Annotated in this window: 48 protein-coding genes (2 of these 48 cut by a window edge); 22 read left to right on the forward strand and 26 right to left on the reverse strand. The window is 59.4% G+C overall.

Going from position 1 to position 57,671, the window contains the following annotated elements:
* Window positions 1–795 carry the 3' portion of a thiolase family protein gene (locus tag BB347_RS11330; RefSeq protein ID WP_076581517.1) on the forward strand. It extends 348 nt beyond the left edge of the window, so the window shows 795 of its 1,143 coding nt (coding positions 349–1,143); the start codon falls outside the window, past its left edge; its stop codon occupies window positions 793–795.
* A gap of 108 nt (window positions 796–903) precedes the next feature.
* On the opposite strand, the gene BB347_RS11335 is transcribed toward BB347_RS11330, so the two are convergent.
* The 4 genes from BB347_RS11335 to BB347_RS11350 form a co-directional block, all read right to left on the reverse strand.
* Complete coding sequence (locus tag BB347_RS11335) at window positions 904–2,043, reverse strand: acyl-CoA dehydrogenase family protein (RefSeq protein WP_076581519.1); 1,140 nt, start codon at window positions 2,041–2,043, stop codon at window positions 904–906.
* A gap of 311 nt (window positions 2,044–2,354) precedes the next feature.
* Window positions 2,355–3,926, reverse strand: coding sequence for a long-chain-fatty-acid--CoA ligase (locus tag BB347_RS11340; protein WP_076581520.1), 1,572 nt, complete (start codon window positions 3,924–3,926; stop codon window positions 2,355–2,357).
* 92 nt (window positions 3,927–4,018) lie between these two features.
* The gene (locus BB347_RS11345) at window positions 4,019–6,181 is read right to left on the reverse strand and encodes a TRAP transporter permease (RefSeq protein WP_076581522.1); all 2,163 of its coding nucleotides are present in this window, start codon (window positions 6,179–6,181) and stop codon (window positions 4,019–4,021) included.
* Complete coding sequence (locus BB347_RS11350; protein ID WP_236995946.1) at window positions 6,181–7,239, reverse strand: TAXI family TRAP transporter solute-binding subunit; 1,059 nt, start codon at window positions 7,237–7,239, stop codon at window positions 6,181–6,183. Before BB347_RS11350 ends, BB347_RS11345 begins: the two co-directional genes overlap by 1 nt.
* 196 nt (window positions 7,240–7,435) lie before the next feature.
* Here BB347_RS11350 and BB347_RS11355 point away from each other — a divergent pair, with 196 nt between their 5' ends.
* The 5 genes from BB347_RS11355 to BB347_RS11380 all read left to right on the forward strand — a co-directional run bounded on the left by BB347_RS11355 (window position 7,436) and on the right by BB347_RS11380 (window position 13,724).
* Entirely contained in the window at window positions 7,436–8,599 is a 1,164-nt protein-coding gene (locus tag BB347_RS11355) for an acyl-CoA dehydrogenase family protein (protein WP_076581523.1), read from the forward strand.
* Between the two features lie 230 nt (window positions 8,600–8,829).
* Entirely contained in the window at window positions 8,830–9,588 is a 759-nt protein-coding gene (locus tag BB347_RS11360; protein ID WP_076581525.1) for an IclR family transcriptional regulator, read from the forward strand.
* Window positions 9,589–9,695: 107 nt separating this feature from the next.
* Window positions 9,696–10,313 (forward strand): rod-determining factor RdfA, encoded by a 618-nt coding sequence (rdfA, locus tag BB347_RS11365; protein ID WP_076581526.1) that lies wholly within the window; start codon window positions 9,696–9,698, stop codon window positions 10,311–10,313.
* A gap of 434 nt (window positions 10,314–10,747) precedes the next feature.
* Window positions 10,748–11,161: a hypothetical protein gene (locus BB347_RS11370; protein ID WP_076581528.1), complete on the forward strand. Its 414-nt coding sequence runs from the start codon at window positions 10,748–10,750 to the stop codon at window positions 11,159–11,161.
* A 1,366-nt stretch (window positions 11,162–12,527) separates the two neighbouring features.
* A complete protein-coding gene (locus tag BB347_RS11380) occupies window positions 12,528–13,724 on the forward strand; it encodes a 3-hydroxyacyl-CoA dehydrogenase (protein WP_076581529.1) in 1,197 nt (398 codons plus the stop codon).
* 55 nt (window positions 13,725–13,779) lie between these two features.
* Here BB347_RS11380 and BB347_RS11385 read toward each other — a convergent pair whose 3' ends face one another.
* Window positions 13,780–14,919: an acyl-CoA dehydrogenase family protein gene (locus BB347_RS11385; RefSeq protein WP_076581531.1), complete on the reverse strand. Its 1,140-nt coding sequence runs from the start codon at window positions 14,917–14,919 to the stop codon at window positions 13,780–13,782.
* Between the two features lie 276 nt (window positions 14,920–15,195).
* Between BB347_RS11385 and BB347_RS11390 the strand changes: the two genes are divergently transcribed.
* The gene (locus tag BB347_RS11390) at window positions 15,196–16,371 is read left to right on the forward strand and encodes a thiolase domain-containing protein (RefSeq protein ID WP_076581533.1); all 1,176 of its coding nucleotides are present in this window, start codon (window positions 15,196–15,198) and stop codon (window positions 16,369–16,371) included.
* Window positions 16,368–16,778: a Zn-ribbon domain-containing OB-fold protein gene (locus BB347_RS11395; RefSeq protein ID WP_076581534.1), complete on the forward strand. Its 411-nt coding sequence runs from the start codon at window positions 16,368–16,370 to the stop codon at window positions 16,776–16,778. The genes BB347_RS11390 and BB347_RS11395 overlap by 4 nt, the downstream gene beginning before the upstream one ends.
* A gap of 253 nt (window positions 16,779–17,031) precedes the next feature.
* On the opposite strand, the gene BB347_RS11400 is transcribed toward BB347_RS11395, so the two are convergent.
* The 5 genes from BB347_RS11400 to BB347_RS11420 all read right to left on the reverse strand — a co-directional run bounded on the left by BB347_RS11400 (window position 17,032) and on the right by BB347_RS11420 (window position 22,688).
* The gene (locus BB347_RS11400; RefSeq protein ID WP_076581536.1) at window positions 17,032–17,835 is read right to left on the reverse strand and encodes an enoyl-CoA hydratase/isomerase family protein; all 804 of its coding nucleotides are present in this window, start codon (window positions 17,833–17,835) and stop codon (window positions 17,032–17,034) included.
* Window positions 17,836–18,401: 566 nt separating this feature from the next.
* Complete coding sequence (locus tag BB347_RS11405; RefSeq protein ID WP_076581537.1) at window positions 18,402–19,946, reverse strand: class I adenylate-forming enzyme family protein; 1,545 nt, start codon at window positions 19,944–19,946, stop codon at window positions 18,402–18,404.
* A 71-nt stretch (window positions 19,947–20,017) separates the two neighbouring features.
* Window positions 20,018–20,791, reverse strand: coding sequence for an ABC transporter permease (locus BB347_RS11410; protein ID WP_076581539.1), 774 nt, complete (start codon window positions 20,789–20,791; stop codon window positions 20,018–20,020).
* On the reverse strand, window positions 20,788–21,639 hold the full coding sequence (locus BB347_RS11415; protein WP_076581540.1) for an ABC transporter permease: 852 nt from the start codon (window positions 21,637–21,639) through the stop codon (window positions 20,788–20,790). Before BB347_RS11415 ends, BB347_RS11410 begins: the two co-directional genes overlap by 4 nt.
* Window positions 21,636–22,688, reverse strand: a complete 1,053-nt coding sequence (locus BB347_RS11420) for an ABC transporter ATP-binding protein (RefSeq protein WP_076581541.1) — start codon at window positions 22,686–22,688, stop codon at window positions 21,636–21,638. The genes BB347_RS11415 and BB347_RS11420 overlap by 4 nt, the downstream gene beginning before the upstream one ends.
* Window positions 22,689–23,114: 426 nt before the next feature.
* Between BB347_RS11420 and BB347_RS11425 the strand changes: the two genes are divergently transcribed.
* A complete protein-coding gene (locus BB347_RS11425) occupies window positions 23,115–24,197 on the forward strand; it encodes an ABC transporter substrate-binding protein (RefSeq protein WP_083687741.1) in 1,083 nt (360 codons plus the stop codon).
* Between the two features lie 78 nt (window positions 24,198–24,275).
* On the opposite strand, the gene BB347_RS11430 is transcribed toward BB347_RS11425, so the two are convergent.
* The 3 genes from BB347_RS11430 to BB347_RS11440 form a co-directional block, all read right to left on the reverse strand.
* A complete protein-coding gene (locus BB347_RS11430) occupies window positions 24,276–25,067 on the reverse strand; it encodes an enoyl-CoA hydratase/isomerase family protein (RefSeq protein ID WP_076581543.1) in 792 nt (263 codons plus the stop codon).
* A gap of 61 nt (window positions 25,068–25,128) precedes the next feature.
* Complete coding sequence (locus BB347_RS11435; protein ID WP_076581544.1) at window positions 25,129–26,379, reverse strand: acyl-CoA dehydrogenase family protein; 1,251 nt, start codon at window positions 26,377–26,379, stop codon at window positions 25,129–25,131.
* Between the two features lie 93 nt (window positions 26,380–26,472).
* Window positions 26,473–27,492, reverse strand: a complete 1,020-nt coding sequence (locus BB347_RS11440) for a TIGR03617 family F420-dependent LLM class oxidoreductase (RefSeq protein ID WP_076581546.1) — start codon at window positions 27,490–27,492, stop codon at window positions 26,473–26,475.
* Window positions 27,493–27,723: 231 nt separating this feature from the next.
* On the opposite strand from BB347_RS11440, the gene BB347_RS11445 reads away from it, so the two are divergent.
* A complete protein-coding gene (locus BB347_RS11445) occupies window positions 27,724–28,821 on the forward strand; it encodes an ABC transporter substrate-binding protein (RefSeq protein ID WP_083687742.1) in 1,098 nt (365 codons plus the stop codon).
* 378 nt (window positions 28,822–29,199) lie between these two features.
* Here BB347_RS11445 and BB347_RS11450 read toward each other — a convergent pair whose 3' ends face one another.
* Window positions 29,200–30,315, reverse strand: coding sequence for a phosphotransferase family protein (locus tag BB347_RS11450; RefSeq protein ID WP_076581549.1), 1,116 nt, complete (start codon window positions 30,313–30,315; stop codon window positions 29,200–29,202).
* Between the two features lie 258 nt (window positions 30,316–30,573).
* Between BB347_RS11450 and BB347_RS11455 the strand changes: the two genes are divergently transcribed.
* A complete protein-coding gene (locus BB347_RS11455) occupies window positions 30,574–31,821 on the forward strand; it encodes an acyl-CoA dehydrogenase family protein (RefSeq protein ID WP_076581550.1) in 1,248 nt (415 codons plus the stop codon).
* 30 nt (window positions 31,822–31,851) lie between these two features.
* On the opposite strand, the gene BB347_RS11460 is transcribed toward BB347_RS11455, so the two are convergent.
* The 3 genes from BB347_RS11460 to BB347_RS11470 form a co-directional block, all read right to left on the reverse strand.
* Window positions 31,852–33,378 (reverse strand): class I adenylate-forming enzyme family protein, encoded by a 1,527-nt coding sequence (locus tag BB347_RS11460; protein ID WP_076581552.1) that lies wholly within the window; start codon window positions 33,376–33,378, stop codon window positions 31,852–31,854.
* Window positions 33,379–33,511: 133 nt separating this feature from the next.
* Window positions 33,512–34,588, reverse strand: coding sequence for a phosphotransferase family protein (locus BB347_RS11465; RefSeq protein WP_076581553.1), 1,077 nt, complete (start codon window positions 34,586–34,588; stop codon window positions 33,512–33,514).
* A complete protein-coding gene (locus BB347_RS11470; RefSeq protein WP_077202637.1) occupies window positions 34,585–35,040 on the reverse strand; it encodes a hypothetical protein in 456 nt (151 codons plus the stop codon). Before BB347_RS11470 ends, BB347_RS11465 begins: the two co-directional genes overlap by 4 nt.
* Window positions 35,041–35,224: 184 nt before the next feature.
* Here BB347_RS11470 and BB347_RS11475 point away from each other — a divergent pair, with 184 nt between their 5' ends.
* Window positions 35,225–36,295 carry an ABC transporter substrate-binding protein gene (locus BB347_RS11475; RefSeq protein ID WP_083687743.1) on the forward strand — a complete coding sequence of 357 codons (1,071 nt, stop codon included), beginning with the start codon at window positions 35,225–35,227 and terminating at the stop codon, window positions 36,293–36,295.
* 42 nt (window positions 36,296–36,337) lie between these two features.
* On the opposite strand, the gene BB347_RS11480 is transcribed toward BB347_RS11475, so the two are convergent.
* From BB347_RS11480 to BB347_RS11490, 3 genes are all read right to left on the reverse strand, one after another.
* Window positions 36,338–37,111 carry an SDR family NAD(P)-dependent oxidoreductase gene (locus BB347_RS11480; protein ID WP_076581556.1) on the reverse strand — a complete coding sequence of 258 codons (774 nt, stop codon included), beginning with the start codon at window positions 37,109–37,111 and terminating at the stop codon, window positions 36,338–36,340.
* 185 nt (window positions 37,112–37,296) lie between these two features.
* Entirely contained in the window at window positions 37,297–38,286 is a 990-nt protein-coding gene (locus BB347_RS11485) for an MBL fold metallo-hydrolase (RefSeq protein WP_076581558.1), read from the reverse strand.
* Window positions 38,287–38,336: 50 nt separating this feature from the next.
* Window positions 38,337–40,034: an acyl-CoA synthetase gene (locus tag BB347_RS11490; RefSeq protein WP_076581560.1), complete on the reverse strand. Its 1,698-nt coding sequence runs from the start codon at window positions 40,032–40,034 to the stop codon at window positions 38,337–38,339.
* Window positions 40,035–40,176: 142 nt separating this feature from the next.
* Between BB347_RS11490 and BB347_RS11495 the strand changes: the two genes are divergently transcribed.
* Both BB347_RS11495 and BB347_RS11500 read left to right on the forward strand, forming a co-directional pair.
* A complete protein-coding gene (locus tag BB347_RS11495) occupies window positions 40,177–40,962 on the forward strand; it encodes an SDR family NAD(P)-dependent oxidoreductase (protein ID WP_076581561.1) in 786 nt (261 codons plus the stop codon).
* 93 nt (window positions 40,963–41,055) lie between these two features.
* On the forward strand, window positions 41,056–42,117 hold the full coding sequence (locus BB347_RS11500; RefSeq protein ID WP_236995947.1) for an ABC transporter substrate-binding protein: 1,062 nt from the start codon (window positions 41,056–41,058) through the stop codon (window positions 42,115–42,117).
* Between the two features lie 84 nt (window positions 42,118–42,201).
* On the opposite strand, the gene BB347_RS11505 is transcribed toward BB347_RS11500, so the two are convergent.
* On the reverse strand, window positions 42,202–43,377 hold the full coding sequence (locus BB347_RS11505) for a CaiB/BaiF CoA transferase family protein (RefSeq protein ID WP_076581563.1): 1,176 nt from the start codon (window positions 43,375–43,377) through the stop codon (window positions 42,202–42,204).
* Window positions 43,378–43,450: 73 nt separating this feature from the next.
* Window positions 43,451–44,236, reverse strand: coding sequence for an enoyl-CoA hydratase/isomerase family protein (locus BB347_RS11510; RefSeq protein WP_076581564.1), 786 nt, complete (start codon window positions 44,234–44,236; stop codon window positions 43,451–43,453).
* 90 nt (window positions 44,237–44,326) lie between these two features.
* Here BB347_RS11510 and BB347_RS11515 point away from each other — a divergent pair, with 90 nt between their 5' ends.
* On the forward strand, window positions 44,327–45,325 hold the full coding sequence (locus BB347_RS11515) for a TIGR04024 family LLM class F420-dependent oxidoreductase (protein ID WP_076581566.1): 999 nt from the start codon (window positions 44,327–44,329) through the stop codon (window positions 45,323–45,325).
* A gap of 86 nt (window positions 45,326–45,411) precedes the next feature.
* Window positions 45,412–46,638, forward strand: coding sequence for an acyl-CoA dehydrogenase family protein (locus BB347_RS11520; RefSeq protein ID WP_076581568.1), 1,227 nt, complete (start codon window positions 45,412–45,414; stop codon window positions 46,636–46,638).
* Here BB347_RS11520 and BB347_RS11525 read toward each other — a convergent pair whose 3' ends face one another.
* From BB347_RS11525 to BB347_RS11535, 3 genes are all read right to left on the reverse strand, one after another.
* Window positions 46,639–48,216, reverse strand: a complete 1,578-nt coding sequence (locus BB347_RS11525) for a class I adenylate-forming enzyme family protein (protein ID WP_076581569.1) — start codon at window positions 48,214–48,216, stop codon at window positions 46,639–46,641.
* Window positions 48,217–48,303: 87 nt separating this feature from the next.
* Window positions 48,304–48,681 (reverse strand): metal-sulfur cluster assembly factor, encoded by a 378-nt coding sequence (locus BB347_RS11530; RefSeq protein ID WP_076581571.1) that lies wholly within the window; start codon window positions 48,679–48,681, stop codon window positions 48,304–48,306.
* A complete protein-coding gene (locus BB347_RS11535) occupies window positions 48,681–49,778 on the reverse strand; it encodes an amidohydrolase family protein (RefSeq protein ID WP_076581573.1) in 1,098 nt (365 codons plus the stop codon). The genes BB347_RS11530 and BB347_RS11535 overlap by 1 nt, the downstream gene beginning before the upstream one ends.
* Window positions 49,779–50,101: 323 nt before the next feature.
* On the opposite strand from BB347_RS11535, the gene BB347_RS11540 reads away from it, so the two are divergent.
* From BB347_RS11540 to BB347_RS11565, 6 genes are all read left to right on the forward strand, one after another.
* Window positions 50,102–51,175: an ABC transporter substrate-binding protein gene (locus tag BB347_RS11540; RefSeq protein WP_083687749.1), complete on the forward strand. Its 1,074-nt coding sequence runs from the start codon at window positions 50,102–50,104 to the stop codon at window positions 51,173–51,175.
* A gap of 74 nt (window positions 51,176–51,249) precedes the next feature.
* Window positions 51,250–52,416 carry an acyl-CoA dehydrogenase family protein gene (locus BB347_RS11545; protein WP_076581574.1) on the forward strand — a complete coding sequence of 389 codons (1,167 nt, stop codon included), beginning with the start codon at window positions 51,250–51,252 and terminating at the stop codon, window positions 52,414–52,416.
* Between the two features lie 57 nt (window positions 52,417–52,473).
* Window positions 52,474–53,832 carry an ABC transporter substrate-binding protein gene (locus BB347_RS11550; RefSeq protein ID WP_083687744.1) on the forward strand — a complete coding sequence of 453 codons (1,359 nt, stop codon included), beginning with the start codon at window positions 52,474–52,476 and terminating at the stop codon, window positions 53,830–53,832.
* A gap of 83 nt (window positions 53,833–53,915) precedes the next feature.
* Window positions 53,916–55,538 (forward strand): acyl-CoA synthetase, encoded by a 1,623-nt coding sequence (locus tag BB347_RS11555; protein WP_076581576.1) that lies wholly within the window; start codon window positions 53,916–53,918, stop codon window positions 55,536–55,538.
* 60 nt (window positions 55,539–55,598) lie between these two features.
* Window positions 55,599–56,186, forward strand: coding sequence for a flavin reductase family protein (locus BB347_RS11560; RefSeq protein WP_076581577.1), 588 nt, complete (start codon window positions 55,599–55,601; stop codon window positions 56,184–56,186).
* Window positions 56,187–56,292: 106 nt separating this feature from the next.
* Complete coding sequence (locus BB347_RS11565; protein ID WP_076581579.1) at window positions 56,293–57,153, forward strand: alpha/beta fold hydrolase; 861 nt, start codon at window positions 56,293–56,295, stop codon at window positions 57,151–57,153.
* A gap of 39 nt (window positions 57,154–57,192) precedes the next feature.
* On the opposite strand, the gene BB347_RS11570 is transcribed toward BB347_RS11565, so the two are convergent.
* Window positions 57,193–57,671 carry the end of a thiolase family protein gene (locus BB347_RS11570; RefSeq protein ID WP_076581581.1) on the reverse strand. It continues 679 nt past the right edge of the window, so 479 of the gene's 1,158 nt are visible here — the last part of the coding sequence; its start codon lies off the right edge, out of view; the stop codon is at window positions 57,193–57,195.

Consider the following 57,671-nt stretch of genomic DNA (forward strand, 5'->3'; position numbering starts at 1 on the left):
GGCGTCGAGAACATGTCCCGGACCGAGCGCCGAAAGGGAATCGACGCCTACGACGGGATCGCAGAACAGTACGACGCGGCCGGCCTCGCGATGGGCCAGACCGCAGAGAAGGTCGCCCGCGAGTACGACATCTCTCGAGAGCGCCAGGACGCCTACGGCGCGCGCAGTCAGCAACGTGCAGTCGAAGCCACCGAGGCGGGCAAGTTCGACGACGAAATCGTTCCCATCGACACGGGGGAGCAGGTCGTCGAGGAAGACGAGGGGCTGCGTCCGGGCACCACGAAAGAGAAGATCAGCGGCCTTCCACCAGCCTTCGAGGAAGACGGCACCGTCACCGCGGCCAACGCCTCGCAGGTCTCCGACGGTGCAGCGGCCGTCCTCGTCACGAGTCGCGAATTCGCCGAGGAACGCGGCCTCGAGATCCGCGCCGAAATCGAAGACCACAACGTCGCCGGCGTCGATCCGACGGTGATGGGAATCGGCCCCGCCCCCGCCGTTTACGGCCTCTGGGAGCGAAACGGCCGCTCAGCCGAGGCGTACGACCTCGTCGAACTCAACGAAGCCTTCGCCAGCCAGACGCTGTACTGTCAGGACGAACTCGGCTTCGACGACGACATCTTCAACGTCAACGGCGGCGCGATCGCCATCGGTCACCCGCTCGGCGCCTCCGGCGCGCGCCTCCCCGTCTCGCTCATCCACGAACTCGAGCGCCAGGGCGGCGGACTCGGCCTGGCGACGATGTGCGTCGGGTACGGACAAGGAGCGGCCGTGGAGTTCCGCGTTCCCGAGCAGTAATCCAGGGTCGGTCAGCGTTTGCGATTCGTGTGACTCGCGGCCTCCGACACTCCATCCGGAAAAAACAGGAGTCGAAAACGACAGAAGAGAGGGGGATCGAGATCCGCTCTAGAGGATCTGGTCGGCGATGATGTTCTTTTGAATCTCGCTCGTTCCCTCGTAGATCTTCGTGATGCGGGCGTCGCGGTAGTAGCGCTCGGCCGGGTAGTCCGTGACGTAGCCCGAGCCGCCGTGGACCTGGATACCTTCGTCGGCGACCTCGACAGAGATTTCGGAGGCGAATAGCTTCGCCATGCTCGAGTACTGCGCGGCGACGTCCTGGTTGTTCTTCTCGACCTGGCTGGCGGCACGGTAAGTCAGCGAGCGAGCGGCCTCGACTTTCGTCGCCATCTCGGCGAGTTTGTGTTCGATCGCCTGGAACTCCTTGATCTTCTGGTCGAACTGCTCGCGTTCGTTCGCGTACTCGATTGCGGCGTCGAGTGCACCCTGTGCGGCACCGACGGCCTGTGCGGCGACGCTGGTTCGGCCAGCGGCGAAGAACTCCATCAGCTGGTAGAAGCCCTTGTCGACTTCGCCGATAACGTTCTCCTCTGGGATGTGAACGTCGTCGATGACGACCTCGGCGAGGTCGGAGGCGCGGATGCCGAGTTTGTTGGAGATCTTGTCGGTCGAAATGCCATCACGGTCCATCTCGACGAGGAATGCGGTGATGCCGCGGTGACCCTCGTCGGGGCTCGTTTTAGCCATCAGGACGCCGACGTCTGCGACGGTACCGTTCGTGATCCACATCTTGTTGCCGTTCAAGACGTACTCGTCACCGTCCTTCTCGGCGACCGTCTCGATGCCGGCGACGTTCGAGCCGTGTGCTGGCTCGGAGATCATGGAACAGGAAGCCGTTTCGCCGTTGGCGATTTTGGGGAGCCACTCCTCTTTCATCCACTCGTCGCCGAACTCGATGATCATGTTCGTCCCGAAGCCGGCGGAACCGACGGCCGAACCGATACCCGGATCGGCGCGCCAGAGCTCTTCGGTGACGATCGTACTCGAGATTTTGTCCATGCCAGCGCCGCCGTAGTCGATCGGAATACCGGGGGCGACGAAGTCGTACTCCGCGGCCGTTTTGCGGATCTCTTCTGGATACTTGTGCTCGCGGTCGTGTTCCTCGGCGACCGGTTTCATCTCGTTTTCGCCGAAGTCACGGACGGCGTCGCGAATCGCTTCGTGTTCGGCCGACAGCGTGAATGCCATACGTGACGATTGTGGTCAGGTACCAAAATAGCTTCGATCCATTCAACAGTTGCAACCGATCTCGTATCGATACCGAACGTTGTAAAGATATTCGACACGAACGACGCGTATTACATCTGAGTGCTTTTCGACGAATTTCGTCGCATATACCCAATGCTTCGGCCCTTCAACCGACTAGTGGGGTGCGCTGGTTTCCAGATCGAACGGTCGACGGACGAGCACTCTCCGCCCGATACTTTACAACGGTAATCTCCATAGACGCTATATTCGAGCGTCGTGCTGGCGGCGCAAATCGTTTCGAACGGGGGATCTCACTCCTGCTCTCGGATCTTGAACTTCTGGACCTTCCCCGTCGTTGTTCGCGGGAGTTCCTCGACGAACTCGACCTCGCGAGGGTGTTTGTACGCAGCCATGTGCTCGAGACAGTAGTCTTTGATGTCTTCGGACGTGGCATCCGCGTCCGGAGTCGGGACGACGAGCGCCTGGACGGTCTCGCCGCGCCGGTCGTCCGGAACGCCGACGACGGCCGCGTCCGCGATATCTTCGTGTTCGAAGAGAAGTTCTTCGACTTCCCGCGGGTAGACGTTGTAGCCGCCGGTGACGATCATGTGCTTCTCACGGTCGACGACGAAGAAGAAGTCGTCCTCGTCCCAGTAGCCGATGTCGCCGGTGTGGAACCAGGTCGTCCCGTCTTCTTCGGTGAACACCTCGTCGTTCGCCTCGGGCAGTTCGTAGTAGCCCTGCATGACGTTCGGACCCGAGATGACGAGTTCGCCCGTGATCTCGTGGAGGTCGGCTTCTTCTTCGTCGATCGGCCCCTCCTCGACGCGCGGAACCGTCTCGAAGTCGTCAGTGACAACCTTCGCCTCGACGCTGGTGTCGCCGGGACCCTCGAGGGGTGTTCCGATACTGCCCTTTCGGCGCGCACCCTTTCGGTTCGCGTGCGTGACCGGACTGGTTTCCGTCAGGCCGTAGCCCTCGTAGAGTTCGACGCCGTAGAGATCCTCGAAGCGCTCGAGGACCTCGAGGGGCAGACTGGAGCCGCCGGAGTTGACGAACCGGAGCGCCTCGAGTTCGTACTCCGCGGCGTCGGGCTGGTTGATCATATCGTTGAACATCGCCGGCACGCCGAACATGATGGAGAGGTCTTCTTCCTCGATCAGGTCCATCACGGTCGGTGCGTCCCACTCGGGGATCGGATAGTAGGCACCGCCGCTGTACATCGCTCCGTTCATCACGACGGACATGCCGTAGATGTGGAACAGCGGGAGGGTACCGACGAGACGATCGGACGCCTGGAAGCCGCCGTGTGGCACGTCGGCGTTGGCTTCGGTCGTCCAGCGGATGTTGTTGTGAGTGAGGAGGACGCCCTTCGGGGTCCCAGTCGTCCCCGACGTGTAGGGCTGGACTGCCACGTCGTCGTCCGCGCGGTCGACGACACCCACAGTGTCGTCCGCGAGGAACTCGTCGAAGGCGGTTGCACCCTCGACAGCGCCACCAACGCTGATGACCTGCTCGACGTCTGTGTCCTCGAGTACCTCGACGACGTTCGGGACGTTGTCAGCCAGGGAGACGACCGCCTTCGCCCCGCTGTCGTCCAGCAGGTGACCGATCTCGCGGGCCTTGTACTGGGGGTTCATCGGGACGACGATGGCGCCGGCACGCAGCGTACCGTAGAACGCGGTCACGAACTGCGGGAGATTTGGGAGGTAGATGCCGACGCGGTCGTTCTCGCCGATGCCACGAGAGTGCAGCGCCTGCGCGAACTGGCCGGCACGAGTCCAGAACTGCTCGTAGGTGAGTTCCGTCCCCTCGTAGACGATTGCGGGAGAATCGGGGTTCGATTCGACGGTCTCGGCGACAGTCGTAACGAGATTGGTCATTCGCTTGTTCGTGGATTGGCTGAGCACTACTAAAGGATTCCTGTCCGGGTCGGTCCCTCAGCGTCGATGACGAAGACGGTGAACTCGAGACGTTAGTCCGACGTCGGGCTCGCCTCGGTGTGGGAATCGTCGTAGCCGATGACAGTCTTAGCGTAGCCGAGCGCAGCCACGATTGCCGCCGCCGCGACGACCTGAAGGACGACGCTGACGAGCGATCCGAACATCGCGACGAACGCTGCGACGACGTAGAAGCCACGAACCGGATACGAGAGGTTTCGTGCGCCGTCGAAGCCGATGGTCGCCACGATGAGTGCGACCGTTCCGGCGAGGACGACGGGGAACGCGAGCAGCGTCTCCTGGGACCAGTAGATGAGGCTGTCGTTCACGACGAATGCAAACGGAATCACGAAGCCGGGTGCCCCGATCCGGAGCGCCTGGAGACAGGCTTTGACGAAGCTCGTGCCGGCGATTCGGGCACCGATCGCGACCGAAATTGCAACCGGCGGCGTGATCGCAGAGAGCATCGCGAAGTAGAAGACGAACATGTGCGAGGCGATCTCGGGGACGCCCATCTCGGTGACGCCGGGGACGACGAGCACGACGACGAGCACGTACGCCGCCGGCGTCGGCATTCCGAGACCGAACAGGATGCTCGCGATCATCGCGAGGAACAGGACAACGAAGAGCATGCCGCCGCCGATCCCGAGGATGGACGTACTGACTCGCGGCGCGAGCCCCGTGAACGTCAGCATCTCGATGATAACGCCCATCGCGGCCAGCACGCCCACGAGCGGCGCCATCTCGAGGCCACCGCGACGAAGGGCGAGTGCGATCTGCTCGAAAACGCGATAACACTCTTTGAATGCCCACGCGACACCGGATTTTACCGAGGTCGGACCGGAGTCGGCGCGTGAGGCCTCGAGTGCGTCGACGACGACGAGTTTCAGACTACCGACGACGAAGATCGTGATGATCGTGTACAGTCCGGCGGTGAGCGGCGTATACCGAAGCCAGATGAGCGTGACGAGGAGCACACCGAGTGGCACGGCGAAGTGGATGCCGTTCAACAGGAGTCGCCAGTCGAACGAACCGACGTTCGGCGAGGTCCAGCCGAACTTCAAGACGGCGAAGTGAATGCCGATACCGACGCTCAGGTAGAACAACACGGCCGGAATAATGCCTGCCTGCACGATCTCGAGGTAGCTGACGCCGATGAAGTCGGCCATGAGGAACGCGGCGACGCCCATCACCGGCGGGAGCATCTGGCCGCCGGCGGAGGCGACCGACTCGATCGCGGCGGAGAAGTCGTCGCGGATTCCCTGATCCTGCATCATCGGGATCGTGAAGCTACCAGTCGTGGCGGTGTTCGCCGCGGCGCTACCGGTGATCGATCCCATCACCATACTGGCGATGACGGCGATCTGCACGACTCCCGTCTTGAGCGTCTTCCCCAGTTCCCGACCGACCTCGAGGACGAAGTCCATCAGGCCGTAGGCTTTGGCGATGCCGGCGAACATGATGAAGATCGCGACCCACGTCGAGCCGATCCCCATCAGCGTGTCGTGGTAGACGCCCGTGAGCTCGATGGCGCCTTCCCTGGTGATCCGCGTCCAGTCGTAGCCGATGTGCTGGAGCACGCCGGGCAGGTACATCGCGAACGCCGTGTGTGCGTAGGCGATCGAAGCCACCGTAACGGCGGCGATGATGTTCCCGAACGCGCGGCGAGTCGCGTCGATTGCCAGCGCGATCAACACGACGCCGACGACGAGGTCCATCTGGGTGTGACCCGCGAGGTGGACGTCCTGATGCAGCCGCTGGAAGTTGAGTTCGACGTAGGCCGTCGCGGCGAGTGCCAACACCGCCGAGGCGAGTGCGATGTACGGGTCGATACGGTCGTAGCCCTCCCGAATCCGGGCGAACAGGCCGCGATTCGACACGCTGGTGGGCCCAGAGGCGTTCATCGCCGCCGGATCGGGAGTCGCTTGTTCGGCCGACTCCGCCTCCTCGTAGCGCGTTCGGACCACGTCGAGGTAGTACAACGCGAGGCCTAATCCGAGGAAGACGTTCGAGAACCGCAGACGCATCCACATCAGCGAGTACGCGTAGTAGATCGTCCAGACGGTGAACGTGATCGCGAGCAGCGTGACCAGTGCGTTGAGGACGACCAGCGGCGTGAGTCGTCTCGGAACCCGCTCGGCGACGAACGTGGGCATTCGGGCAGCGAATCGATCGGCGTAAGGTATTGTTCGTTCCATTAGTGCTCAACTCGGTTACGGCTCCTCGGCGCGCTCGAGGTCGTCCGACCAGACACCCAGTTCCTCGAAGAAGTCGGCGGCCGCCGCGTGAAACGGCATGTCGTCGTACGCGTTTTCGACCCAAAATTCCTCGTCCTCGAGCGGCCCGAGGACGCCGTGGTACTCGTCGAGTGACTCGCGGTGTTCGTGGAGTTCCTCCAGAAAGTCGTAGACCAGATCGTACTCCAGATCCGCTCGCGAGACGAAGTTGTGAGCGAACGTTTGAGACTGGATTTCGTCGGGGACCGATTCGGGCTGGACTCGCCCTCCTCGAGTTCGCTGCCGTCGAAGGATTCGATGAAGAGCCGTTCGTCGTTCTCCCACTCCTCGACGGTCTCGTCGGCGACGTCGAGGATGCGAAGGTCGACCGTGCTCATCATCTCCTGGAGCCACCCGGGTTCGGTGTCGAAGTTCATGTACGTCCCGACGCCGATGTCGAGACGGCCTTCCTCCATGGCGTTGGCCTGCTCGTCGTACGTGAGACTCACGCGGTCGTAGTCGCCGATCGCGTTCTCGAGCATGTACTCGAGTGCAGGAGCGGTTCCCGACCCTTCCGGTGTCGGCGAGATCGTCGTCTCGCTCGTCGCGTCCTCGAGCGTCTCGATGTCGTCGTCCGCCGTACAGAAGAACCACGGCAGGTCGTAGAAGTGAAACACTTGCGCCATCTGGAACTCGAGGTCGCCGTACTCGTCGATTCCCTCGGTAACCTCGTAGGCAGCCCAGTCCTGGAGGTACACCATCTCGGCTTCCTCCCGCATGAGCGCGCCGACGTTGGCCTCCGTCCCGGGACTCGTCTGTGCCTCAGGGAAGAGTTCGTCGCTGTGTTCGTTGATGACCGCCGCGATACCCTGATTTGCGGCGTAGGCAGTCGTCCCTTCGGTCGACGTCCGCATGCGTATTGGTTCCCCTTGGTTGCCACCGAGACAACCTGCGAGTACTGCTGACGTCCCGACGCCGGCAGCGTACAGAAACGACCGCCGGGTCGATACGGTAGACTGGCCACTCGGTTGGTGTGCCATACCATGGCCGTCTGTGAGCAACGCCTATAGAAGTACCGAAACGCGAAACAGAGCGCGGAGAATGTTTCTCTCTTTCTAAGACCAATGGTATCAATCCACGCACGGCGGCAATTTACCCTGAAGCACGTTCCGTCCGAACGGGAGTGTGTAACCGGGAACCACAATACCTATGGACCACATCGCTGATGTGGTATCCATGTTGGATTTCTTCACGCTCGAGGAGGACCTCGCAGAGGAAGAACGAATGATCCGGGATACGGCCCGAGAGTTCGTCGACGAACGCGTCAAACCGGAGATCGGCGAGCACTTCGAAAACGGCACGTTCCCCACCGAACTCATCGGCGAAATGGGTGAGCTGGGCTTTTACGCCCCGAACCTCGAGGGGTATGGCTCGCCGAACGTCTCCGAAACGGCGTACGGACTACTGATGCAAGAACTCGAGGCCGGCGACTCGGGGCTGCGCTCGATGGCTTCGGTGCAAGGCGCGCTCGTCATGTACCCCATCCACGCCTACGGCAGCGACGAACAGAAAGAGGAGTGGCTCCCGGCGATGGGGCGGGGCGAGGCCATCGGCTGCTTTGGGCTGACAGAGCCCGAACACGGCTCGAATCCCTCGGCGATGGAAACCTACGCCGAACAGGATGGTGATGGCTACGTCCTCAATGGCTCGAAGACGTGGATCACCAACTCCCCAATTTCTGACGTCGCCATCGTCTGGGCGCGCGATCGCTCGAGCGAGGACGACCCCGTTCGGGGCTTCCTCGTTGAGACCGATCGCGACGGCGTCTCGACCAACAAGATCACGGAGAAGCTCTCGCTGCGCGCGTCGATCACGGGCGAGATCGGCCTCAACGACGTCTACGTCCCCGCGGAGAACGTCCTGCCGGGTGTTTCGGGCATGAAGGGGCCGCTGTCGTGTCTCACCCAGGCCCGGTACGGTATCGCCTGGGGTGCCGTCGGTGCCGCACGCGATTGTTTCGAGGAGGCGCGCCAGTACGCCCAGGATCGTGACCAGTTCGGCGGCCCGATCGGACGCTTCCAGCTCCAACAGCGCAAACTCGCCGAGATGGGCACCCAGATCACGCTCGCCCAGCTATTGGCCCACCGGCTGGCCGAACTCAAAGAGCGCGGCGAGATGCGCCCACAACACGTCTCGATGGCTAAACGCAACAACGTGCGAACGGCGCGCGACCAATCCCGGATCGCCCGCGAGATGCTCGGTGGCAACGGCATTACCACCGATTACTCGCCGATGCGTCACATGGCCAACCTCGAGACGGTCTACACCTACGAGGGGACCCACGACATCCACACGCTCGTGCTGGGCGAGGAGTTCACCGGGCTCAAAGCCTACCAGTAGCGAACCGTCGACGGTCGCGACCGAAAACCGTTTTTCGTCGTTGTGGACGAGCGGTGACGGCCCTGAACCGGTACAGGGCAGTCCGTTTCCACTGAATCGAGTTGAGACAGCGTCGACAGCAGTGACGCCCTGAGTGAACCAGTCGACCGACGAGTCTGTTCCGCATAGTAACCCAGCTGTTTTGCTTTCCGGAACATTGATTGCTGGCCTCGGAAAGTCTCGAGTAGAGCATGCCCGGAGAGGACGGAACCAACGCCGGCGTCTCGACCACGCGGAAGACGTTCGCGATACTCGAGGCGCTGAAAGCCGAGGAAGGAGTGACGATTACGGAGTTGACTCGGCAGACGGACCTGAGCAAGAGCACCGTCTATCGCCACCTGACGACGCTGACCGAGATGGGATACGTCGTCGAGCGCGACGGGGCCTACTACATCGGCTTTGGGTTACTCGAGATCAGCGAGCAGGCGCGAACACGGAAACGGGGCTATACGGCCGCCAAGCGGAAGGTGTTCGAACTGGGCCAGGAAACCGACGAGCGGGCAGTGTTTATCGTCGAAGAGGAAGGTGACGCCGTCTACGTCCATCGCTACGGCAGTCTCTCGGATACGATGATCGGGAAGCGACGTCCGCTTCACTCGCTCGCCTCGGGAAAAGTAATTCTGGCAGAGTGGGACGACGAGGACGTCGCGGCGTTCATCGAAGAGCACGGACTCGAGGAAATCACGGAGCACACCGTGACAGACCCCGAAGCGCTCTCCGACGAACTGGATCGAATCCGGGACGACGGCTATGCGGTAAACGAGCAAGAACACATGGACGGCCTCTGTGGCGTCGCGGTTCCCGTCTACACGCCGGCGGACGAACTCCTCGGTTCGCTCGGCGTCTTCGGACCGACGAGTCGGTTCAAAGACGAGTACATCCACGACGACCTCCTGAACCGTCTTCGGGACAAAGCCGGTGAGATTCGGGTCACACTCGCCTACGGGTAGACGACGGTGTGACGCGCGATCAGATCATAAAACGAACGGCGACCGGATAGTGAAACGGTCTCGTTTCACCGAAACGTCTTTCCCCAATTCGCGAAAACCCACCGCTCATGGACGAACGGCCTCCTACACCGGGCCCACAACCGAAAGTTCCCAGACTCCTCGAGAAGTACGATCTCGAGGGCGTCGGAGACGAACTCGAGGCCCACTGGACCCATCCCGACGAGCGAAAGAGTCTTCGAGCGCTCGCAGACTCGTTCAACGAACGCCTGCTGCGGGCCGCACTCGAGGATGCAGGCGTCGAGACAATTACCGAAGACATCGATCGCCTCTACGAGTTGCTCCGCGAGAAATCCGGCAGTCGCGGCGAACAATCGCAGGCCAGACGCCGCCTCAAGCGTGCCGGCGTCGACGTCGAAACGGTAACTGAGGAGTTCGTTTCGTATGGTGCGATTCGATCGTACCTCACGGAGTATCGCGACGCATCGTTGCCGGAGGCGACCGACGAGGACGTCCGACGCACGGAACGACAAGCGATCGACGGACTCCGAGAGCGAACGGTGACGGTAACCGAAAGCAAGTTAGCCCGATTACGACGAACGGATCGACTCGAGGTAGGTTCACACCGTGTCCTCGCCACCGTCCAAGTCGTCTGTGAGGACTGCCACGAGCAGTACGACGCCGCCGAACTGATCGAACGAGGCGGCTGTGCGTGTTCCGAATCGTGAACTCGAATGTAATGTGATACGAACGGTCGCCCATCCCATAACAGAAGTACTGTTGTTATGGGATATGGGAGAAGAACGATTTCAATGGCCGAAAAATGTACCGAGCGGGCAGATATCAATTGAGCCCCCGCTTGCAAAACGGCCGTTTCACTCTACGGAATAATTATTCCGTATAGGATAGTGAGATTATACAAACGACAGAACATAAACTTTCTGGTATGTAATTTAATGTGGTATTATATCGTCTAAGCCACCCATCGAAATGTGAACCAGTCCATCATTATAGTATATAGAGTCGTATAGGTCCCTGTGCACGAGATACTCCTACTATAATCGTTTTGATTATTTGTTCTACAAACCAAAAATATGTCATATATGTCGCCTGTGTTTATACCGTCCAATATTTTATAAAGGGTAACGCGGCCAACCAAGGTATGTCGAACCACCAACGAGTGACTCGACGGACGGCAGTACAACTGATCGGTAGCGCGAGCGCACTTCTGCTAGCCATCCCCGCAACAACCGCCGCAGAATCCGACGATGACGATACGGCTGTCGAATCGGCGTCGGAATCGACGGACGGCGCAACCCGATACATCGGTGTCGTCGACAGAATTGTCGACGGCGAGCACGTCGTCTTATTGCTCGAGAAAGACGGCGAACTCGTCGACGAACACGTCGCGCCACGGTCTGCGTTCGACGAGGTCAACGAGAGTGATATCATGGTCGTCGTTCTCAAAGACGACGAGTTACTCACTGCACAACAACTGCCAAAGCAACCGGGTGAAAGCATGCCGGAGAGTCAAAACCGACCGACGGCGTCTGATCTCGGTGAAGAGTTGTCGTAACTCACCGGCGCGAATAGCCGGGTTATTTGGAACGGAGATGTGGGTCTCGAGTAACCCCCTCGTGTGTGCGACTCGTCGTGGGATACACAGTGACACAGATAGATCGATCTGAATTCGAGGCTCGTAGCGTTCTCGTAGCGTTCTCGTAGCGTTGTTGATGAAAGAAATGGACTAACTCGGAACGTCAGGGCCGGCTCACTCGAAGCAGCATCCGCCGCTACACCTCCGACGTCCTGCATCCTGCTTCCTCGATGAAGAGTGCTTAGCCTGTACGGAGAGCACGGAGTGGTCGTATCAAGAGGTGTTCGAGTTGGTCATCACTCAGGGTAGATGTTAGAAGGAATTACTCACTTTTGGTATGGTGGGTTGATCGGGAACTGTATTAATCGCTGGTGACGGTCGCCGAGTAACGTAGAGGAGTCGTTGCTGAGTGGCGCTTGTCGGTGTCACCAGCGCTCTTCACCTAGATTCAGCTCAGGTGAGTACGCCAGCAACGTCACGAAGGCAAGGTCGTTACGGGCCGCCAGGTCCGCGAGGACCGACACCCGAAAATTCGTCGCCCGTTCGGCACGATCGTTGAGTTTTTCTCAGTTTTGAACATACCTGAGAACGTTCGTTTTCTTCTAGATCGATACCCACCAGTAACGGCTTGAACCAGCTACAAACCGTCTGTCGCTGTACATCGTATCAGCCGGCTAGTCCAGTCGGCGTGTCGCCGTTCTTGTACACTACTACCACTGAGAGCCGTTGTGTCGGCTTTTCCCTCAACATTGTCGATGACATCTTGTAACTCCGCGAGAGAGATTTCGGCGAAATCATCCACTGAAGCTACCACAATATACGGGTAAAAAGTTCTAGTGACTGCTATCGTTTACCACCCTGTCTGCTGGCGTGTCCGTCGAACGGTCGATGCGGTCTTTGATGGTTGTACTACGGCACAAACCGGTCAAACCACTTGGGTTCGCTCGCCTGACTGTCCTCTCACGAGTGATAGAAACGGTCAACCCGCATTTTGCGGATGCAAAACCCTTTTCGATGAGGCTACGGGAAGTGGAGTCAACCCGACCGCTCAGGCCTAATCGAGCGAGAGTAGTCCGATCGAAATTAATTGACGAGAAACAGCGTCTCGGTGAACTCGTGTTTCTCACAGCGCTCACAGAGGAATGTAACTGCCAAATTGCTGTCGTGGCGTCCAAACAATTGGACAGCAAGGATCACTAAGTCGATTGGAATGCGTACTGAATCACGTCAGTACCACTCATACGGCTATCCATTCGAACAGCGTGCAGTCCAGTTCACGTTTGTGAAGCGATAGGTGTGCAAACCGAACGATACACTTTTCATCCGCGTTCGGTTTCAGTCACGTATGGTAGTATCTATCAACACGATCGAAACGATTACCGTAATCGGTGGCGGGCAGATGGGGCGAGGAATCGCCGCGGTCGCCGCACTGACTGGGTACGAAACGTACGTGAACGACGTCGATCAATCTCAACTCGAAAATGCTGAGGAACGAATCGAGTGGTCGTACGAGAAGTCGGTCGAGAACGGATCCACAACGGAGGCCGAAATCGAGGAGGCACTGGACCGACTTACGTTCACGACCGACCTCGAGGAAGCGGCTTCCGACACGGACTTCGTGACTGAAGCGGCTGTCGAACAGCAGGCGATCAAGGAGGACATTTTCCGAGACCTCGACGAGGTCACACCGGAGGAGGCGATCCTCTCGACGAACACGTCGGGTCTCAATATTACCCGTCTCGCCGAAGTGACTGACCGACCCTCGCAAGTCGTCGGAACACACTGGTTCAATCCGCCCATGCTGATGGATCTGGTCGAAGTTATTATGACCGAACACACGCCCGAGAGCGTCGGCGATACCGCCGAGGCGCTTATCGAGTCGTTCGACAAGACGCCGATTCGGTGCAAGGTCGACATTCCCTCGTTTATCGTCAACCGGCTGATGCGGCCCTACGGCGAAGGCGCCGCGTGGATGGTGTATCGCGGCGAGCACACGATCGAGGAGATCGACTCTGCGATGAAGTTCAAAGAGCGGTTCCCGATGGGCCCGTTCGAACTCGCCGACTTCACCGGCGGGATACAACTTCGCGTCGAGGGGGAACAGGACCATCTCGAGGACGATCGACCGATGTCTTACGACACCGAAGTCTGTCCCATCCTCCATCAGTTGTACGATAAGGGCCGATACGGACGCAAGGCGAACGCCGGGTACTACGAGTACGATGAACGCGATGAGCCACAGATTTCGGTCGACGCCGGACAGGGGTTCGATACGCAACTCGTCTGGGCACCGATCGTCAACGAGGCGGCCAAAATGGTCCAGAACGACGTTGCAACCGTCGACGACATCGACACCGGTGCCCGACTCGGTGGCAATTGGCCGGTCGGGCCCCTCGAGAAAGCCGACGAGGTTGGCCTCGACGTGATCGTCGAGAAATTGACCGAGGTCGCCAGCCGTCACGAAGACACGAACAAGCTCGCGGAAACGTTGCCGTGTGACTTACTCGTCGAGAAGGCCAAAGCGGGCGAAACCTTCTACTAACGGTCTCGTTACACGTGAAATCGGAGCGTTGAGGACTGGGAACAAGCGCTTAGAGTTAGTTCAGTAACGACGGGACCCCGTCGCGCTTGAGCCAGCGAGCGATCGTATTCTGTTGAATTTCGTCGGTGCCGCCGGCGAACCGCCAACCGCGCTGGAGTCGGTAGAGGTACTCGAGTGGGTGGCCCCGTTGGTAGCCGTTCGCGCCACAGATCTGGAGCGATTCGCTGATCACGGTCTCTGCAGTCTGTCCGGAAAAGAGATTCGCCGAGCCGGTTCGTAAGGGATCGGGGACGCGGCCGTGCGCGACAGCGTCCTCTGCGACGCGAAACGTGAGCGAGCGAGACGCCTCGAGTTGTGTAACCAGTCGGGAAAGTTTCCACTCGAGACCCTGGAATTCGGCGATTGGCTGTCCGAACTGCTCGCGATCCTGTGCGTACTCGAGAGCGTACTCGAGTGCCGCCAATGCCCACGTATTCGAGATTGACGCCACAGCAAGGCGCTCCCAGTTGAGGGCCTTGAGTTGCTGCTTGAACGCGTCCTTGCCACGCGTGAGGACGTTCTCCGGTGGGATCACGACGTCTTCCATGTAGTAGTGGGTTTGCTCGTGGCCGGCCATGTTGGTGTAGTGGTTGCTCACTTCGACTCCTGGGTCGTCGAAGTCGACAACGACGGTACCGAGTCCCTCCGGGAATCTAACCCACGTAACGCCGGCTGATGCGGCGTCGAATCGTGACACCCACGTCTTCTCGCCGTTGAGTACTAGTTCTCCGTCCCGCTCTTCGACCGTTGTGTTCATCGAATGGACATCGGACCCGGCTTCAGGTTCGGAGATGCAGATAGCGATGAAGTCCTCGCCATCCGTCAACGGCGGTAGGTACTTCTCTTTGGCCGCGGGCGTACCGAACATGTCGATAGCCCGGGGCGCCACCATGTGCAGCGAATTCAAGAACGAAGCCGTATCCGGACAAACCCGACCAACCGCCTCGTTGAGCAACATCGCTTCGAGTTCGGAGAATCCCGCACCGCCGTATTCCTCGTCGAAGTTGATCCCCAGAAAGCCGTGGTCGGCGAGAAGTTCGATGTTTTCCCACGGAATCTCCCCCTCCCACCCATACGCCGCTTCTGAAAATTCGTTTTCTGCGAGGTCGGACGCCGTTTCGAGAAGCATCTCCTGCTCGTCGGTAAGCGAACTCATACCATAGCCTGTTCACCACCGCTATTTAGACGTTCTGTAAATCGCATCCGATGGGATCACTCCCAGCCGAAAGCGGCTGGGACCAATGGTTCGTAGCTATCGAGAGATTGGGTCGGTATCGAAGTCTGTCGCCGTCGGCTGGCAGTCATCGGTCGTCCGTGAATCGCCTTGAATCGAACGTTGGGGCACTCGGCCTGGCGAGGAAAGAGCGAGGGAGGAAGGAGATGCGCGAGATGGACGTAAAGACTTAGGTGGAAGTGTGCTAATCGCCAACTGATGGCAACACAGTCACCAGTGTATATCGCTGGCGCGTACGAACATCCGACACGGGAAGCGCCAGAAAAATCGACGATGCAACTGCACGCAGAGGTTGCACGTGGTGCACTCGAGGACGCCAATCTCGAAAAGGACTCGATCGACGCGTACTTTACGGCGGGAATGCCGGAGTACGAAAGCGGACTGACGCCGCTCATCATGGCCGATTATCTCGGCCTCGACGTTTCCTACGCCGATACCACGGACTTCGGCGGTTCTTCATATATCAGCCACGTTGGACACGCGGTTGCTGCGATTCGAAACGGCACCTGTGACGTCGCACTCATCACGCTCGCAGGGAGACCGCGCTCACGAGGGCAGGCAACCGGGTCCGGTGCTCGAGAGATTCGGACGACGCAGGACAGCTTCGAACGGATTTACGGCGCGACGAACATCGGCATGTACGGCATGGCCGCACAGCGACACATGCACGAATACGGGACGACGCCCGAACAACTCGCCGAAATCCGCGTCGCCGCATCTCACCACGCGCAATTCAACGAGCACGCCATGTATCAGGATCCGGTGACGGTCGACGATGTCGTTTCCTCTCGCGTCGTCGCCGACCCGTTACACCTCCTCGATTGCTGTGTCATTTCCGACGGTGGGGGTGCACTGCTCGTCGTCTCCGAGGACGTCCGATCCCGTCTCGAGCACGAGTGCGTCGAAGTACTCGGACACGGCGAGTCAATCGGCCACCACCAGGCCGGTCGAATCGACCTTACACGCACCGCCGCCCGGGAATCGGGTAGTCGGGCGTTCGACGAAGCGGGGCTGGACCCGACGGACGTCGACTACGCCTCGATTTACGATTCGTTTACGATCACTGTCCTCGAGGCGATCGAGGATCTCGGGTTCTGTGCAAAAGGCGACGGCGGTTCGTTCGTCGAAGGTGGGGCGCTCAAGGCCCCGAACGGCGAGTTGCCGTTCAATACAGACGGTGGGGGCCTGTGTTCGAACCATCCGGCCAATCGCGGCGGGATGACGAAAGTTATCGAAGCGGTACGACAGCTTCGCGGCGACGCCAACGACGAGGTGCAAGTCGACGCCGATATCGCACTCGCTCACGGCACCGGCGGCAGTATCGGGACTCGCCACGGCGCCGCAACGGTCGTACTCGGAGGCGAAGACCGATGAGTTGGGAGCCACGTCCGACTCCTGAGATCACTCCCGAAACGAAACGCTACTGGTCAGCGGCCGCCGACGAGACCTTGCTCGTTCGAGAGTGTGGTGACTGTGGACTCGTCCACCACTATCCTCGAGCGTACTGTCCAGACTGCTTCAGCGACGATGTCAACTGGCGAGAGGCGACCGGTACCGGGACAGTCTACTCCTATTCGGTGACGCGAACGATGAGCGGATGGCCCGACGACGACCTGCCGCTGATCGTCGCCTACGTCGAACTCGATGACGGCCCGCGAATGCTGACGAACCTCGATTGCGACCCGGAAGCGCTCGACATCGGAACCCGCGTCGAGGTTCGCTTCGTCTCTCTCGAGTCGGCGGACGCTGCCATTCCGGTGTTCGTCCCGCTCGAGGAATAACCAGCCGACCGTATGTTGACGTTGGTGTGTGGTTACTGGCGACACTTTTCGACAACCGAAGGAGGCCAGCTCGAGGGTGCAAGGAGCTAGAAAACTGGGAGAGTCGAACTGTGTTGCGTCTGTCATACGTCAGTGAAACCGAGGCGATTCTCGAGGACAGAACACCGAAACAGGAAGAACTGTGCTATTCGTCCGGGAAAAGCGAGCAGCGGGGGAGTGACCATCGAAACACACAGCGTCAGCAGCTGTTCGCTTACCGACCTTCGAACTCCGGCTTTCGGTCCTCTAACCGCGCACTGAATCCTTCCGTGTAATCGTGAGTATCGTCCAGTTGGGTACCCAGTGCTCGCTCGTACGCAAGCCCTTCCTCGAGGGGCATCTCCAGAGCAGCGTTGAGCGCTTTGCGAGCATGTTCCATTCCCAACGGAGCGTTCTCGGCGAGTTCGTCCGCGAGTTCGCGGGTGCGGGAGTCGACGGCCTCCGGCTCGCAGACGTCGTTTACGAGGCCGACCTGCGCTGCCGTTTCCGGATCGATAAAATCGCCGCTCAAGACGAGTTCCTTTGCCTTCGCCAACCCGATCAGTCTCGGGAGGCGCTGCGTGGCACCGCCGTGTGGGAACGTACCGAGTTGTACCTCGATGACACCGTACTTCGCGTCGGTGGAAATGACGCGAAAGTCGGCAGGAAGTGAGAGTTCGAATGCCCCGGCCGGTGCTGCACGCTTGATCCCGACAACGGTCGGAACACGCGCGGTATCGATCGTTTTGATTACCTCTCCCAACAGGTTTCCAGTACTACTCTGTGTCTCTTGCTCACCTCCTTGCTCGCCTCGCTCTAACATCATCTCGAGGTCCATTCCCGCACAGAAGACCGGGCCCTTACCGAGTAGCGCGATGGCGCGTACGGAATCGTCGGCGAGAACCTCCTCGAACGCTCGCTCGAGATCTCGAAGCACGTCTTCGTTCATCGCATTGCGTTTCTCCGGGCGATTCAAAACGACGTCACCACGGTGTCCATCGACGTCTACGAGCACGTTTCCTGTGCCAATCTCACGCATATGGCGTAGTCAACAATCGCAATAATAATTATACCGGTATATTTCTACGTTTCTTTCAGCGATACATAGGTGGAGATCGATTACGCGCGTCCGTTCAGAGCGTGCCGAGTCTGGTCGCTCCGGGACGTCGAAGTCGCTCCAGTTTCACTACACGAGAGTGTGAAACACACTTTGTAAGTTGTCCACACCCAACACAGGACGCCATAAATAACACCCTTAGTGTGTTATCGGGTGAGGATAATACGAGTATCGAAGCAAGAACGTAAACGAACGTTACCAACGTCAAAACCGACACGCCACTACACTGTAATTCCAAACGACTCGAGAGGGGAGCGCTACGAACGATCAACACTGCGCCACGCTGACTGCTGTGATTCCTCGACACTCGGCGAATAGCAAAACAGCGGCGCTGAGGGAAGATTCACCGTCAACTGATCACCACGTACGACTACCGTCGATGGCGACTCGTCGTCGGAACGGAAACGAAAGCGTCCAACACTTCGACCGTTGTGACAGGTGGCCCTGCGGTAATCGGCATCTACGTTCGCTCGAGCGCGAGGTCGGTTCTACTCGAGTTCGACCTTTCGTACCTTACCGCTCGTCGTTCGGGGTAGTTCCTCCAGGAATTCGATCTGCCGAGGGTGTTTGTACGCGGCGAGGTTGTCGAGTGAGAACTCCTTGACGTCCTCGGCCGTAACGTCCTCGCCGGCGGAGGTACCTGGTGTCGGGACAACGAAGGCTTTCGGGACTTCGTTCCGTCGTTCGTCGGGAATACCGACGACGGCAACGTCGGCAATGGCGTCGTGTTCTCTCAGCAGATCTTCAACTTCGCTCGGATACACGTTGTAGCCTGCGGTGATAATGACGTCCTTCGCTCGGTCGATAATCTCGTAGTAGTTGTCCTCGTCACAGCGAGCGATGTCTCCTGTCCGGAAGTACTCGTGCTCGTCGAACGCCGCCTCCGTTTCCTCGGGCAGGTTGTGGTACCCTTTCATCACGTGTGGCCCTCGAACCAACAGTTCGCCTTCTTCTCCCTGTGAGACTTCGTTTCCGTCGTCGTCGACGATCTTGGAATCGGTCATCCGGAACGGTTGCCCGATCGAACCGAGTCGCGGACCGTACGTAGAATCGTGGCCCGCATGAGTCGCACCGCTCGTCTCCGTGAGCCCGTATCCCTCGTACATCTCCACTCCCGCAACCGACTCGAACTCTTCTTGGACCGTAACCGACATTTTTGCGCCGCCTTCACCGACCGACTCGAGACTCGAAAGATCGTAGTCGCCGAACGACTCGTCGTTAACCATATCGACGAACATCGCGGTAACGCCGTTGAACGAACTGATCTCGTGTTCTTCGATCGCCGCCATCGCATCGGCTGGATCCCACTGGGCGGGATCACGAAGGTAGACGCAACCGCCCTTGAGTAGCGGTTGCCACGTGCAGTGATAGACCCCGGTTGTGTGATACAACGGCAAACTCACCAACACCCGTTCGTCGTCAGGGTCGTCAACACCGGAATCGACCCCCGAAAAACCCTGCGTTCGAAGATTTTTGTGAGTCGAGAGAACGCCCTTCGGCTTGCCAGTCGTCCCGCTCGTGTACAGTTGTGTCGCCACGTCGTCGTCGGAACGGTCGACGCTGATTGGATCTCCATCGACCGCTTCGAACGGGACGTCCTCCGGTCGAGCATCGCCAACAGTAATCACCAGCGGATCAGCTTCTGTGGCGGTTAGCGTCTCTGCGACGACGTCCCGAAGTCGTTCGTGAGTGACGATTACCTGGGCATCGGAGTCAGTGAGTTGGTGTTCAAGCTCCCGCGATTGGTACTGGGGATTCGCCGGCGACACCGGCGTTCCCGCTTTGAGACCGCCAAAGAACGCGATCAGAAACTCCGGACAGTTTGGAACGTAGAGCAACATCCTGTCGTCGGGTTCGATCCCTCGATCTGTCAATCCACCAGCGAAAGCCGCGGATCGATCGCGAAGTTCGGCGTGGGTTAGCGTCCGATCATCCATTTTGATCGCTGGCTTGCTACCCCGTTCTGCGGCGGTAATATCGTGTAGCTTACTAGCATTTCCAGTCGCCGCGTCCCGAAAGTCGGTACGTTCCATGTGTACAATAAACACTCTCCACGAGGCAATGTGAAACTACCGTTTGGCCGGAATCAACGAATCGACGGAACTTATCCGCCGATTCGGTCGCCGAGCACGCTGACGATGATCATAATCGCAACCAGTGTCGTCGCGAGCGCGCTGATCTCGGGACTGAGACCCGTCTGGATCTGATTGAAGATGATAATTGGAACGGTCGTCGTTCCGGGCGTAACGAGGAACTGCGTCGCGGTGAACTCGCCGAAAGAGATGACGAACGCGATCAGCATTCCGGCGATCATCGCAGGTGCGATGACCGGAATCGTTACGTTAAGCGTCGTCTCTAATCGGTTCGCACCCATAATCATCGACGCGTCCTCGAGGCGGTCGTCGAAGGTCAATAGTCGAGACCGGACGATAAGGAACACGAACGGGAGTGCCAGAATCGAATGCGCGAGGATGATCTGGGGGTAGCCTCGAGGTATCGAGAGAAGCCCTCCGAACCGGAGGAAGGCGACGCCAGTAATCACCGGCGAGATCATCAGGGGCAACAACATAATCGTAGCGAGCGTCTCCTTTCCGCCGGTCTCGCTTCTCACGAATCCAAACGCAGTGATCGTACCGATGACACCGGCGACGACTGCTGTCGCACACGCGACGATCGTACTCACGATCATCGCATCGATGAGTCGCTGATTTTGAAAGAGCGTCGCATACCATTCTAACGTGACACCGTCGGTTGGGAGCGTTGGCGACGATTGGACGGTTAGCGAGGTTGCGATGACGACCACCACCGGGATGAGCAGAATCGCGTAAACGAGCAGAATAATGGGGTAGAAAGCCAATCGAGTGGTAAGATTCGTCATAGGTCGCTAAGCACCTCCGAGATGTTCGCGTAGCGGTTGAATATCCCGATTAGGATCAACAGCGCGACCGTAAAGACGACAGAGAGCGCTGCTGCGAGCGGGATGCTGTACGAGAACGATTGTTCGATAACGTTTGCCATCATGAAGTCTCCTGGGCCGCCCAGAATCGCCGGCGCGAGGAACGATCCGGCGGCGAGGATGTAGACGAATAGGGCGCTGGCAACGACGCCGGACAGACTCAGTGGGAAAATAACCGTCCAAAGTGTACGTATAGGCGTCGCTCCGAGAATTTTCGAGGCGTTAACCAGTTCCTCATCGATCGACTGAAGGGAATTGTAAATCGGAAGAATTGCAAACGGCAACAACGCACTCGTCAGTCCGATTATGACCCCAGACGTCGAGAAGAGGACGCCGAAATCGGTCCCGAACACCTGCTGGACCGGTCCGGTTGGGAGGAAAAACAACGAGACGCCGAAGAACCGGATGATGATCGCGATCCACAGCGGGAGGAGGACGAACCCCAGCATCAACATTTGCCGCTTGGCCTTGAAGGCGATGTAGTAGGCGATCCAGTAGCCAAGTATCAGGCACACGACAGTCGTAATGAAGGCGTAGGCCATCGTCCGGCCAAGCGTCCACAGGTACGTACCGCTCAGTGCCGTGCTGTAGTTCTCGAGCAGCGATCCCTCGCCGAAGTTGAGGCTCTCGAACAACAAGACGACGACTGGGATAATAAAGAAAATCGTCAGCCAACCCAGTCCGACTGCCATTAGTAACTTCGGTGTCGATCGATCCTCGAGCATCGAGATTGTCGGGAGTTCTGGAAGTTGGACGTTCCCGAATTTCATACGCAAATCACCTTCTCGGGATCGAACTGCACCGCAATTTCGTCGCCAACGTTCAATTCATCTGACGTCCGGCTAAACGCCGTCATCATCGTGCCGTCGTCGAGTTCGACTTCCAGTTCCGCGCGGTGGCCGAGGTATTCGATCGTTGCGATCGTCCCGACGAACGTGTTCACTTCGCCGTTGACCTGCGACGGGCGACGAACGTTGATTTCCTCGGGGCGGATGTACGTCGAGATGGTATCATCTTCTATCGATTCGACGTGCCCGTTCGATTGGACGTGGATTTCTCTCGACCCCGATTGGACGACTGGAGAGCCAGCATCGACGACCTCACCTTCGAACTTCGTCGACTGGCCGAGGAACTCCGCGACGAACTCCGTTTCTGGACGCTCGTAGAGGTTAGACGGATGGCCCTCTTGTTCTTTCTGTCCTTCGTTCATCACGATCACTTTGTCCGACATCGACAGGGCTTCGGACTGGTCGTGGGTTACATGAAGCGTAGTCACGTCGACTTCCCGTTGGATCGACCGAATTTCGTTTCGCATATCTTCACGGAGCACGCGGTCGAGTCCCGTGAGTGGTTCGTCCAAGAGGAGGATGTCCGGTTCGTAGACCAGCGCTCGTGCGAACGAAATTCGACGCTGCTGACCACCACTAAGTTCGTCGGGTTTGTGGTCAGCGTGATCCAGCATTTGGACCATTCCGAGGTACTTCTCGATTTGTGCGTCGTAGTCGCCCTCGAAACTCTGCATTTTCAGACCGTACTTGAGGTTCTCTTCGACGGTCATATGTGGAAATAGTGCCGAGTGCTGGAACACCAGTCCGATGTTACGTTCGTACGGTGGAACGGTCGAAACGTCGTCACCTCGGAGGCGGACCGAACCGGAGGTGGCTTCGATAAGCCCTGCAATCAAGTGCAACGTCGTACTCTTTCCACAGCCACTCGGTCCGAGCAGCGTGGCAAACTGTCCCTCTTCGACACGAAACGACACGTCGTCTACAGCGAGCAAGTCCCCGTAGTATTTTGTAAGATTTTTAATTTCTAACATGCGTATCTTCTCTCTCAGTAATTATCTACTCGATCGGTTATTTCGTTGTGTACCTTGGAGCCCGATCTCAATGTTGACTGTCGCCGAGCGATACGGTCACCCCATGTGCACTGATCAACGTCAGTAGGCCCGGTTCATCGAATTGTGGTCCAAAAAACGACCGACGCAACGATAGATGGGCCACGATACCAGTGCACATATTTCAGTGAAATCCCGCCCCCAGTATTAAACATTATGTTTCTCTCATTTCATCTCATCTAAGAAATATTCTGTGTCCTGGAGTCCAATTCGTGTGATACACAGGACGCCTGTGCAATTCTGGCCAGAAGAAAATCCTGCTAACTCGAGTCGGGTCGTCCCAGCAGACCGAATACGATGGCGGCAATTGGGCAAAGTGTTTTATCTGTTGATGTGGCACCAAGGAACATGGATAGTGACAACGCGGGTCAGTCTCGATCCAGACGGCGTGTACTACAAACGGGCGCTGCTGTCGCTGGACTCTCCATAGCGGGCTGTCTCGGTGGGAGCGATGACACGATCACGTTTCTCTCACGCGGCGGATCGACCCAAGAAGCTGAACGAGAGATTATGGAAGAGTGGACGGCGGAAAGCGATATCACCGTCGAACACCAGGAAGCACCGAGCGACCAAGAGATGATTCAGATGATCGCAGAGAATCCGGGGTCGATCGACTTCACCAATTTCGCCGCCTCGGGGCTCGGTCTCGCTCGTGGCCAACACGACGGTGAACTCCTCGCCGATATCGACTACGGTGAGATTCCAAACTACGAGGAACACGTCCAAGACGAGTGGCAATCGGCACCACCCATCGACGGGCACGACGATGGAATCGCATACCATATCTCTACGCACGGACTCGCGTACAGTACCGAGATGGTCGAAGAAGAGCCAACCTCGTGGGATGTCGCGCTCGAGTCAGAGTACGACGACCAAGTCGTCTTTTCTGACATCGCCTACGCTCGATTCGGCGTCGGCGCAGCGCACGCCGGATTAGACGTCAACGAGGCGCTCGCCGACGAAGACCTTCGCGAGGAAGTGTACGACCAGTTACGCGACCACCACGAGTTAGTGACGACGTACTGGGCCAGCGGTGACGAGTTCATGCGGTACCTCCAGGAAGAACAGGCGGCACTTACTACGGCGTGGGGTGGTCGAATCGAGCAGCTTCAAGAAGACGGGTACCCAGTCGACTATACGATCCCGGAAGAAGGAGCCCCATCGTTTTCGAGTTTCATGGCGGTCGCCGAGGAGAGTGACAACAAAGAACACGTCTACGACTTCCTGAATTGGTACTACGAGCCGGAACATGCGGTTCAGCACTCGCTCAATTACAAGTATCCAACACCGCTCGAGGACCCACCAGAAGAGCTCACGGAACTCCTCGAGTACGTCGAGGACCCCGACGAATTACTCTGGATGGATTTCCAACTCGTCTTCGAACATCTGGACGAAATTGAGCAGAGCTGGGACGAGATTAAAACCGAGTGATCTCGTCTCTCGAGTCTCAGCCAGTGAAGCGTCGAGACGCGACGAAAATAGACGGCTATGTGAGAAACCAGTAGCCGATTAATAGCCCACGAAGTCGGGGTCTCGTTTCTCCTTGAACGCGTTCACACCTTCTGCGTAATCTTCGGTCCTCGTCGCCTCCGAGATTTCCGTCGCTTCACTGGCAAGTTGTTCGGACAGCTGTCGAGCGTACGCTTCCTCGAGCTGTCGAGAGATCGAACCCAGTGCCTTGGTCGGACCCGTCGCGAGCGAGGTCGCGAGTTCCTCGAGGCGGTCGTCGAACGAATCACTGTCCGCGACCTCCGTAACGAGACCGATTTCTTCAGCTTCGTCGGGTGAAATTTGCTCGTTGAGCAACGCGATTCGTTTCGCCTCTTGGAGCCCGACGAGATGTGGAAGATAGTACGTCGCCGAACCGTCACCGGTCAATCCGATACCAGGGTAACCGAACTGGAGATACGCCTCCTCGTGCATAAGCGAGATGTCGCCTAACAGTGCGAGGGCGAACCCAGCGCCGACAGCCGGTCCATCGATACCGGTGATAATCGGCGTTTCGCCGCGTTTTAGCTGGTAGACGACGTTGTTGAGGTAAGACGCGCCACGCCGGATTTGGGCCGCCGCGCTCGAGTTTTCCTCGAACGAGGAGATATTTCCGCCGGCACAGAATACACCGTCGGATCCGCGCAGAACGATACAGCGGACGTCATCGTCCTCGTTGAGTTCTGTTCCGAGCCACAGTAGCTCTTCGGTCATGCCGTCGTTCAGCGAGTTCATCGCCGACTCGCTCTCGATCGAGAGGTACGCGATACCGGTCTCCGTCTGCTCGACGGTGAAGTTGTTACATTCGTTCATAGCTGTGAATAGGGTTCGTTGGTAGTGTATCGTGTTTCTGGTTCAGATCAGATGGCCGCTCTCACTCGTCGAGAGCGTCCACGCGCCGCTTCTCATCGAATCGAAGGACGTTCTCGATCTCCGTTTCGTCGACGTCGTCGAACGCCCAGCGGGCGATCGACCGTCGGTGAACCTCGTCGGCACCGTCGACGATCCGGAACGGGCGGACGTTCTCGTAGAAGTGAGCTAACGGCAGATCCTTTCCGATCCCATTCGCACCACAACACTGGATCGCGAGGTCGATGATCTCGTTCGTCACGTTCGCAGTGAAGTTCTTGGCCATCGCGACTTCGATGCGAGCATCGCTGCGATCGAGTTCGCGGGCGGCGTGGCGTGATGTTGCCCGTGCAGCGTGTAAGCGCGTCTCCGCGTCGGCGATCCGGTGGCGAAGCGCCTGCTTTTCCGAAAGCGTCGATCCGAAGCCCTCGCGTTCGCTGATGTATGCTTTTGCGATCTCGAGCGAGCGCTCGGCCATCCCGGAGTAGCGCATGCAGTGGGTGAGTCGGCCGCCACCCAAGCGCATCTGCGCGACTCTGAAGCCCGCGCCCTCTTCGCCGACCGTGTTCTCGACGGGAACGCGAACGTTCTCGTATTTCACTTCCGCGTGGCCGCCAGTTCGCTCGGTGATCCCGTGACCGCCGAGGTGGCCGACGTTTCGAACCACGTTGACGCCGTCCGTATCCGTCGGAACGAGGATGATCGAGGTTCCCTCGTAGGGGTGGGCGTCGAGGTCGGTTCGAGCCATTACCAGGAGGAAATCCGCGTCAGCACCGTCGGACGTCCACCACTTGTGGCCGTTGATGACCCACTCGTCGCCGTCTTTCTGCGCGGTCGTCTGCAACATTTTCGGATCCGACCCGCCGCCTCCCATCGGTTCGGTCATCGAAAACGCAGACGAGATTTCACCCTGAACGAGCGGGCGAAGCCACTCTTCTTTCTGCGCTTCCGTCCCGACCAATTCCAGGGTGTGCATATTCCCCTCGTGCGGTGCATTGGCTCGGATCGAAAGCGCGCCGAGGAGCGATCGACCAACCTGCTCGAACGACGGTAGCATGTCCTGGAAGTCGAGCCCCTGTCCGCCGTACTCCTCGGGCATCTGCGGAGCAAAGAGATTGCGTTCTTTCGCCATTTCCCAGAACTCCGCTATCTCCGCCTCGCTGACCGGTTCACCGGTGCGAAGTGCCTCGCGCTCGCGAGGGATCACTTGTTCGTCCATGAACGATTCGACACGCGCCGCTACCTCCTGTGCTGTTTCGGAGTCGTGGTACTCCATACCACGTGATCTATATACGCGTTTGTAAATCTATGCTATTGAGGGACACTCACCGATTTCGGATGACGAGAGCGGGTGAACAGCGATCGTTACTCAATCGTCCTTGAGCTCCTCGAGGACGTCACTCCAATACTCGCTCCCGTCGAATGACAGCTGGATTCGGTCGGCGATACCACCGTATTTCTCCTCGATTTTCTCCGCAAGCGTATCTGGCTGGGCTTCGATTGCAAATGCTGCAACCATCTCGTCGGTCACCAGTTCCGTCATCTCGTCCCACTTCCCCTCCTTCGAGAGTTCGTGTAATTCCATTCCGACGTCTTTCCAACCGTGTAGCTCGAGGACGTCGTGGTAGGTTCTGGTCGATCCGTAGAAGGCGATGCGCTGTTTTGCCTCCCGACGCATTTCGGCGCGTCGTTCCTCGGTCTCGCCCGTAATGAGGAACGGGCTCGCAGAAAGCGTCACGTCGTCGGGGTCGCGGCCACCGATTTCGGCGCCCTCCTCGACCGTTGGGACGATGACCTCTTCGGTGTACTTCGGCGTGTTAAACGCGTGCATACAAAGCCCGTCCGACACGTCACCGGCCATCTTGAGCATGTATTCGCTGACGCCGGCAACCCAAATGTCCGGGGGACCAGCCTCGAGCGGGCCGGGGTTGAACTCGTCGGTCATGAGCGAGAACTGGAAGAACTCGCCGTCGAAATCGAGTTCGTCTTCGTTGCCCTGGAAGACGTCGAAGATATGTTTGAGTGCGATAACCTCCTCGCGGAGCCGCGAACCTGGGCTCTCCCACTCGAAATCAACAGAAAACCGGCGTTCGTTGTGTCCTTTGACTTGCGTACCGAGCCCGAGGATCATCCGACCATCGGTGAATCGCTGTAAGTCCCACGCCTGGTAGGCAAGAACCATCGGCGAACGAGTGAAGGACGTCGCGATTCGGGTCCCGATCTCAATGTCGGTAGTCTGGTCGGCGACGAGGGGAAGGGGGAGGAACGGATCTTCGTCGGTCTCCGGTGTAAACACTCCATCGAAGCCAAACGCTTCGGCTTGGGCCGCAAGCTCGGCTGATTCAGTCGATAATCCTTTCACTGCTGTGTCGATTTTGAGGTCTGTCACGTTCGAGCAGACTATCGACAGGTGGAAAGATAATAGTACCGCCGAGGAATAATTCCTCAAACTGAACGTCGTTGGTCGGAAGTCACGCCGAAGAGGGTTCAATTGCGGTTGTGAGTCACGTGCTGTGTTCGGAGGCGACGACCGCTTTTGGTGACCTATTCTAATTACCCGAGGGATCCACCCGTAAATCATCCAAATTATTTATTATGGTCCCCCGAAGAAGAGAATACGATGACACAGATTAACAAGAGACAGGGTTCCGACGACGGGCGGGGAACGACTCGGCGACGGGTCCTGCAAACGGGTGCGGTAGTTTCAGGGATTGGCCTTGCCGGCTGTATGGGCGGTGGCGACGACACGCTTCGGTACATCAGTCGCGGTGGGACGACTCAAGACGCCGAGCGAGAGATGTTCGAAGAGTGGAGCGAAGACAGTGGAATCGATGTCCAACACCAGGAAGCGGCCGACGACACCGAGATGATCAATCTCATCGCGGAAAATCCGGGTGAGTTCGACTTTACGAACCCGGCGCAGTTCGGACTGGCGCTAGAGCGAATCGAACACGACGGCGAACTGTTCGATGAAATCGATACTGGCGAGATTCCAAACTACGAGGAAAACGTTCAGGACCAGTGGAAGGAGGCGCCGCCGATCGATGGAGAAGACGACGCGATATTCTATTACATGTCCTCTCAAGGGATCGGCTACAATCAGGAGCACGTCGACGAGATCACGTCCTGGGACGATCTCAAAGACGACGATCTCGCGGGCCACGTCGCGCTGTTCGGATCGCCGCCGACTCGGTTCGGGAACTGTTGTGCTGCGCTCGAGTACGACGTCGGCGAAGTCTTCGAAGACGAGGATATGTTCGAGGACGTCTTCGACGAAATGGAAGAACAAAACGAGTACGTCTTCAATTACTGGGACGCCGGTGACCAGTTCATGCAGTGGATGCGAGAGGATCAGGCCTACGCGTGCTCGGCGTGGGGCGGGCGTGTCCAGGTGTTAAACGAGGAAGGGATGGACACTGAGTTCGTCATCCCCGACGAAGGCGCAGTCGCCCACACGAACTACTTCGTGATGACTCAAGAGAGCGAGAACCAAGAACACGTCTACGACCTCCTGGACTGGCTCTACGAACCAGATAGAGCCGTCGAGTTGAGCACCAGCCACAACTACCCGATGGCCATGGAAGATCCGTCGGACGAGTTGACGGAGCTATTCGAGTACGTCGAGGATCCTGACGACCTCCTCTGGATCGACTGGGACTCGATGATTCCGAACCTGGATGAGATTACGGAGCGGGTCAACGACGTGATGGCAGGGTGACGCCGGTAGGAGACGCAACTATCGTCTCGAGCGTTCGAAGACCGGAATTGGAGACGGCTGATTCGACTGCAAACTCGTCGGCCACTACTGTTATTCTGTAACACGTTTCCGACTCGGGTGGTAACGTGTGTCCGTGTAGACTGTCCCACCGCTCGAAAACAGCGCTGTAGACGGTGGGATGGTGGTCTGAAAAATAGCGCCGCTGACCTTGGGATGGTGGTCTGAGAACCGCTGATTGCTCGCGACGGAACCCCGTTGAGACGGGATACCAGCCGTTCGTTGGGAACGATCTGCAGCGGGATCGAACGAGATGCAGCGGGAAACGGTGGTTCGCGAACGCCACGAGTCAGCCAGTGGCGAATCGACGTGCCCGTCGCGTTAGCCCTCGCCGTCGATAATTTGCAGTGCCCGTCGAGCCATTTCTGGAACCCGCTCTTCCATGATTGGATAGTGGTCGTCGTCGGCGTTGCCCTCGAGGTGGCGACGAAAGAACATCTCGCCGATCCCGCCCAGCTTGTAGTAGGCCAACGCGCGATAGAAGCGATCGTTCTCGAAGCGATAGCCGGTCGCCTGCTCGTAGCGCTCGACGAGTTCCGCTCGCGAGTGATACCCCTCTCGGAGCAGATACTCGGCGTCGCCGGCGGTGCCGACTTTCGTCGTGGCATCGTCCTCGTCGGGCCAGTACGAGAGGAGCCAGCCGAGATCGGTAAACGGGTCACCGATCGTCGACATCTCCCAGTCGAGCACGGCCTCGAGTTCCGGCGGTTGCTCGCGGGCATCACTCGATCGCTCGTTCGCGGCTGCGTTGCGTTCCCCGGCCGTCCCGAACATCACGTTATCGAGCTTGTAGTCGCCGTGAACCAGCGTGTGTGGATGATCCGATGGGACGTTTGCCTGTAACCACTCGGTTAGCTCGTGAACCGCAGGAATCTCGCGTGCCTCGGCCGTCACCTCGAACGCCCACTCGTACTGCTGTTCCCAGCGGTCGACCTGTCGCTGCGTAAATCCGTCTGGACGGCCAAATTCCTCGAGTCCGACCGTCTCGTAGTCGACAGTGTGAATCGCAGCGAGCGTGTCGATCATCTCGGTTCCCAACCGCGTTCGATCCGTCGGCGTAGCGAACTGATTGGGTTCGTCGTCGCGGATGACGACTCCCTCCCGTTTCTCCATCACGTAGAAATCAGAGCCAATGATGTCGTGGTCTTCGGTCGCGACGACCGTCGTCGGGACGGGAACCGCGGTCTCCTGAAGCGCTTCGAGGACCGTGTACTCACGGATCACATCGTGTGCCGTATCGGCCGTCTCACCTGGTGGAGGGCGACGTACAACGAGATTTCGGTCGTCCCACGTGATGAAGAGCGTCTCGTTCGAATGGCCTCCCGGGTGGCGGTCGACCTCGAAGACGTCGGCCGAGCCGAGATGGCCTGCCAAAAACGCCTCGAGGGCGTCGAGATCAACGAGTCGGTCGAAGTAATCAGTCTGGTCGTCGGACATCCTTGGATACCTCGATCACTACCATTCAGCGGCACGCATAAAATCTCTCGTATCGCTCGAACGGTCTGCATCGGTGTCGACCCCCTAACGGGCTGTTGCCCATCGGTTCTGTCCGCTACTGGGCTACGGTATATCGTTTCAGGCCCAATTGCGAACCGTTCTGTGGGTGTCCCAGTAAATCGTTACAGCAGACCGTAGAGACTACACAAATTGAGAAGAAGCGTAATTTTTTGGTAGTGTACGGATAAGTTGGTCGGCATGGAGATTAGCCCATCCGAAGAGCTACAATCATACATAGACGACCTCGACGAATTCATCGAGACCGAAATCGAGCCACTCGAGGAAGAACACATCCAGTACTTCGACGAACGTCGGGAACATGCGCGTACCGACTGGGAGTCGGGTGGTGAACCCGACGAAGAGTGGGTAGAACTCCTCCAGGAGATGCGAGAGCGCGCGGACGAGGCGGGATTCTTCCGGTTCGCGCTTCCCGAGGAAGTCGGCGGTGACGACGGCTCGAACTTCGCGATGGCAGTGATTCGGGAGCATCTGGCCAACAAGGGGATCGGCTTGCACAACGTCCTCCAAAACGAGGCGTCGGTCGTCGGCAATACCGTGTTCCCCCAGATTCTGCTTCGCTTCGGAACTGACGAACAACAGGCGATGATCGAGGACGTCATCGCCGGCGAGACGGGTGTCGCCTTCGGACTCACCGAACCCGACCACGGTAGCGACGCGACGTGGATGGATACGACCGCCGAGAAAGACGGCGACGAGTGGGTCATCAACGGCGCGAAACGCTGGAACAGCGGGATGCACGCCGCGGAGTACGACCTCGTGTTCGCCCGGACCAGCGGCGAGGACGGTGACGCCGACGGTATCACGGCATTTTTGGTGCCGACAGACACCGACGGATTCGAAGTCGACTACTTCTGGTGGACGTTCAACATGCCGACCGACCACGCCGAAGTGTCGATCGACGACGCTCGAGTGCCGGATTCGGCGATCCTCGGCGAGGAAGGACAAGGGCTCCACATCGCGCAGTTTTTCGTCCACGAAAACCGTATCCGACAGGCCGCGGCGAGTCTCGGTGCCGCGCAGTTCTGTATCGACGAGGCCGTCGACTACGCGAACGAACGGGAGACGTGGGGGAAACCGCTCTCGACGCGACAGGCCATCCAGTTCCCGCTCGCGGAACTGCACACGGAAGCGGAGATGCTCCGCAATACGATCCGAAAGACGGCCCGCCTCCTGGACGACGAAGGCGAGATGGTGACCGAGTCGGGGTCCTCGATCAGCCAACTCGTCGCGATGTGTAACTACAAGGCGAACGACCTCGTCTGTCGAGCAGCAGACCGCGCGATGCAGGTCCACGGTGGCGTCGGATACAGTCGGCACAAGCCGTTCGAACATATCTATCGCCACCACCGGCGCTACCGCATCACGGAGGGTTCCGAAGAAATTCAAAAACGTCGCGTCGCCGGCCATCTCTTCGACTTCATCTGAACGCCGCGGAGGAGACCTACTCCCGACTGATCACTCGAGTTCCGTTTTGAGCACCTTTCCGGTCGGATTCCGCGGGAGTTCGGACCTGAATTCGACCGCTCGAGGCTTCTTGTAGCCGGCAATCCGTTCTTCGACGTGAGAGATAATATCCGCTGCTTGGAGTTCCGTCGCATCAGCGTCCGGAACGACGACTGCCTTGATCCGTTCGCCCCACGTCTCGTCAGGGACGCCGATCACCGCGACCTCGTCGACGGCGGGGTGTTCGTAAATGACTTCCTCGATTTCGGCTGGATGGACGTTCTCGCCCCCGGAAACGATCATGTCGTCCGCCCGCCCGACGAAGTAGACGAACCCCTCTTCGTCTCGCTCGATGCGGTCGTCCGAGACGAACCAGCCGTCGTCGAATACCTCGTCGGTCTTCTCGGGCATGTTGTGGTAGCCGTCGAAGACGGTGGGACCGCTGTACGCCGCGCGACCGACTTCACCGGGGGGAAGGCGATTTCCGTCATCGTCGACGACCTTCATCTCGAGGTTCAACGATGGACGGCCGACGCTGTCGGCCTTCTCGATCGTCCGCTCGGGCGGGAGGCGGGTCGCTAACGCTTCGGTCTGTCCGAAGCTCTCGACGAGGTCCGTCCCGAAGGTCTTCATGACGTCGCGTTTGAGTTCCGCGCCCGACGGCGCAGCGCCGGTTCCGTAGCTCTCGAGCGCCGAGAGATCGTACGCGTCGACGTCGTCGACCGACAGGAGCCGCCGACTCTGAGTCGGCACGAAGTACGAGGAGTTGATCGACTCGTCCTCGAGCAGTTGCAGGACGCGCTCCGGATCGAAGCCGTCGGTGACCACCGTCGTCCCGCCGACGTAGAGGTTGGTGACGAAGGGCACGAACGCACCGACGTGAAACAACGGCGTGACGATGAGGTGGCGATTGCCGGGCTCGAGGTGGTCACCTTCGTAGACGCCATCGGTCGCGAGGGACAGGAGGGTGTCGTGGGTGAAGCGACAGCCCTTCGGTCGGCCGGTCGTCCCGCTCGTGTACATGAGCGCGGCCTGGTCGCGACGGTCCGGAACGATGTCGATCGCGGCGTCCGACGCGTCCTCGAGGAATTGTTCGTACGGTGTGGTGAACTGCGGTGGCTGCTCGCCGACGGAGAGAAACGTCTCGACCGGAACGAGGGGGTCGTCGTGAATCTCGGAAATCGTCTCCGCGCCGAAGGAGTCGAGTATCGCGACCGTGGGGTCGCTATCGTCGAGGACGTAGCGCACCTCCGATCCCTTGAACCGGTGGTTAACCGCGACCGGCCGCGCACCGATCAGCATCGCGCCGACGAAACACTCGAGGGTCTCGACGTTGTTCTTCATGTACAGCGCGACCGTATCACCGGCACCGACACCGAGAGTCGAGAGGCCGTTTGCAACACGATTCACGCGCGTTTCGAACTCCTCGTAGGTGTACGAACTGACCCGTCGTCCGTCGGAACGATGGATCGTGGCCTCCTGATCCGGAAACTTCCGCGCGTTTCGCCGTGCCACGTGGCCGACTGTCAAGCCGCTCATATGGTGTCAATTGACATCCTCCGGAATAGCTGTTGTGACGCGACCGATACTTCGAGGAGAGCAACGTTGCTCAAAAGCGACGACTACATGACCGAGACACGATCAGCCAGCGAACCGAGAATACCGACCCGACTCAGGTTCGATCGGCTTCGATCAGATCGAGCATATCCTCGATCAGCCCGGGAATGATGTACTGGAACCACGCAGTTCGAACGTCGTCACTCTCGCCAGTGTGGTACCGGTAGGCACCGCTGACACCGCTATTCATCATTCGGAACGCACCGAAAACCTGCCAGTAGCGCAGGCGTTCCGGGTCGACCGTCCGGCCGGTTCGCTTCTCGTACTCGTCGTAGAACCACTCGCGGTCGACGATCGAACCCGCCAGGTTCGGTCGCTCGATCGGATCGACGAGTTTTCCGGCAAAATACTTCAGCGAGCAGTAGGCCAGATCGAACATCGGGTCGCTGATGGCCGACATCTCCCAATCGAGCACGGCGGAAATCGACTCCTCGTGGAGCAACATATTTCCAACGCGTAAATCACCGTGGACGAGCGTCGTTTCGGGGACCGCTGGCTTGTTCGCCTCGAGCCACCTGATGACTTCGTTCACCGCCGGCTCGTTGACGAGGTTCATCTCCTCGAAACTTCGTCGCTGCAACGCGAGCGTCTCGTCGACGACCGTCTGGGGGGCTTTCGTCTCGAGACAGGGGACGTCGTCGCCATCGAGTTCGTGGATGTTCGCGATGACGTCGACGAACTGGTTCGGCACGGGCTTGCCATCGCGATCCCAGGAGTCGTACAGTGACTGGCGGTCGCGCGGGTTCCAGGTGACCGGTGCCGTCCCGGGTCGGTGGCCGACCAGGAAAAACGGACCGCCGAGGACCGACTGGTCGGCTTCGAACCAGTGCGTCTCCGGAACGGGAACGTCGACGTCGGCTTCGTACACCGACTGCATCGTCTCGAACTCGGTCTGGATATCGTTGCGGTAATCGAGCGTTCGATCCTCCTCGTAGCTCGGATCGACGCGTGCGACGAGTCGCTCCGATCGCTCGGTGCCGTCGTCCGTCCAGGTAGCCGTGAACGACATCGTTTGTCGAGACCATCCCTCCGTGTGGCGCTCGAGGTCGGTCACCGTTACGTCGTCGTCGGCCAACCGACCCGAGAGATACGCTGCGAGTTCGCCCGTGATGTCGTCGACCTCGAGTGTCACGGTGCATCACGTCCGAGCATCTCGAGTTGGCCCTCGACGCGGACCCGCAAGAAGTCGTACAGCGGCTCCCGCGCCGTCCTGGCGTCGTCGCCCTCGAGTTCCGCGTCGATCGTCTCGAGGACGTCGTTGCACGTCGAAACGAGGACGGGTTCCAGTTCGGTGCTCTCTTCTGCAGGCGTACGTTCGATTCGTTCTTGGGCGGCCGTAACCGATTCGACGACTGCTGGGTTGTCGCAGTCTTGCTCGATGGCCGCGAGTCCCTCGAGCAGCGAATCGCGTTGTCGAACCGTTACCTCGTGTTTCTGGCGCAGTTGTCGTGAAAGATATCGCATCGTACTCGACATCGATCCCACCTGTCCGTCGACGAACTCGTCGTCGATTTCCGCTCTGACATCGTTCTGCAAGAACGATGCGAACTCCTCGAGCACGTGCGCTGGCTGTAAGTGTGGCATTCTTTCCCAATAATCCATTGGCACCTAAAAAGATGTTTCGCCCGGTTGTCTGTTCGAATGTGGCCTCACCTTCAATTGTGGGGTCCGTCGATTTTATCTTACTAGCCGTATCGGTTAGTATTCGTTCTGTGACGACGTTTGCGATAAGAGGATTGATATAGGCCACTAGTGAGGAATGAGTAATATGGTAGATGATACCATTCAACAGCCAACGAGACGACACGTTCTCCAGACGGGCAGCGTCGTCGCGGGAGCCGCCGTTGCGGGGTGTCTCGGGGGCGGTGACGACGACACGCTCGGATACATTAGCCGCGGTGGAATCACGCAGGACGCCGAGCGCGAACTGTTCGAAGCGTGGAGCGCAGACAGCGGGATCGACGTCACACACCAAGAAGTGGCGGACGACACCGAGATGGTCGAACTCATCGCCGCAAACCCTGACGACTTCGATTTCGTGAACCTGGTATCGTGGGCGTACGAACTCAACCGACTCGAGCACGACGAGGCACTCTTCGCGGAGATTGACGTCGAGCAGATTCCGAACTACGACAACGTAGCTGACGCCTGGCAGTCTGCGCCGCTCGTCGAGGACAACCCATACGGGATTTTTTACTACATCTCGACGCAGGGGTTGATCTACAATACCGAGCAGGCCGACATCTCGTCGTGGGAAGAGATGAAAGACGACGAGTACGACGGCGAGTTGACGCTCCAGGACAGCGCTGTCTCGCGGTTCGGAAACTCGTGTGCGAGCCTCGGGTACGACATCGCGGAGGCCGCGAACGACGACGACCTCTACGAGGACGCCGTCGCAGAGATGGAAGCCCAACACGAGAACGTGTTCACCTACTGGACCGCCGGCGACGAGTTCATGCGGTTGCTCCGAGAGGAACAGGCCGCCGTTTCCGAAGGGTGGGGCGGACGTGCGGAGAATCTTCAGGAGGACGGCTACCCGGTCGAGTACGTTATACCAGAGGAGGGGTGTATCACGTGGTCGACCGCGTTCTCCATCGTCGAAGAAAGCGACATGAAGGAGGAGGTGTACGATCTTCTCGACTTCATCTACGAACGCGAGAACGCCGTCGAACTGGCACAAACTCACAAATATCCCGTTCCGCTCGAGGACCCTCCCGAAGAGATCACCGAACGTGCCGAGTACACCGAAGACCCGGACGACCTCGTCTGGATCGACTGGTCTGACATCGTTCCGTTACAAGAGGACTTAGAGCAACGGCACAACGAAATTCAGAGTTGACGGCCGTCCCGTTTTCGATGGTGATCTCGAAGGACGAATGAGTTACTCCTCGAGTCGTGGGACACCCTTTATCGTGACCGTCTCGCCGACGATGTACGACGATGCCGGACTGGCGAGGAACTGGGCGAGATCGGCGACCTCCTCGGGGCGACCGATCGTCCGGTCGGCGCTCGAGCGATCGATCGCGTCCGCATCTCCGTCGATTCCCATCTGTGTTCGAACACCCTCCGTCGCAACGAGACCCGGAGCAATGCAGTTGACCCACACGTCGTCTTCCGACCAGTCGGCCGCGACCGAGGTCGTGTAGTTGATGACGGCCGCTTTGGCTGCGCCGTAGTGGCTCATGTTCTTCGAGCCGCGCTGGCCGGCGAGGCTCGCGACGTTGATTATCTGGCCGCCACCGTCGGCACTCATCTGTTCGTAGGCGACCTGCGAGCAGTGGAACGTCCCGTGGAGGTTGATGTCGACGATCGTCTTCCAGCCGTTCTCGCTGATTTCGGCGGGCGACGCCTGAAAGCTCGCGCCGGCGTTGTTAACGAGAATATCGAGGCTGCCGAACTCGTCGACGGTCGTCCGCACGAGCTCCTCGACGGCACCACGGTCCGTGACGTCACACTCGAGTGCGAGCGCCTCGCCGGGGGCATCGCTCTCGTTGATTTCGTCGGCGACCGGTTCGACGTTGGCCGCTTCTCTCGAGGTGACGACGACGTTCGCGCCGTCGTCGGCGAAGCGTTCGACGATCGCCTTCCCGATCCCGCTCGAGGAGCCCGTGACGACGGCCGTCTGGCCATCGACGCTGAACTGCGAGAGCGTCATCGGAGAGCCTCCGTCTCGACAGGCTGGTTGGTTCGTGGACGATTCTGCTCACCGTACATCGTGTGGTTCGGTACCATCGTTCTGAGTTACATGGCACTGATAATAAAATCTCGCTCGGACTACTGGCGTGGCCACCGACCCACCGATCGATAGCGATGACACGCACTGGTCCGTCGACAGCATGCTTACACCGGAAAATAGTATCGAACGCCGTCCTCGAGCGTCGATTCGATACGCCCCTCCGTCTCGAGGTGAGAGAGCATGCCGACCGTTTCGACGAGCAAGCGTTCGATATCGTGCGTCCGTCCCGTTCGTTCGTACGCGAGGTCGAACGCCGTCGTGCCGTTCGCCGAAACTGCATCGACGGTCTCCTCGAGACGCGCCTCGATATCTGCGATCGATCGCGCGACCATGGCGTCGTACTCGGCGTGTACCGGGCCGTGGCCGGGATAGACGCGATCGACGACGGACGACGTGAGGCGGTGTAACGACTCGAGGAAGGTCGTGACCGATTCGCGAACGCCGTCGTCGAAGTTGACGAGCAGCGCCGGCGCGCGAAACGGTTCCATCGCGACGTCGCCGGAGAACAGCGCACGCTCGCCGTCGAGTTCCGTTCGGTAGCAGTACTGCGAGACGTGATGGCCCGGCGCGTGGATCGGCTCGACTGTAAGCGGGCCGACGTCGACGGGCGTGCCGTGGTCGAGCCAGACGTCGACCGCCTCGAGGGGCAGTAGCTCCCGGATGGTTCGATGAAATCCGACGAGGCGGTCGGCTGCAGTGTCGAGTACGTCCTCGCCGACGCCGGCCTCGACGAGGTTCGTCCGGGTCGCCGTCGCAATCGTCTCTACGTCTCGTTGGAATCGCTCTGCGATCTGTCGTGGCGCGTACACGGTCGGCGATCCGTTCTCGAGTAGCGTCCGAACCTGTCCGATGTGGTCTCTGTGTGCGTGGGTGAGCAAGAGGTGATCGACGTCGAGGTTGTGCCGAGAGGTGGCTAAGCCGGCGGAAAGCTCACTTCTGGCGTCGTCGCCGGGCATCCCCGCGTCGACGAGGACCGTTTCGTCACCCTCGAGGAGGTATGCCGCCGCGTGTCCCGGGGGCCATTCGACCGTAAACTCGAATCGATGCACCCGTCGCTCGATCCCACTCGCGGGCGTTCGATCGGAATCTGCCATGAACTGTCGTTTGCGAGCCGGATATATAAGCGCTCGCTGCCGATTTCGAATCAGGACGACGCGAGTCCGTCTCGCTTACGCAAGTCGAGACGGCGGACCTTGCCCGTCGATGTCTTCGGAAGTTCGTCGGCAAACTCGATCTCACGGGGGTACTGGTACTTCGCCAGCCGTGAGCGGACGTGGTCTTGGAGTGTCTCTCGCATCGAATCGGACGCGTCGGCGTCGTCGGTGAGCACCACGAACGCTTTGGGGATTTCTCCCCGCGTTTCGTGGGGCACGCCGATAACGCCCGAGGAAGCAACCGCGTCGTGTTCGGCCAGACACTCCTCGATTTCCGTCGGGCCGATCTTGTAGCCGGAACTGATGATGACGTCGTCAGTTCGACTCCGAAAGGAGAGGTAGCCGTCCTCAGAGAGCACGCCCAGATCCTCGGTTCGCAACCAGCCGTCTTGCACCTTTTCGGCGGTCGCGTCCGGACGCTTCCAGTAGCCATCGAAGCACATCGGGTTGCCGTCGTACTCGAGTGCAATCTCACCGACTTCCCCGCGCGCTACGGGTTCGCCGGTTTCGGGATCCTGAATCCGGACGGTGTGTCCGGGGGCGACCTTGCCCATCTTACCGAATTCGTGGTCGACCCCGAGTGCCGTGCAGTCGGCGACGAACTGCAAGGCCTCTGTCTGCCCGTACACCTCGTGTACGACGGCGTTCTCGAAAACGTCGGTCAATCGCGTTGCCGTGTCTCGATCGAGGGCCTCGCCACCCTGAACGATGACGCGAACGCTCGAGAGATCGAACCGATCGGCACTGTCCGACTGGATCAACAGCCGAAGCGCGGTCGCCGGGCCACCGGTCGTCGTCACGTCGAACCGATCGATCAGTTCGAACTCCCGCGCCGGATCGAATTCGCCGCCCGCGTCGATAACCGTCGGCGTTCCGAAGTACAGCGCCGGGTACAGGCTGAGGTACAGCGATCCGATCCACGACCACTCGACGACGGTTCGGTTGACGTCGTCCTCGCGCACCTGCAGGTTGTACTGACCGAGCAACACCGCCGGCAGCGCGCCCAGCATGCTGCGGTGGGGATGTACCACGCCCTTCGGGTTCCCCGTCGTCCCGCTCGTGTAGAGCATCATCGCCGGATCGTCGGCCGGCGTCGAAACGGTCTCGAACGTCGATGGCTGCCCCTCGAGTGCATCCCAGAACGCCGTCTCCTCGTCGGTCGGTGACTCGTCACCGACGACGAGCGTAGTTTCGAGCGCCCCGATATCGGGGGCAACGGTCCGAAGCGCCTCGAGACTATCGTCGTGGGCGACGAATGCCACTGTCTCGCTGTCCTCAAGGCGAAACGACAGCGCATCCGGGCCGAGGAGGACGCTCAACGGAACCGAGACGGCACCGAGTTTCCACGCTGCGATGTGAGTGACGAGCGTTTCGACTCGCTGTGCCCCGCTGACAGCAATCCGGTCCCCGCGTTCGATCCCGCGATCGGCGAACGCCTGTGCAAGCTGGTTCGCGTCCGCCTCGAGCTGGTCGAAACTGTATCGAGTTCTCGAGTCGGCGCTCGAGGCGTCGAACAGCGCGGGACGGGCCTCGCCGGTCGCCCACCGTTCACAGAGGGACGTCGCCATGTTGAACGTCTCGGGAATCTCCCACTCGAAGGACTCGTACAGTTCCTCGTAGTCGTCCCACTCTTCGCGATAGAACCGGTAGGCATCCACGCGTGGCTCGATATCACTATCGTCTATCATATGTACCCGCAGAGAGGTGAACTTCCGTGTTAAACATTCTCATCGCTCACAGAATAGAAACGTTCGTTTAACGGGGATGAATACGACCGAGATTTCCGAAAGGGGAACTGTTATTATGGTAGACAGTATCTCACGAGATGGTATGGATTTAGGTATTACCGATAGGACTGCGGTCGTCACCGGCGGTGGCGGTCGAATTGGCGGTGAAGACTGTCGCAAGCTCGCCGAGGAAGGCGTCAACGTCGTCCCATTAGACGTCGACGAAGACGGGGCCGCGCAAGTAGCCGAGGAGATTAACGAAACCGCAGGCGGCGGCAACGCCATGGCAGTCGCGTGTGACCTCACGGATCGAGCCGACGTGAGCGAATCGATCGGCGAGGTTAGAGACGAGTTCGGCGGCGTCGACATCCTCGTGAACAACGCAGCGATGGTCGACGCGAGAGCACGTATCGGTGACTTCGAGGACGATGTCTGGGACCGCGACGTCGAGATCAACCTCACCGGAACCTACAATATCAGCAAGGAAGTCTTCCCCAAGATGTGCGAGCGCGGGTGGGGTCGCGTCATCAATATGTCGTCGATGGCCGGCTGGTACGGCGGGTTCGGTCAGTTCTCCTACTCGGCAACGAAAGCAGCGATGATCGGTGTCGGAAAGACGATGGCCCTCGAGGGCGCACAGGCAGGCGTCACCTCGAACGTCATCGCACCGAACATCGTCGTCGGCGAGTGGTCTGATATGGATCCTGACGAACTACGGGAGAACGTCGACCCCTACTTCGCGCGAATCGCCGAGGCGACACCGATGCGCGCACTGGGGAGTGAAGCCGACGTTGCCGACATGATCACCTACCTCAGTTCGGAACAGGCCGGTTACGTCACAGGCCAAGTTATCGGCGTGACCGGCGGCGTCGACCTCTTTTCCTTCTGAATTTTCCTAGTGCGCCCTGGTTTTATATTAATTGTTGGAGTCGGTTAGTCGACCAGAACACCTATCGTGTTAGTCATTGCCGTACATAGTGTCATGGGCAAACACACCATTCCAGACATCACGCGTCGGCGGGTATTACAGACCGGGGCCGTCGCAACCGGCATTGGGATTTCCGGTTGTCTCGGCGGAGGCGGTGATACGCTACAGTACATGGGACGTGGCGGTGCAACCCAGGATGCATTCAGAGACATCTTGACCGAGTGGGAGGACGAAAACGACGTCGACGTCCAACACATGGAGGTCGCAGACGACACGGAAATGCTCAGCGTCCTCGAAGGAAATCCCGGCGATATCGACTTCTGCAATCCGTCGCCAAACGGGTTCGCTCAATTTCGCGAGGCGGACGTCCTCGCGGACCTCGATTACGGAGAGATACCGAACTACGACAACATCGACGAATCGTGGCACGACGCCCCGTTCCTCGAGGACCACGAGGACGGCGTCTACCGGTACATCTCGACGCAGGGTCTCGCGTACAACACGGAGGAGGTCGACGAGTTCGACTCTTGGGACGAGATCGAACAGGAAGAGTACGAGGGGCAGATCTCGCTCTTCGCCGGACCGGATGCGCGCTTCGCCAACGCCGCGGCCGCCGCGGGCGAAGACATCAACGAAATCGAGGACGACGACGTCTTCGATGCAATTATCGAGAAGGTCGAGGACCAACACGAGAACGTCTTCCAGTACTGGGAGTCGGGCGACCAACACATGCAATTTCTTCGTGAAGAACAAGCGGTAATCTCCTCGGCCTGGGGCGGCCGGGTCCTCTCGTTACAGGCTGACGACTATCCGATCGAGTACTTCATCCCAGAGGAAGGAGCCGTCACGCACAGCGAAGGATACGCGATCCCCGAAGATAGCGAGAACGAGGAAAGGGTACACGAACTCCTCAACTGGCTCTACGAGCGGGACAACCTCGTCGAGCTATCGACGAACATCGACTACCCGATTCCGATCGAAGATCCGCCGGAGGAGATCACCGCATTGCCGGACTACACGGAACACCCGGACGACCTCACGTGGATCGACTGGGATGTCGTGTTACCAATGCAAGAAGAAATGGCACAGGCTTTCGACGAAATCCGTGGCGGCTAGGCCGTCGACCGCGACGATACCGTTTTTAGCCGAGAGTACGTCACACTACGAGAGTACCGGCGAGTCGGCACAGCCGTACCGTAGTTACCGTATCGCGTCCGCGTCCCGAAGTTCCTCGAGTTCCGCGTCCGAGTATCCCACCGCTGAGAGCACGGAATCAGTGTGTTCGCCCTGCGCCGGGAGGGTTTCGCCCGCCCCCGCTGGCGCTTCGCTCGAGCGAGCGGGGAAGCCGATCCGCGACGGGGCGTTCTCGGGTCGCTCGATCATCCCTCGTGCCTCGAGTTGTGGGTGTTCGACCATCTCCGCGGGCGTGTAGATCCCGCCAAAGGCCGCGTCGACGTCGCCGAGCGCGTCCTCCCACTCCTCGCGAGTCCGTTCGGCGAACAGGTCCTCTAGTTCCTGGCGTACCGTCGCGAACGTCTCCGGGTCGTGGTCGTCGTGAGCGTCGATGAGGTGTTCTTCGTCGACCGCTTCGCAGAAGGCCCGCCAGAACTTCGGCTCGAGCGCGGCGAGCGTGACCCATTTGCCGTCTGCCGTCGCGTAGCTGTCGTACCACGGGAACTTCCCCGAGAGCGCGGTCTCACCGGGACGCGGTTCGGCCGAATCACCACTCAGCGCCTGATACGCGACCGACTGCGAAAACGAGGCGACGACGTCGCTCATCGCGACATCGATGTACTCACCGTTGGTGTTACCGAGTTCGCGCGATAGCAACGCTTCGGTGATCGCGAACGCGGAGAACAGTCCGCCGCTCATATCTCCGATCGGGTACCCAGGCATCTGGGGTTTATCCGAGGGCGATTCTCGGGTCATATCGAGCAATCCGGCCAACCCGACGTAGTTCAGATCGTGGCCCGCTCGGTCCGACCACGGCCCCTCCTGTCCGTACCCGGTCAGCGAACAGTAGATCAGGTCCTCGTTGTACGAACACAGCGTCTCGTAATCGATGCCGAGCCGGTCGACGACGCCGGGACGAAACTGCTCGAAGACGACGTCGGCCGATTCCACGAGCCGGTAGAAGGCCTCCGTTCCATCGTCGGACTTGAGATCGATCGAGACGCTCTTCTTCCCTCGATTGACCATCTCGAAGATGGCGCCGACATCCCGCTCGGAGCGAGGCTGGCCGTGTCGAGCGTAGTCACCGGCACCAGTGTCTTCGACTTTGAGTACTTCAGCGCCGGAATCGGCGAGCAGTTGGGTCGCGTACGGGCCCGGAAGCAAGCGTGTGAGGTCGAGTATACGTACTCCGTCGAGTTGCATAGTGTACGATACACGTTGACTCACTTCAATAATAGGGTTCGGAACGGGGCGGATCCCGAATTACCCGAACGGCTTAGCGGCCCTTGAACTCCGGCTCGTAGTCGTCTTCGGCGAACGCTCGAGCGCCTTCTTTGTGATCTTCAGTTGCCAGTAGCGGCTCGAACACCTTATTGTCGTAATCGATCCCCTCCTTGAGCGACGTCTGAGTGGAAATGCGGGCAGAGTTTTTGATCGTCTGGATCGCGAGCGGTGGTTTCGAGGCGATTTTTTCCGCAAATTTCTGTGTCGCCTCGTCTAGATCGTCTGGAACGCGGTTGACGATGCCGAGTTCGTCAGCACGGGTCGCACTGATGTGATCTCCGGTCATCGCGATCTCTTTGGCCGCGGCGGGACCGGCCAGTTCGGAAATATACTGGACGCCACCGGCTCCGGGGATGATACCCAGGTCGACTTCTGGAAGCCCGAGGCGTGCATCCTCGTCCGCGAACCGGAAGTCACAGGCCATCGCCGTCTCGAGTCCGCCGCCGAGACAGTAGCCCTCGATCTTCGCGATAACCGGCACCGGGAAGTCCATAATGAACTGGTAGTGTGTGCGTTCGGGGCTGCCACCGGGAGAGGCATCCTCGAACTCGGTGATGTCGGCGCCGGCACAGAAGTTCCCCGCCGCACCGCTGACGACGACCACTCGGAGCGCGATTTCGTCGTCGTTTTGCTCTTCTAGCAGTCGAAGGCTTTCGACGATGTCCTCGCGGAGTTGTCCGCTCAGCGCGTTGAGCGCGTCCGGTCGGTTCAACGTTACTCGTCCAACGCCGGTGTCTTCGTCGAATTCCACTGTCGTGGTGTCAAATGATTCCTGCATACACGCTCAGGTTCACATGAGAATACATAACTATGGCGGTGGGTGACACACGTATACCTTTATACGACTCGTCTACGACCATACTGTCGTATGACAGAACGAGACGTCTTTCTGCCAGTCGGCGCACAGCCGACGCTCGATGCGCTCGTCGATCAGGCGATCACCGCGGAAGCGCTTGGATACGACCGAGCGTGGTTTCCGGAATCGTGGGGTCGAGACGCCGTGACGGCGATCGCCACGACCGCAGAACGAACCGACGAGATCGGCCTCGGAACGAGTATCGTCAACGTCTACTCGCGCTCGCCGGCACTGCTGGGCCAGACTGCAGCGACGTTGCAGGAGGCCACTGACGGTCGATTCCGCCTCGGCGTTGGCCCGAGCGGGCCGATCGTCATCGAGAACTGGCATGGACAGGAGTTCGGGAATCCGCTCAGGCGAACACGGGAGACGATCGACATCGTCAAGCAGGTTCTGACCGGCGAACCCGTGCAGTACGACGGCGAGTACTTCGATCTGAACGGGTTCAGACTGCGGTGTGACGCGCCCGACCCGGCCCCGCCGATCGACGCAGCGGCGCTCGGCCCGAAAGCGGTCGAACTGGTCGGACGCTTCGCCGACGGCTGGCACGCGGTCAACTACACCAGAGGCGGTGTCGAAGAGCGACTCGAGGACCTCGAACGCGGTGCCGAACTGGGTGATCGCGATCCGGAGGACATTCGTGTTACGCTGTCGGTCGGGTGCTGTGCACTCGAGGACCCCGAGCGGGCGAACGAACTCGTCTCACAGCATATCGCCTTCTACATCGGCGGCATGGGGACGTTCTACCGGGACAACCTCGTTCGGCAAGGCTACGAGGACCTCGCTCACGAAATCCACGACGCCTGGCAAGAAGACGAACGCGACCACGCGGTCGACCTCGTCCAGTCCGAACTTCGCGAGCAGATGGGGGCTGCCGGCACGCCGGCGGACGCTCGAGACCAACTCGAGAGGTTCGAGTCGATCGACGGCGTCGACGCGGTTTACGTTTCGTTCCCGCGTGGTGCGACGACGGACGAAATTCACGAGACGATGACAGCACTCGCACCGTAGCGGGACATGGCTCGTGGTGTCATGCCAACAGTGCTATAGCTAGCAGTGATCTTTATATGGGTATTTCGACAATAGTGTAGCTGGTAATGGCGAAATCAGTAGATAGTAATCCGGGTGTCTCTTTCGGAGTAGCCCAGGAAACGGAACTCATCTTGCAGAGTATCGATGACTTCATCGAACAAGAGGTGCAGCCGATCGCCGACGACTTGGGCGAAACGGTGACCAACCCACGTCTCGGCCACGAACCGAACGGTCGCTTAACTGACGAGGTCGTCGAAGCTCACCAGGAAATACGGCGCAAGAGCGCGGAGGCTGGGTTCTACGCGATGAATATGCCCACGGACGTCGGCGGAGAGGATGTCTCTGCGATTACCTGGTATCGAGCGAACAAACACGTCGCGAAATCCGACGTCCCGCTATCGACGAACGTACTCGCCGGGCCGGAAGGGCCGAAGCCACTGCTGGCTCAGGCCGAGGGCGAACAGGTCGAGAAGTACCTCAAACCGGCAATGCGCGGCGAGAAGTCGACGGCGTTTGGACAGACCGAACCGGGCGTGGGATCTGACTCGCCGAACATGGAAACTCGCGCCGAGAAAGACGGCGACGAGTGGGTACTCAATGGGACGAAACAATGGATCACGAACGCGCCCTACGCCGACTTTATCCAAGTGTTCGCACGGACCTCCCCACAGGAGGAAGCCGGCAGGCACGGAGGCATCACGTGCTTTATCGTCGAACCTGACGAGTACGATATCGGATCGCTAAACAACGCCGTCGGGGCGGAAGGAGTGCAGGCTGAAGTTCACTTCGACGACGTTCGACTCTCCGAAGACCGCGTGCTCGGCAACGTCGATTCTGCCTTCTACGACGCCATGTCGTTTCTGGGCCTCGGTCGGGTGGAGATCGGCGCAACGGCGGTCGGCCACGCCGAGTGGCTGCTCGACAAGGCAACGGAGTACGCCAACAGTCGAGAGGCCTTCGACGAAAACATCGGCAAGTACCAAGCCGTCTCACACAAGATCGCCCGCGGACGAGCAAACGCGTTCGCAGCCGATACTGTCGGCCTCAAGTGCGCGTGGATGCTCGATCAGGGTGAGCAGGCGATTTCCGAGTCGTCGATCCTCAAGTGGTTCGCGACCAATACCGTCTGGGACATCGCCGACGACGTGGTTCAGATTCACGGAGCCAACGGACTGGCCGAGGAGAACCCGTACATGGACCACCTCCATCGTGCTCGCATCCAGCGGATCGTCGAGGGAACCGACGAAATTCAGCTCAACACGATTGCAAAGCAATACGGCGTAGAAACGTAATCAGGACTCCCAGCCAACCATCTCGCCCGCTTCATCCTCGAGAGGCGCTTTGAGCACTTTTCCGGTCGGATTTCGCGGTAACGACTCGAGAAATACGAACTCTCTCGGTTTTTTGTAATCCGCGAGTCGCTCGCCAACGTAGCGCTGTAGTTCGTCGGCCGAGGGCTCCCCTCCGTCGATGGGGACGATTGCGGCCTTGATGCGTTCCCCCCACGTATCGTCCGGTGTCCCGACGATCGCTACCTCGTCGACGGCCGGATGTTCGTGAAGCGTCTCTTCGATTTCGGCCGGGTAGACGTTCTCGCCGCCGGTAATGATCATGTTATCGGCGCGGCCGACGAACTCGACGAACCCGTCTTCGTCCTGTCGGACCAGATCGCCCGAGACGAAAAATCCCTCGTCGTCGAAGGTTTCCTCGGTCCGCTCTGGCATTCCGTAGTAGCCGTTGAACATCGTCGGGCCGCGATAGCAGACCTGCCCGATCTCACCGGGTTCGACTTCTTCGCGAGTTTTCGGATCGATTACCTTGAAGAGGACGTTGAGAACCGGTTTGCCGACGCTGTCCGGATGGTCGAGCGCCTGACTCGGCTGGAGAAGCGTCGTCGTCGGTGCCATCTCGGTCTGTCCGAACGCCTCCTGTAAGTCGGCGTCGAAGGCCTCCGAGATCGTCTCTTTGAGTTCTCTCCCCGACGGTGCAGCGCCGATTCCAAACTCTTCGAACGCCGAAAGGTCGTAGTCTTCGAACCCGTCGACTGCCAACAGCGCTCGAGCCATCATCGGGACGAAGAAACCGGCGGTCACCGCCTCCTCCTCGATCACGTCCATGACTCGGTTCGGTTCGAACCCGTCCATCAGGACGGTCGTCGCACCCGCGTAGTAGTTGTTGACGAACATTCCGAATGCGGCGATGTGAAACAGCGGCGTTACGATCAGGCCGCGTCCGTCGACGTTGACGTCGCGTCCCTCGAGGGCCTTCTCGACGATCCCGTTGACCGTCATCTGGATGATGTTGTCGTGGGTGAGCAGACAGCCCTTCGGGTCGCCGGTCGTCCCCGAGGTGTACATCAACATCGCCTCGTCGACTCGAGAGGAGACGATTTCGATGGAGTTGGTGCCGGACTGTTCACGGAAGTCGACGTAATCGTCGGCGTAGTCGGGTCGGTCTTTCCCGTAGAACAGCGTCTCATCCGGCATCGCTGGGTCGGTTGAAATTTCGTCGACGATGTCTACAGCGTGATCGTCGAAGAAGAGCAACTCCGCGTTGGAGTCTTCGAGGACGTACCGTACCTCGTCGGCCTGAAACCGGTGGTTGATGGGCACCGGCAACGCGCCGATTCGCATGGCACCGAGGTACATCTCGAGCGTCGGGATCGAGTTCACCGTGTAGACGGCGACGTTGTCGCCTCGTTCGATGCCGCGTCGTCGCAGCCCGTTTGCGACCTGATTGATCCGTTTGTCGAACGTGGCGTTTGTGATGGCAGTTCGACCCCCCTCGACGGGTGTCAGTACGATCGCTTCCTTTTCGGGGAACTTGTACGCGTTTCGCTCCGCGAGCCAGCTCAGCGTCAACCCTTGCATGGTACTTCCAAACACGGGTTTCATCATAGGCATTACGGTCAATACAACGCGCTCGAGTCGACCGCTGGAAGGCGTTCAGGAACCGTCCTATCCGTCGGTCCGAGCGAGAGGACGATCGCTGGCGGTTTCGCGATATCGGTCCGCGCGGGCCTGCGTTCGCTGCTCGCGTTTCCGACAGGCGTCTTCGGACATCATGTCCTGGCTCCACTCGATTCCCGAGTCAGTCTCGAGCGTGACGGACTCGACGCCCTCGAGTGAGCCGACTCGATCCTCGACTTCGTCGATAAAAAACGGGATCTGCATGCAAAACGGCGTCGTCAGGTGCATCGAGACGGTGACGTGGCCACCGTCGATATCGATTTCCTCGATTAGTCCCATCGAGACGATGCTCAGATCGGTTCCGTTAGCCGCGCTGCACGGGTCGACGATCTCGTCGAGTCGCTCGAGAATCCGATCGTCGTCCATCAGGCCACCTCCTCGGGGACGGCCGTCGTCGAGTACGGGTCGGCGAGTCCGTTGTCGGCTCGATACCGAGCGAACTCGTCGTCCGTGATCCGCGACTTCGCCTCGTCGATATCCAGTCCGATGAGGTCGGCGTAGTTCTCTCCCAGAATCTTTCGTTTGTGCTCGTCGGTAATCTGTGGAAGTTCGCCCATCGCACTCGTGTTCTTCCGAACGTCGTCCGGGAACTCGAAGTCACGAAACGCCTCGAGTTGCGGTTTCGGGTGAACGGACATCGCACCTGAACTCCAGAACAGTCGATCCATCCCGTCCTCGCCGAGCATGCTGATCAGTTCGGCAAGTATTTCGGCGAATCGGCGCTCGTTGCCGAGCAAGATCGGCGGTATTCCCTCCAGATTGACGTAGACGTTCGGGAATCGTGCCAGTTGCCAGGCGGTTTCCTCGGTAAACGCGAACCCGCCGTGGACGATGCTGAACGTGAGGTCCGGAAAACTCTCGGCGGCGACGTCGACGTCCCGCGGGTGGTACGGTCCGCGAGGCACCGGGCCGAACGGAATCGCCTTGTGGATGTCGATGAGGTCGATACCGAGGTCGGCCGCCTTTTCGAATACCGGAAACGCCACGTCGGGGTCGCCCATGCTCCACCCCTCGTGATGGTCCGCACTCCAGTGGGAGGGATAGAGTTTGACGCCGATCGGATCGAAGGCGTCGACTTGCTCCTCGAGCGTCTCCTCCCACCCGTCTCGGAGCGGGTCGACGGCGGCGTACGATCGGAATCGGTCGGGCCACCGGTCGACGACGGTACCGGCTTTCTCGTTGGCGACGAGGCCGTCGTGAAACGCGTACATCGGGACGGGATGAAACGTCGACATATCCGTATAGCTCTCCCGGAACAGCATGTTCGCCGTCTCCTCGACGCCCCAGTCCCGAACGAACGCCTCGGGCTCGAGACGGTACTCCTCGGTCATGATCCCGTCGACGGTGCCGTAGAGCATCTCCGTGATGCCTTCGGCGTGTTGCTCGTTCCGATAGTTCGAGGGGGCCATGTTGTAGGCGTGCGTAATGGAGTCGTAGATGAACGTCTCCTCGAGGTCTAGCATAGCCACACCTCCAATTCGTTGCGTCCATTCCGTTCGATCGGCACTCCAACAGAACCATTGTTATTAGTTACCATACAACACCACCCACCACGTCGCCCGTCAAAAATCTGTTGTCTAGTTGTAACTAGTACCAATGGCCTGTCGACTAGGCCATATCTGCTCGCTCGACAACCGTTCGGTAGTAGCAGTACAGTCCCTCCCTTCGAAGCCACCGCAACTCGAGAAAAGCGGATTCGATTCGCTCATTATCCACCAGAAATACGCAATTAGGGGTGATGACGGCGAATGGATTTATGTACTACTGCGTGATGTACTACGGACATATGGCGGATGATAGCGATTCACAAACAGTGTCACGACGAGACGTATTACGAACGGGAACGATCGCGAGCACGGCCATCCTCGCGGGGTGTATCGGTGGTGGCGGAGACACGCTCTCGTATATCAGTCGCGGTGGAATCACCCAGGAGTCAGAACGTGAAGTCATGGAGGAGTGGTCCGAAGAGAGCGGAGTCGACGTTACACACCAGGAGGTGAGCGACGATAGTGAGATCCTCGAACTCATCGCAGCGAGTCCGGAGGAGTTCGACTTCACCAATCTCGTGCCCGCGGCCTTCTCCGAACATCGTCTCGAGTACGACGGCGAACTGTTCGCTACAATCGACTACGGAGAGATTCCGAACTACGACAATATCAAAGATTCCTGGCAAGACGCACCGTTTCTCGAGGGGCACGACCTCGGAACGTTCTACTACAATAACTCACAGGGAATCGCGTACAGTACCGAACACGCTGAACCGACGTCGTGGGAAGACATCATGGAACCCGAACACGAGGGCACGGTGACGTTACACGACAACGCGGTTACCAGATTCGCGAATACCAGTGCACTCCTCGATATCGATCCGGCCGAGGCGGTCAACGACGACGATCTCTGGGACGAGGTTGCAAGCGAGATGGAGGAGTTCCACCAAAACACCTTCAATTACTGGGTGGCGGGCGACGAGTGGATGCGTCTGCTTCGCGAAGAGCAGGCGCATCTGGTCGAAGGTTGGGGTGGCCGTACCGAAAACCTCGTCGAGGAGGGACACCCCGTCGATTACGTTATCCCCGAAGAGGGTTGTTTGACCTATTCGACCGCCTTCACTGTCGTCGATGAAAGTGAGATGAAAGAGGACGTCTACGACCTTCTCAACTTCCTCTACGAACGCGAGAACGCCGTCGAATTAACGCTCGGTCATCGGTATCCGGTGCAACTCGAGGATCCGCCCGACGAGATTACCGAGCGCCACGATTATACGGATCACCCGGACGACGTGTTGTGGTTCGACTGGGACGAAATCGTTCCAGTACAAGCAGAACTCGAATCGCTTCACGCGGAAATCAAATCCATCTGATCGAGTTGCCCAGAGCGAGACCTAACAGCGACGAAATGTGGTTGATTTATTGATGGGTGCGGTGAATACCGTGTATGCCGACCCGCAAAACTGACATTCACGAGTTGATCCGTAACTCAGTCCAGGACCTCGCCGCTGATTTCGATCCGACGTACTGGCGCGAACACGTCGAAGAAAAACGATTCCCCGAGGAGTACTGGGAGGCACTCGCGGGCAACGGATGGCTCGGCGTGGCGATCGACGAGGAGTACGGCGGCGAGGGAATGGGGATGCACGAAATGGCCATCGTCATCGAAGAGTTGGCGCGCGGCGGCGGGCAGGGTGGTATCATCTTCATCCTCACGCCGGTATTCGGCGGGATCAGCATCCAACGCCACGGGACGGACGAACAGAAGTCGACGTACCTCCCCCAGATCGTCGACGGCGATATGAAATTCTGTATGGGGCTGACCGAGGCGAACGCGGGAACGAATACCCTCTCGATCGAGACGACCGCCGAGCGCGATGGAGACGAGTTCGTCATCCACGGCGAAAAGACGTTCATCAGTAGCGTCGAAACCGCGGACGAGATGTTGTTGGTCGCCCGGACGTCACCGTTCGATCCATCGAACCCGGCCCACGGCGGTACGCTGTTTCTGATCTCGGAACCCGCCGAACGTGACGCGGTTTCGCTGTCGACGCTCGACACGGCGGTGCCGTGGTTCGAACACCAGTATCAGGTCTCTATCGACGGCCTCCGCGTACACGAAGACGACATTCTCGGAACCGTCGACGACGGGTTCAAACTCATGTTCGACACCCTCAATACCGAACGCATCGCCGGTGCAGCAAGCGCGCTCGGGGGCGGACTGCGCGCGATCGACCTCGCAGTCGAATACGCGAACGACCGTGACGTCTTCGGACAACCCATCGGTTCCCACCAGTCGATCCAACACCCACTCGCCGAGTCCTACGCCAAACTCCTGGCCGCTCGAGAACTCACCTATAGCGCCGCCTCGAAGTGGGATTCCGGCGAGGACTGCAGCGTAGAGACCAACGCCGCGAAACTCCTGACGAGTGAGTTCAGCACCGAAGCGGCGTCTCGAGCGATTCAGACCCACGGCGGGAACGGATTCACGAAAGAGTACGAGGTGTACAAAATCTGGCAAAATTCGCGTCTCACACAGACCGTGCCAGTGTCGAACGAGATGGCGAAAAACCACATCGCAGAGCATCGTCTCGGACTTCCTCGATCGTACTAGATCGACGAGATCAATCGGGAGAACTGTTTTATCACCTGTCGTGTTATCCGCTAGATCATGTTAGACGGTAACATTACACGCCGAGGCGCACTCGGAGGGATCGGTGTTGCTGGAGCAGGTCTCGTCGCCGGGTGCGTCGGCGGCTCCGACGACGACGAACTGCACATACTCACCGACCTCTCGAGCGACGAATGGCAGGAGTATTGGGAGAACAACCTCATTCCCGGCTACGAGGAGGAGTACGGGCTCCCCGTCGAACACGAGTACACGGGTCTCGACGAAGTCGGGCGACAGCGACTCGCGACGTTGATGCAGGCACAGGATCCACCGGGAATCTTCCACGCGAGCCTCCCCGAAATCGGCGACCTGGTCAATCAGGGACAACTCGCCGACGTCGACGACGTGCTCGAGGACCTCGAAGACGAGTGGGGCGAGCCGGTGTTCAAATACCTCCTCGAGCCGATCGACGACCAGATCGTAAATATTCCACACGGCCCGTACATCGGGTGTCTACAGTATCGTGAAGACCTGTACGACGAACTCGATCTCGAGGTTCCCGAAACGTGGGACGACCTCCTCGAGAACGCCCAAGCGATAGACGAGATGGACAACGACGTCCGCGGATTCGGGCTCTCAGCCGGTCCGGAAGGAAAACCGGACGCCGACTTTTCGTGTTGGCTCGTGAACGCCGGTGGCGACCGGTTTCGATGGAATAGTGACGACGAAGTCGAGTTAGTCTACGAGGAAGACGACGTCCTGGCCGTTTTCGAGTTGCTCCAGGAACTCGAACAGTACTCGCCGGACCCGGCGAGTCTGGATTATGGCACGACGATCGAGTACTGGGCAAGCGGCCGTCTCGGCCAGTGTATCATGCTCAACGCGTGGGTCTGTTCGGCGGCCTACGAAGCCGGTGCAGAGGAGGTTGCGCTCAACACGAAACAAGAAGTCGTGCCCCACCGAGAGGGCGTCGATCCGGACGTTCGCGGCTTCGTAACGATGACCGGTGCGCCGGTACTCGAGGGCGCGACCCACACCGACGGGGCGAAAGACTTCAATCGGTACATGTACGGTCCCGACCGACACATCGAAGTCAGTTTGATGGAGCCGATGCGATTCCTGCCACCGTACGAATCGATTCTCGAGCACGAGGAGTACCGCAGTGCCGACGTGTTCCAGATCGACGATGGCTACTTCCTCGAGCGCAACGAGTATCTCCTCCAGGAGATTGCACCGCAGGTATCGGATCCGGAGAGTCCGACGACGCCGGAGACGCTCGGATTGCTCTCGTTCGACATCGACGCCCAGATGATCAACCGACTCATCGTCGAAGAAGAGGATCCTGAGGACGTCTACGAGTGGGGGATGGACGAACTCGAGCGACGGTTCGAAGACGTCAAAGCGGCTGCGAATTACTGAGATCCGATGACTCGACTGAATCATCCCGACGACGATCGTGTTGAACAAAAACTCTATACCGATAGACAGGTAATTGTCAACGTATGCCATTCAAGGATGCATACGAAGCGGTAGCCACTCTGTACGACGACGAAGCCGGTTGGGAGGAACACGCACACGTTGGCGACCGGCAGTCGTTCAACATTGGGACCGAAGCGCTCGGCCGCCACAGTGAGTCGGACGAGGTCGGCCTCCGAATCCGTGACTTCGAGAGCGGCGAGACGGAGACGTACACGTTCGCCGAACTCGACGCCGCTGCAAACCGGGTTGCGAACTACTTGCTCGAACACACGGACAGCGGTGCCCGAATTGGCGCGAAACTCCCCACCCAGTTCGAGCTGTACGCAGTCGTCTTCGGGACGATCAAAGCCGGCAGAATCTACCTTCCGTTGGCTCCCGTCTTCGGACCGGACGCGCTGAACTATCGGCTCGAGGACTCGCGAGCGTCGGTCCTGTTTACGACCGAGAGCGGCTGTGAAATCGTCGATTCTGACTTGCCTGCACTCGATCGGATCGTCACCGTAGACGGTGGATCCGTCGACGGTTCGGTAGCCGTCGACAGCTACGACGTCGTTCGGAATCACGACGACGACTTCGACGCCGTCGAGACACACCCAGACGACCCGTTCACCCTCACGTACACCTCCGGAACGACGGGTTCGCCGAAGGGCGTGCTCAGTCCACACCGAGGGCCCGTCGAACTCTATGCATACACCGAGTACGTCGTCAACTTGCGTCCCGACGACGTCTACCTCGTTGCCGCATCGCCCTCGTGGTCGTACGGGCTCAACATGGGCACGATCATGTCCGGAATCCGCGGGACGGCGATCGGTTGCTATCGCGGACAGTTCAACCCTCACACGTTCTTCGAGACCCTCGAGCAGTGGGGCGTCGACAACGCGATGATTCCGCCGACGGCACTCCGCCAGTCTCGAGCCGCCGGGATCGATCTGAGCGAGTACGATATCGATCTCCGGGTGTTGATCTCGGCGGGGGAGGCACTCGATCAGGACACCGTCGACTGGTGTGAGGAGGGACTCGGCGCGCCGCCACAGGACTCCTACGGTCTCACGGAGGGCGGGATGGTCGTCTGTAACTACGCGTTCGACGATTGGGAGGTCAAACCTGGCAGCATGGGAAGAGTCCTTCCCGGCGCGGAGGTTACGCTACTGGACGAAGACGGGAACGAAGTCGAACAGGGAGAGGTCGGCGAGATCGCGATCAAACGCACCGAATCCCCGACCGGGTCGTACTGGGGGCGTCCCGAGAAGACCCTCGAAACGTTTACCGGCCAGTGGCTTCGAACCGGCGATCTCGCCAGACGAGACGAAGACGACTACTTCTGGTACGTGAGTCGCGCTGACAACGTCATTATCTCCTCGGGCTATCGCATCGGTCCCGAAGAAGTCGAGGAGACGCTGTTGAACCACCCCGCGGTAGAGGAAGCCGCAGTCGTCGGCAAGGACGACGAAACCCGCGGCAAACTCGTCGCAGCGTACGTGACCCTCGTCGGCGAGTACGAGCCGTCGCTAGAACTCGAGGACGAACTCAGCAACTTCGCCAGAGAAGAACTCTCGAAACACGAGTATCCACGCGAAATCGAATTCATCGGTGAACTCCCGAAAACAGCGAGCGGGAAGATCAAACGCGCCGAACTCTCGGACTGACCGGCCTGCGAACCGAAACTCGTTTGGCTTCTTTTCTCGAGGATCGAGGTACGATCACCGATGCAGATCGACCCACGCGATGGCACCCACTCGATGTACCGAACCCTGACCGGGCTCGTCGTTCCCCGCCCAATCGGCTGGATCAGTACCCGCAGCCACGCAGGCGTCGACAACCTCGCCCCCTACAGCTTCTTCAACGCCGTCAGCGTCGATCCGCCGATCCTCATGTTCTCCCCGATCGACAGACCTGACGGCCTCACGGATACGACGGTCAACGTCCGAGAAACCGAAGAGTTCGTCGTCAATCTCGTCACCAACGAGTTCGCCGACGCGATGAATCAGACGAGCGTCGAACTGCCGTCGTCCGAGAGCGAGTTCGACGACGCGGATCTCGAGCGAGAAGCCGCTGCGGTCGTCGAGCCGCCTCGAGTCGCGGGGGTGGCCGCCGCCTTCGAATGCGAATTACACGACGTTCTCGACGTCGGCTCGAGTTCGCTCGTCTTGGGAGAAGTCGTTTCGGTCTACGTCCGCGACGACGTCACCACGAACGGAAAAGTCGACACGTCGAAACTCGACATCGTCGGTCGACTCTCCGGTGGATCCTACGACAGGATCGACAATCGATTCGAGATGGAGCGACCGGACTAATCCTCGCTCGAGGCCGCGGACTTGGCCAGAATCGCCGCGATGAGCCGTCGGCCGAATCCGACCCCAGAATGCAAAGAGTGAACTATTATCGTGATAACAATTACATATGACTGGGTCGAACGGAATCGACGAGGGAGCGCACGGAACGGAGCGCGTCAACGACGTTTCGATACACTACGTAACCGCCGGGTCGGGCCCGCCGCTAGTCTTGCTCCACGGCTGGCCCCAGACCTGGTACGAGTGGCGGGAGGTCATTCCGGCGTTCGCCAGCGAATACACCGTGATTGCGCCCGATCTTCGTGGGATGGGTGATTCAACGACGCCGCTGTCAGGGTACGACAAGGACACCGTCGCGACGGATATTCGGGAACTCGTCCACGCACTCGGGCACGGTGACGAACGGATCGCGCTCGTCGGGCACGACTGGGGGATGCCGACGGCCTACGCGTACGCGGCCCAGTATCGAGACGAAGTCGCGGCGCTGTGCGTCCTCGAGGCGGGGCTGCCGGGCATCCGCGAAGACGAAAAGCGTCACTTCTGGCACACGCGTTTTCACGGCGTTCGGGACTTACCGGAGCGACTCGTCGCCGGTCGGGAACGGCTGTACCTCGAGTGGTTCTACAAGAAGGGCGCGTACGACCCCGCCGCGATCGATTCCGACGCCCGAGACGAGTACGTTCGCTGTTACTCCCAACCCGGCGGACTTCGCGGGGGCTTCGAATACTACCGTGCGTACGACGACGACGTCGAGAACAACGCAGCTCACGCCGAAACGCCCCTCGAGATGCCCGTGCTCGCACTCGGCGGTGAGGCGTCGTTTCGCAGCCTTCCGATCGAGGACATGAACGCGGTCGCGACCGACGTCGAGGGGGAGGTCCTCGAGAATGCCGGTCACTGGATTCCTGAGGAGCGTCCGGAGTACTTCGTCGAACGAGTACAGTCGTTTCTCGAGACCGCGACAACATAGGTCAGGGCAAAGACGACACGGAAAGCGGAGTCGCGCCGACTACCGCTCCAGAACGTTCACACAGGACACCGCTCCGGTCGCGTTGCGACCGATCCCGATGTTGTGCTGGAGGCCGACCTCGGCGTCGGGGACCTGCACGTCGCCAGCGTCGCCCCGAAGCTGTTCGAAGATTTCGGCAATCTGTGCGACGCCGGTTGCACCGATCGGATGGCCCTTCGAGAGGAGGCCGCCGGAGGGGTTCACCGGCTTTTCGCCGTCGAGATGTGGAATGCCCTCGTCGATGAAGGCACCCGCCTCCCCCTGCTCGCAGAACCCGAGGTCCTCGTAGGTGATCAGTTCGGTGATCGAGAAGCAGTCGTGGACCTCGGCGACGTCGACATCGTCGGGGCCGTAGCCCGACCGCTCGTAGGCCATACTCGAGGCCTGCCTCGAGGCCGGGAAGTTCGTCAGCGCCAGGTCGTCGCCGCGCATGAACGAGTCCGTCGAGAAGCCGTAGCCGGCGACTCGAACCGGCGCGT

Origin of the sequence: Natronorubrum daqingense, assembly GCF_001971705.1 — an archaeon.
GTDB classification, from domain to species: domain Archaea; phylum Halobacteriota; class Halobacteria; order Halobacteriales; family Natrialbaceae; genus Natronorubrum; species Natronorubrum daqingense.

Coding starts and splice junctions, on each gene's coding strand:
- BB347_RS11550 (WP_083687744.1), top strand. CDS start 52,474: ATGTTAGACGGTAACATTACACGCCGAGGCGCACTCGGAGGGATCGGT.
- BB347_RS11410 (WP_076581539.1), bottom strand. CDS start 20,791: ATGACGAATCTTACCACTCGATTGGCTTTCTACCCCATTATTCTGCTC.
- BB347_RS11560 (WP_076581577.1), top strand. CDS start 55,599: ATGCAGATCGACCCACGCGATGGCACCCACTCGATGTACCGAACCCTG.
- BB347_RS11355 (WP_076581523.1), top strand. CDS start 7,436: ATGTTGGATTTCTTCACGCTCGAGGAGGACCTCGCAGAGGAAGAACGA.
- BB347_RS11370 (WP_076581528.1), top strand. CDS start 10,748: ATGTCGAACCACCAACGAGTGACTCGACGGACGGCAGTACAACTGATC.
- BB347_RS11500 (WP_236995947.1), top strand. CDS start 41,056: ATGGGCAAACACACCATTCCAGACATCACGCGTCGGCGGGTATTACAG.
- BB347_RS11385 (WP_076581531.1), bottom strand. CDS start 14,919: ATGAGTTCGCTTACCGACGAGCAGGAGATGCTTCTCGAAACGGCGTCC.
- BB347_RS11425 (WP_083687741.1), top strand. CDS start 23,115: ATGGATAGTGACAACGCGGGTCAGTCTCGATCCAGACGGCGTGTACTA.
- BB347_RS11360 (WP_076581525.1), top strand. CDS start 8,830: ATGCCCGGAGAGGACGGAACCAACGCCGGCGTCTCGACCACGCGGAAG.
- BB347_RS11445 (WP_083687742.1), top strand. CDS start 27,724: ATGACACAGATTAACAAGAGACAGGGTTCCGACGACGGGCGGGGAACG.
- BB347_RS11335 (WP_076581519.1), bottom strand. CDS start 2,043: ATGGCATTCACGCTGTCGGCCGAACACGAAGCGATTCGCGACGCCGTC.
- BB347_RS11515 (WP_076581566.1), top strand. CDS start 44,327: ATGACAGAACGAGACGTCTTTCTGCCAGTCGGCGCACAGCCGACGCTC.
- BB347_RS11415 (WP_076581540.1), bottom strand. CDS start 21,639: ATGAAATTCGGGAACGTCCAACTTCCAGAACTCCCGACAATCTCGATG.
- BB347_RS11540 (WP_083687749.1), top strand. CDS start 50,102: ATGGCGGATGATAGCGATTCACAAACAGTGTCACGACGAGACGTATTA.
- BB347_RS11530 (WP_076581571.1), bottom strand. CDS start 48,681: ATGGACGACGATCGGATTCTCGAGCGACTCGACGAGATCGTCGACCCG.
- BB347_RS11390 (WP_076581533.1), top strand. CDS start 15,196: ATGGCAACACAGTCACCAGTGTATATCGCTGGCGCGTACGAACATCCG.
- BB347_RS11395 (WP_076581534.1), top strand. CDS start 16,368: ATGAGTTGGGAGCCACGTCCGACTCCTGAGATCACTCCCGAAACGAAA.
- BB347_RS11545 (WP_076581574.1), top strand. CDS start 51,250: ATGCCGACCCGCAAAACTGACATTCACGAGTTGATCCGTAACTCAGTC.
- BB347_RS11535 (WP_076581573.1), bottom strand. CDS start 49,778: ATGCTAGACCTCGAGGAGACGTTCATCTACGACTCCATTACGCACGCC.
- BB347_RS11420 (WP_076581541.1), bottom strand. CDS start 22,688: ATGTTAGAAATTAAAAATCTTACAAAATACTACGGGGACTTGCTCGCT.
- BB347_RS11495 (WP_076581561.1), top strand. CDS start 40,177: ATGGATTTAGGTATTACCGATAGGACTGCGGTCGTCACCGGCGGTGGC.
- BB347_RS11555 (WP_076581576.1), top strand. CDS start 53,916: ATGCCATTCAAGGATGCATACGAAGCGGTAGCCACTCTGTACGACGAC.
- BB347_RS11480 (WP_076581556.1), bottom strand. CDS start 37,111: ATGACGCTCTCGCAGTTCAGCGTCGATGGCCAGACGGCCGTCGTCACG.
- BB347_RS11510 (WP_076581564.1), bottom strand. CDS start 44,236: ATGCAGGAATCATTTGACACCACGACAGTGGAATTCGACGAAGACACC.
- BB347_RS11505 (WP_076581563.1), bottom strand. CDS start 43,377: ATGCAACTCGACGGAGTACGTATACTCGACCTCACACGCTTGCTTCCG.
- BB347_RS11340 (WP_076581520.1), bottom strand. CDS start 3,926: ATGACCAATCTCGTTACGACTGTCGCCGAGACCGTCGAATCGAACCCC.
- BB347_RS11380 (WP_076581529.1), top strand. CDS start 12,528: ATGGTAGTATCTATCAACACGATCGAAACGATTACCGTAATCGGTGGC.
- BB347_RS11435 (WP_076581544.1), bottom strand. CDS start 26,379: ATGGAGTACCACGACTCCGAAACAGCACAGGAGGTAGCGGCGCGTGTC.
- BB347_RS11345 (WP_076581522.1), bottom strand. CDS start 6,181: ATGGAACGAACAATACCTTACGCCGATCGATTCGCTGCCCGAATGCCC.
- BB347_RS11485 (WP_076581558.1), bottom strand. CDS start 38,286: ATGGCAGATTCCGATCGAACGCCCGCGAGTGGGATCGAGCGACGGGTG.
- BB347_RS11525 (WP_076581569.1), bottom strand. CDS start 48,216: ATGCAAGGGTTGACGCTGAGCTGGCTCGCGGAGCGAAACGCGTACAAG.
- BB347_RS11350 (WP_236995946.1), bottom strand. CDS start 7,239: ATGGCACACCAACCGAGTGGCCAGTCTACCGTATCGACCCGGCGGTCG.
- BB347_RS11520 (WP_076581568.1), top strand. CDS start 45,412: ATGGCGAAATCAGTAGATAGTAATCCGGGTGTCTCTTTCGGAGTAGCC.
- BB347_RS11460 (WP_076581552.1), bottom strand. CDS start 33,378: ATGAGCGGCTTGACAGTCGGCCACGTGGCACGGCGAAACGCGCGGAAG.
- BB347_RS11455 (WP_076581550.1), top strand. CDS start 30,574: ATGGAGATTAGCCCATCCGAAGAGCTACAATCATACATAGACGACCTC.
- BB347_RS11490 (WP_076581560.1), bottom strand. CDS start 40,034: ATGATAGACGATAGTGATATCGAGCCACGCGTGGATGCCTACCGGTTC.
- BB347_RS11405 (WP_076581537.1), bottom strand. CDS start 19,946: ATGGAACGTACCGACTTTCGGGACGCGGCGACTGGAAATGCTAGTAAG.
- rdfA (WP_076581526.1), top strand. CDS start 9,696: ATGGACGAACGGCCTCCTACACCGGGCCCACAACCGAAAGTTCCCAGA.
- BB347_RS11475 (WP_083687743.1), top strand. CDS start 35,225: ATGGTAGATGATACCATTCAACAGCCAACGAGACGACACGTTCTCCAG.
- BB347_RS11470 (WP_077202637.1), bottom strand. CDS start 35,040: ATGCCACACTTACAGCCAGCGCACGTGCTCGAGGAGTTCGCATCGTTC.
- BB347_RS11400 (WP_076581536.1), bottom strand. CDS start 17,835: ATGCGTGAGATTGGCACAGGAAACGTGCTCGTAGACGTCGATGGACAC.
- BB347_RS11450 (WP_076581549.1), bottom strand. CDS start 30,315: ATGTCCGACGACCAGACTGATTACTTCGACCGACTCGTTGATCTCGAC.
- BB347_RS11430 (WP_076581543.1), bottom strand. CDS start 25,067: ATGAACGAATGTAACAACTTCACCGTCGAGCAGACGGAGACCGGTATC.
- BB347_RS11565 (WP_076581579.1), top strand. CDS start 56,293: ATGACTGGGTCGAACGGAATCGACGAGGGAGCGCACGGAACGGAGCGC.